This is a genomic window from Lacrimispora sp. 210928-DFI.3.58 (genome assembly GCF_020554865.1).
Classification (GTDB): domain Bacteria; phylum Bacillota; class Clostridia; order Lachnospirales; family Lachnospiraceae; genus Enterocloster.
Window position 1 is genome coordinate 1 of record NZ_JAJCIC010000011.1, and the last position, 57671, is coordinate 57671.

Consider the following 57671-nt stretch of genomic DNA (forward strand, 5'->3'; position numbering starts at 1 on the left):
TTCATTGATTTTTCAATGGATTCTGCGGGGGTGCGGTTACTTTTTCATTTAACTAAATCATAGCCGCACTCTCCGGCATTATCACCGGAAGGCGGCTATGGTTCTTATCTGCTCTCAATATTGCTTATTTTACTCCTGTTGCCATGATGGCCTTAGCTGTCAGCGTGCCCTCATAGATGACAGTGGCTGTGTCCCCTACCTTCAGGTTCTCAAACATATCTTCCGGGCCTACGAAGGAGAAGAAGGTGTTTTCCGGATCCTTAGTGTCCAGGACAATGTAGCCTGCCTCTGCCTCTACTACGGTTCCGGTCAGGGTGTAGATCTCAGCATCCTCGGAATCCATGGCATCCTCTGTGACGATCCTGGTGGCAACCGCAAGATCCACGGTGTCCTCCGGATCTCCATAGTATGTAACCTCTGCCTCTGATCCCTCCTTCAGGCCATCCTTTGTTACCTTCTGGGCAATGATGGTGTTGAAGGTATAGGTGCCCTCTGCTGTCTCTAAGGTCAATGTCTTATCATCTGCTGCTGTAATAGTGCCGCTTACCACAATATCTGCATCCTCTTCTTGAGAAGCATAGATATCCACGCTTCTGGCAGCTGTGGCATCAGACAGCTCTCCTGTATAAGCGATCTCTACCTCATCGCCTGCCTTTACTGCTTCTGCTCCCATGAGCTCTGCCTGGGAAATGTCAAATTTTGCTTCCTTCCCATCACTGTCTTGTACCGTTATCACCTGTGTCTTGTCATCTGCTTCTGTTACAGAGCCGTGAAAATACTCCTCTTCTACATCCTCTTCCTCCTGCTCTGCTTCGGCTGCTGCCTCTGAGGCCGCTTCTGTACTTTCAGCAACAACTGCCGCTGTTGTCTCTGGTGTTTTTGATGAGCACGCTGTCATTCCAATGGCAGCTGCCATGAGCGCAATGGTTAAATACTGTTTCTTCATAAGATCTCCTCTTTTCTATGGCTGACACTACTGGCTGGCCGTATCAGCCCTCCATTTCAACCATACGATACATATTACTACGAAACGTTTTATTTTACTATTGATAATTTTTTAATTTTTTGTAAATATCATGAATTTTGTGTGTCCTATTGCTCCCTGTATCACATTTTCCGGTCATATGTATCCATTCCATCCTGGGATCTGTTCTATTTGCGGCAGGGCAGCTGATGCTCTCTCCTGCGCCGTCTCTGCCCGGTCCACAGCAACAGCAGGAGCACCAGCCCTGTCCCAATGCCCAAGAGCCCTGCTGCCACTGCGATGACGAAGCCGCTTCTCACCCAATACCGCAGAGGCTCTGAAGCCTCCTCTTTCCTCTTCTCCGGCTCTGCAGCTGCCTCCTGGCTTTCATCCAGGACCTGCAGTCCTTCTGCCCCCTGCTCTGCGGGCTCATATTCCATCTTAAGCTCATAGATCCCCGGCTCCTGCACCCATATATTTCCTTTATATACGATCTCATAATCCCTTAAACGCTTTTGTCCCGTTGCCAGTGCGCGGCGGGAGATTCCCCCGCTCTCATCCTCATAAGGCCCGCCGTCCCAGACCAAGGAGGTGATCCTGTATGCCTCCTCCGGCAGTCCCAGCATGCGCAAAAGCTCACTGCCATGGGAGACAGCCTCCTCCAATGGCATTTCACCTCCTATTACCACATCGCCCAGCTGGTACTCCCCGGCCCCATAGGAGTGAAAGAGAACGGGCACAAAAAATCCTTCCTCCCATTCCTCCCGCAGGATATGCCTTTCTCCGGCAGAAAGTTCCCCCTCCGCCGGCTGCCCTGACTCCTCCTCCACCGGAATGGACTCCGGCAGGACCTCCGCTGCCTCCACGCCCTTATATACCACTGTGCGCTCCAACGTGCGGCTCACTCTGGCTCCCGGAAGCTCCTTTACCTCCCAGCCGGAGAGACGGTACTCCTTTCCGCTCTCATCACGGTAAACAGGCTCTGGCTCCTTAAGACCCTGCAGCTCCTCCTTATCCAGCTGTCTGGTGACTGTAAGGGGTTCTGCAGCTTCTGCACAAATGCTGATCCCTATTGTCCAAAGCCCTACCACGAACATGACTGTCCATCTCCCGGCACGGCATAAAGACGGTTTTCTGTTTTTCCTTTTTTCTTCCATATCAATTCCTCCGTTCCTTTGATCAAATGATCCATCGGATGGAATGTATACAATATGCGCGTTATTCACTTTTCAAGGTACAGCTGTCTTTCATGTGATGATCGGGAAATGCGGGCCCTGAATGGATACCCGCGCCTGGCTGCTGCACAGGCGGATTCCTGAATGGAATCTTTGTAATTTGTATTATATAGAAGTTTTGTAAAAGTTGCAAGGGAAGAATGGGCAGATTTCCGGAAAAAAGAGATACCGGATACAACGCCCTGATACAGCGTATTCTGATTCCCTGTGCAGGCCGATACACAGGGAATTGGGATATGCTGTACCGTTATCTTCCTATAAGCTCATATATCAGCGGAACTGGCTGTATTTGTGGCCAGGGGCCATGCCTCCGCGGCTTGCTGCAAGCTCGCTGACTGTCACAAGCTGGTAACCTCTTGCCGTAAGGGCAGGGATCAGCACCTCTGCTGCGTCAGCGGTTGTTGTATAAATATCATGCATCAGGATAATATCTCCATCCTTTACCTGACTTAAAACAGTATCAATGGTCTTCTGGGCATTTCTGTGCTGCCAGTCTCTTGTATCAATGGACCACATGATGGCAGGCATGCCCAGGGTCTGTAACACAGCCAGGGAATCAGCATCAACATATCCCCCCGGCGGGCGCATGATGACAGGTGAAATGCCGCACTGGGCAGCGATCTTCTGATTCGTGGAAACGATCTGGCTGACGATCCCATCTGCATTCAGCTTGGAAATATATTTGTGGTCATGTGTATGGTTCGCCACCTCACAGCCCTGGGCTGCCATGCGCTGTATCACACTGCCATTGGCATTTACATTGGAGCCCACCATAAAGAAGGTCGCCCTGCCCCCGTTCGCCTGGAGGCTGTCTAAGATACGGCTTGTAACGGCTGCCCTGGGGCCATCGTCAAAGGTAAGGGCTATCATCGGTCTGGCAGGATCAATGGCATAGGCTGCTGCTGTCTCCGGCGGAGCACCTGCTCCCTTGGCGGTAACCGACGCCCGGATCCCGTCTACGCGCAGCCCTGCTGCCTCCACTCCGGCTGTGCCGCCATTTACTGCCCATTCTGTCCACGAGCCATTCTGGAGCACCTTGTAATACAAGTCATAGCTAGCTGCCTGGTTTCCTGTGAGCTCCATGCGGATCGCCTCTAAGGGCATCTCACCTGCCGGATTTCCAATCTCGGCGCCGTCATAAGCCCAGTCCAGCCACCCGGAACCGCTTAGGTTTACCTGATAACGGATCCCCACCTGGTTTCCGCCAGGTATATTCACCAGATTCGCCTTCATAGCTGTCACCCATGTGGTGGGAGGCGCAGCACATGGGCTGTTGTCCGGTGTCACACTGCTCCAGCCCTGGCCGAATAAAAAGGCGCTGTAGAAAACCTGCAGCGGCTCTTGGAGCTGGGCTGGTTCCTGGGACTGTGCCGCAGCCGGCTGCTGTGCCTGCTCCCGGCCATCCTGTGCCTGAGACGCTTCCTGGCCCCCAGCCACCTGTTCCTCTGCTCTTTCCCCGACCTGCACCTCCGTCACCGGCCCGGCACTCTGGCTGTTTGTCATTCCCGGACCGGTCATCTCGGACTTTGCAGCACCTACGCCGACCGTGCCGGCAAATGCAGTCATTCCCTGGATACTGAACAGGACCCCGGCCAGCGCAAGAGCAGCCACTACCCGTGATCCCTTTTTCTTCATCATCATCGACTTTCTCCTTTAATCTTTCTTAATTTTTGCAAAGCTGTCAGAAACTCCCCCAGAGCATGCTCCTACTCCTGGGCACTGCCGAATACGGACTGGCACAGCATAATGTACTCCTTATAATATACATGCTCCTCCAGCTCCCTGCACCCCCGTGCAATTCCCCAGTAATACCAGGCATGCTTTCCTTTGTCTTTTTCATTAAATCTCTCCCACAGGCCATCGCCCAGCAGCAGGTAATCCCTGGCCGTACACCGCATATTGCTGAGCTTGTCCCCCAATGCCAGTATCTTCGCTTCCCTGGACGCAAGAGCCAGATGATCGATCGTAGCACTCTTGCGCTCCTGCCAGCTTTTGGACTTGTCCTCGCTTTCCTCCATCACAAGGTCCGCTACCCTTGTCCCAAACCGTTCTTCAAGCTCTTTTCTGGTGACACCGGCATCCTCCACCACATCATGGAGCAGGGCAGCTGCGATCATCTCCTCATCGTCGGTAAAGCCCGACACAATGACGGCTGTCTCCAAAGGATGTGTGATGTAGGGGATGCTGGTCCCCTTTCTGAATGCTCCTTCGTGGGCTTTTGCTGCAAACGCAACTGCTGCTTCTATCATGGCACGCTCCTTTGGACTGCATATGTAGATGGTTATCCGGTATCTGTCCAGAGTATTCACTGGCATATATCATCATACCACACCGGGGAGACATTTTGAAGGGAATTGTAGTATCGAAATTATATAATTCTTTCTTACAGGTTACAGTTCAGGCGGCTGCTGGGAGGGCGGCTGGAGTGACTTTGCAGGACATTAGAAGCACTTAGTCAGCTGGTTTTTCCGTTCAGAGCAGCATCAATGATTGTTTGAGCGCAGCGAGTTGCGTTGATGCTGCTCTGGCTTTTCGGAAAAATCAGGTGTCTTAGTGCTTCTTATGTCCGAAACCGGAGCGCCAGCCGCCCTCCCGGCAGCCGCCTGAAGTGTAACTCTTACAGGGTACTGCCGGAATGCTTCGGGAGAAATGGGCCGTGGACAGAAACTCTTACAGCTTCATTACACCTTCCAACTTGACCTTGTAAGAAAGGTGATTTTCTGCTATGCTATAAAAGTATTTTCAGACCAAATTTTTCAGGAGGATCAAGTTATGAATCGCCATTCATCATATACGGCCCCCCGCAGCAGCAGGGCCACAGGCACCTATGACAGCAGGCGCGGCAAAAGCAGCAAGCGGAACACCTACGACAAGCGCTCCTGGAGGGATAACCGGTTCCTGTCCAATCTGGTTTTCTATATTCTTCCCTTCCTGGTAGTCAATCTGATCCTGTTCTTTGCGATCACCTCCGCACCCAAGGTTCATTTGACCATATCCGATACCACTGACTATAAAACCGTAAACGTATCCTTTGAAGTCAAGTCCCTTCTTCCCATCCGTGAGATGACTGCCACCCTGGAAGCCCAGCCTCTGGAGTTTGAGAAGGAAAAGGGCGTTTACCGCACTACTGTCAGCACCAATGGTATTGTAGATGTATACATAAAGGGCTGGAACGGAATGGAGGCCAGGGCAAGCGAGTCCATCGCCATTCTGGATGATACTCCCCCTGTCATCGACCAAGAGGACTTCACCATGGAGAACGGCATTCTGGAGATCCGTGTAGAGGACAGCCAGTCAGGCGTGAATTTTAATGCGGTCTATGCCACAAATGCCAATGGAGAGACGGTAAAGCCCACCAGCTACAATAAGGACACCGGTCATATTGTCTTTGACATGACAACAGAATCTCTGGATGTCTATGTGGAAGATTTTGCCGGAAATCCCAACCAGGCCTCCTACTCTATCCGCACAGCGGGCATTGATCTGAGTGACCGCAGCTTAAGCTTTGAGGAAGAGGGGGCTTCCAGCAGCTCCGGTTCTCCCTCCGCCGACTCCCAGACAAAGGGCACTTCGGCTGCAAAGGAGACCACAAAGGCTCCTGAGACCACCAAAGCAAAGGAAACTACGAAGGCCCAGGAGACCACGAAGGCAAAGGAGACTACAAAGGCCCAGGAGACCACAAAGGCAAAGGAAACTACGAAGGCCCAGGAGACCACGAAAGCTCCCGAAACCACAAAAGCTCCTGAAACTACAAAGTCTCCCGAAACGCCAAAGACCCCTGGTTCCACCCTGGCTCCCACAGCCCCAGGTTCCAATAACAATCCTACTGCTCCGGGCGGAAACACCACCTCCCCAGGTCCGGGAAGCACTTCTCCCACCACAGCTCCCCAGCCCTCCTCCCCGGAAGGCAATTCCGGCGATGAGGTGACAATCGTGCCATTGGGATAAGCCAGCAGCCCCGGAGTTTCCTATGTAAAAAGAATCCTGCTCCGCAGGATTCTCTAGACTGTAGACAAACTATGTTTTCTGGAATGGGAGCTCGAGGGCAAAGCCCTCGAACTGGAATCACGCAGGTGGAATTCATTTCCACCGTAGTGTAAAAGTACGATTTCTAGGGGCGTTTGCCCTTGTACGAGGAAATCGTACTTTTTTCCTTCGCATCTGGAATTTATGGCGCAGCCATGAATTCCAACAGAGTGGCGACTTTGTCGACACTCTGAAGAATCCTGCTCCGCAGGATTCTCCGCCTGCGGCGGGTCGCGCAAGCGACATATTCCTATCCGCCGCAGTGCGATCCTTGCGGAGCATCTTTATTTCATAGGGAACGAAGTTTCCTATGAAATAAAAAAAGGCGCACCTCTCTCCTCTGTATACCAAAGGAAAGCAGCAGCGCCTTTCTTCATTTTATACACAGCTTCTACATCTCAAGCCCGCCCCAGGACTCCTCAAACATGGCCGCCTCCATCTCTTTCAGATCAGAAGCCACCTCCGGGGCAAATTCCATCTTATCCAGGATATCTCTCTTAAGATCAATGCCGGGGGCGATCTCCACCACCGTCATCTTTCCATCGATCAGCCGGAAGACGCACCGTTCTGTCACATACAGCACCTCCTGGCCTGAACGGGCAGCGTATTTCCCACTAAATGTGATCTGCTCTACTTCCTTTAAGAATTTCCTTCCCTTTCCTTCCTCCAGGATCGCGATCTTCCCATCCCGGATCTCCTCCTTTGACTTGTCAGCAAACATTCCCGCAAATACCACCTTTTTCGATGCCTGGGAAATGTTGATAAAGCCGCCGGGCCCAAAGAGGCGCGGAACCTTTTTCCCCGGATCCTTTTTGTCCGGGATATAGAACTTGCTCACATTGATGTTTCCATCCTCATCCGCCTGGGCCAGGCCCAGCACCGCCACATCGCAGCCACCGCCGTCATAGAAATCAAACATGGAACCGTGATCCACATTAGCCTGGGCATTATAAGCGCTTCCAAAATTGGGAAGAGGCGCCGGGACACCTCCAAAGGTGCCGCTCTCCGTTGTGAGGATGATCTTGTCAATATGGCCCTCCTCTGTCACGATACCTGCCACCTCAGACGGGATCCCCACGCCCAGGTTCACGATATTTCCGGCCTTCAGCTCCTTGGCACACCTTCTGGCGATGACCTTTCTGGGGGATAGGGGCAGAGACGGTATTCCCTCTAAGGGCTTTTTCATATTTCCGGCAAATGCCGGCTCATAGTAGGTCCCCTCTGTCTGCCAGCAGGCATTGATATCCGTGGCCACCACCACATAATCCACCAGCGCACCGGGGATCTTCACCTGCTTTGGATGAAGGGTTCCCCTCTGGGCCGTGTACTGTACCTGGACGATCACGATCCCGCCGCTGTTCTTCGCAGCCTCTGCCACAGCATAGCCCTCATTGATGGGGCCTTCATTTTCAAATGTAATATTCCCGTCCTCATCTGCTGTGGTTCCCCGAAGCAGGGCCACATCCAGAGGGAAGGACTTGTAGAAGAGATATTCCTCTCCATTTAAAGTGATGAGCTCCACCAGCTCCTCCGTGGCAGCCTCATTCATCTTTCCGCCTTCAATACGCGGATCCACAAATGTTCCCAGTCCCACCTTTGTGATGATGCCGGGGCGGTGGGCTGCGATCTCACGCCACAGATTGACGATCACGCCCTGGGGAAGACAGTGGCAGGCCAGCTTATTGGCCTTTACCAGCTCATTCATAGCAAAGGCAGAGCCGATATGGGCAGCAGACCAGTTGGATACCAGTCCTTCCACGCCCAGGCGGGTCATGCCGCGCTCCTTCCAGTCTCCCATAGCGCTCCCCTGTTTTATTGTCAGGCCCTTTGGATGGCCTGTCTCCTTGTAAAGGTCTGCAATGGCTACCGCCACTTCCTCCGGCCACCCTGAAAGGCCGATGCCTGCCACACCTACGGTGGCTTTATCCCGGATCAGCTGTGCCGCTTCTCTCGCTGTAATAAACTTTGCCATTTACCGTTCCCCCTCTTAGACCTGTCTTTCCAAAATATCCCTGCTCTTCTTTTTTAAGGAATGCTCCTTTGGCAAAGCTTCTGCCTCCTCCAGCTCTACAAGCTTCAAAGCGCCTACCGGGCAGGCCTTTACACAGGCCGGCTTCATACCGTGATGCACACGTACATAGCAGCCGTCACATTTTTTCATCTTTCCATCGGCTCCAAAGGAGGGAATCCCATAGGGACAGGCCATGGCACAGCTGTGACAGCCAATGCAATTGGCCGTATCAAATACCGTCAGGTTGGTCTCCGGATCCTTGCGGATGCAGCCGCAGGGACAGCCTATAATGCAGGGGGCATCTGTGCAGTGCATGCACGCAAGGGACAGATGGCTGAAAGAAACCTTTCCTTCCCTCTCAATCTCCAGATCAAATACGCTGCGGAAAGGCCTCTCCCCCTCCTGCACGCAGGTATCATTCTGATCCATGCATGCGATCATACATGCACCGCAGGAAATGCATTTTTCCATATCAAAATCAATCGTATACTGCTTCATCCTACACCTCTTTCCTGCGCATACCGCATCTGGTGGAATTGTAAGCCGGGAAGCCTGAGTATGGGTCCACATGTGTCCTGGACATCAGCATATTCACATCGGCCTCCGTATATCCGTGGTAGAAGAATACCACGCCTTTCTGTACCCGGTGAGTCGGGTTTGCCTTCACACAGATCGTACCCCGCTCTGTGTAGAGCTCGATCCAGTCCCCCTCCTTCACATGAAGCTGCTCTGCGTCCTCCACAGAAATATCTGCCGTGGGGTCAGGGCGCATGCTCCGCAGCCAGGGCACCTTGTGGAGCCTGGAATGGATCGCATTGGGGATCCTGCCGCCGGAGCAGAGGATAAAGGGGTATTTGTCCGGATCTGCCTCATCCATGGGATCACAGTAGGTCGGAAGGGGATCTAAGTTCCACTGGGGATGAGAGGCGATCAGCTCTGAGTACAGCTCAAACTTTCCAGTAGGAGTGGACAGCCCTTTCTCCAGAAGGCTGCCCGGCACATACCGCTTGGCGCCGGGCACGCGGATGGGCAGGTCATGTTTTTTCAGTTCTTCCACTGTAATATCCAGATCCTCCAGCATAAAATCGATATTCGCCTCATATCCAGCTTCAAGCTCAGGATCTCCCAGCTTCATGATCCTGCCGAGGTCACAGAGAATCTCCACATCGGACTTGCTGATCCCCACCCGGTCAATGGCAGGCTTTGTAAACCAGGCATAGCCCCCGCCGTATGTCATAAACTCTCCCCTCTCAAAGGAAGAACACACAGGCAGGACGATGTCGGCCATTTTGGCAGTGTCTGTCATAAAAAGATCCGCATCCACAAAGAAGTCCAGCTTCTTTAAGGCCTCAATCAGATAATTGTCATCCGGGAACATGCGGAGATTCATTCCCAGAGCAAACACAGCCTTTACCGGATAAGGCTTTTCCTCCAGGATCTGCCTCGGCAGGTCAATGGCCTGCATCTCCCGCTCCGTATAGTACCACAGCGGGAATCTTTCTGCCCCCACTGCAGGCTTTGCGTCCTTTGGCTCTGTTCCGTCGGCAAACTCATCCTCCTTTGTCACATAGCCTGAGATCTGATGGGCAAAGGTATGCCAGGAGGGAAGCTGCCCTCCGGCCCTGTCATAATTACCGGTCAGTGCAGCCAGCGCCATAATGGCTCTGTAGTTCTGCATTCCGTTCTTGTGGTGTGGAATGGGAGCGCTGTTTTCGTTGATGGCCATAGAGCTGCTCTCATGGATCAGCTCGCAGGCCTTTACCACCTGCTCATAGGGAACGCCTGTCAGCTTTTCGATATTCGTCTCATCAAAGCCTTTTACATACTCCGCGTACGCCTCAAAGCCATGGACATATTTCTCTATGTACTCCCTGTCGATCCAGCCCCTCTGGATCAGCACATTTCCCATACACAAAGCCAGAGCCCCGTCTGTGCCGGGATAGGGGCGCAGATGAAGATCTGCCAGCTTTTCCACAGCCGGAGTGATCTTCGGATCTACAATGATAAATTTTGTCCCCTGCTCCTTCCTCTTCTCCGCGGCGATCGCCTTGAGATACCCGGAATGATAAGGGTTAAAGGCCCAGCCCAAATACAGATCGCAGTGGGCCATGTCCGGGCCTGCCAGCTGTCCGGCCCCCACCTTCCAGGCCATCCATCCGGCTGTCATACAGGAGCTGGACTCTGTCCCATAATTCATGGTTCCAAAGGAGTGGGCAAAACGGCGCAGCCATGGCCGGAACCACTTGTTGTAGCCTCCAAAGAAGGCTACGGCCTCCGCCCCGTCCTGCGCTTTGATGCTGCCAAGCTTCTCTGCGATCTCCCTGTAGGCTTCCTCCCAGGAGATCGGTTCAAAGGTTCCTTCTCCCCGCTCTCCAGTGCGCCTTAAGGGCGTGAGAATGCGGTCCTCACGGTAGATATACTCCCTGTTGGCAAGTCCCTTTGTGCAGAGAAGCCCCCTATTTTTTGGATTCTCATCTGTTCCCTCTACTTTTAGCAGCTTCCCGTCCTTCACATATGCATTGATGCCGCAGTTATAGGCAGGACTGCAGATTGCACAGACAGTATGCCTTATCTCGATCCCTGTTTCTGCACAGGGTATTTTCGCTTTCTTTAACTGTTCAACACTATCCATTGATCTTCTCCTCAATCCTGTCAATAAACTCTGCCGGTAAGCCAGCCTTTATGAGCATCCCTCTCTGGTAATCGGGGAGCACAGCCCTTTCTCCTGAAAAAAGGCGGAGCATATAGTTTTTGATAATACCGCTGATCTGGTAGCTGTCCATAATATTGGCTCCTGCTATCCTTCCCTCCTGAAGCACCAGGCGTATATAAAGGCCCTCCTCCAGGCTTCCGCACTCCAGCACCTCGCCCTGGATCCGGTTATCTCCAAAGCCGATAAAATCCATGTTCATGAAATGGGTGATGTTGTGAAGGATATTTCCCTCAAACCGGGCGTCTCCTCCAGCCATATTGATCCCTGCAGCCCTTCCCTGGCGGTTAGCATTGGCCCACAGGCCGATGATCTGTGTCTCACCGCTCTCCAGGTTCTTGCCCTCACAGCAGTCCCCCGCCGCATAGATATCCTTCACAGAGGTTTCCAGCCTGTCATCCACAACAATCCCCCTCTTGATCTCCACCTCTCCCTGGACCGTCTCAACGGCGGCTCTGGTTCCAATGCACAGGACCACCAGATCGGCAGGGATCTTTGCAGCGTCTGTGAGCACGGCTGTCTGCTGACCATTTTCCACTTTCATATGGTCAATGGTCGCACCGAATTTCAGATGGAGGCCCTGCTTTTCCACTCTCTCTTCAATGGCAGCAGCTACCTCAGGATACGCTGCCAACGGGAAAATGCACTTTGCCAGATCAATGAGCCAGGTTTCCACTCCATTTTTGTGGAGCACCTCCGCCACCTTGATCCCGACCATGGAGGCTCCTATGACAATGGCACTTTTTACATCCTTTTTTCCAAGGCGCTCCTTAAACCGCTCTGCGTCCTCCACGGTGCGCATGAGCAGGGCATTTTCCGGCAGAAGGCCCTTTACCGGAGGAGCAAAGGCCCTGGCACCTGTGGAGATCAGGAGCTTGTCATAGCGCTCGCTTCCCTCCTCTGTCTCCACTGTCATAGACCCGGCATGCACCTTTTTCACTTGCTCCTTTTTGTAGGTGAAATCAAGCTCCTTTTGGATGGAGGCCAGATCACCGAAGGGGAACATCCCCTTATATGTCAGCTTTCCGTACGCATAATACGTGGTAAGCATAGGATTATAGGGAGCCTTCCCTGTATTTCCGTAGACCACGATTCTTCCTGTCTTATCATACTCCCGGATTGCTTTTACCGCATGATAGCCGGCTGTGCCAAAGCCCACGATCCCATAATTCATAACTTCTCCTTCCACGAAAGAAAGGACGCGCAAACGCAGCAGAATCCTCTACCGCCCGGTTTGCAGCGTCCTTTTGATCATCTACTATTTGTTGTCCTTAAAATGCTTATATCTTACCATCATTAAAATGGATGCTGCCACGATATAAATACCGCAGTACATAAACTGCTTTGCAGAAAGTCCGGACAGGCTCACATAAGAGGTTGCTGCCAATACAACGAATACCACTGCCAGTGCTGCATTCAGCTTCTTTGGAGCGATGTAAAGGGCAGACTTCTTATACTCCTCCGGGAACATGGTTGGCAGGCGGAAGCAGGCATATACCATCAGAAGGTCTGCCAGCTTACTGCAGCCTGTACCCATATTGGAGATATCAGCTGTATCCATACCGGTCACGATCGGGATCACACCCACTACAAAGAAGAACAGAAGGAGTACAACAGGCACGCCGTTCTTGTTTTCCTTTGCACAGAACTCAGGAAGCCAGCCGTCCTTTGCAGCCCTGTGAAGGGAGCGTGTGGTCCAGGAAAGTGTTCCGTTAAGGGTTGTCAAAAGTGCAAACCATGCTCCGCCGATCACGAAGAACAGATAGATGGGAGCCGGGAATACGGATTTTGCCACTACGGAAATGTTGGTTCCCGCTACCTCCTCAACAGGAAGCACACAGGCAGCTACCACGCCTACCAGTGCATAGAACACTGCAACTACAACAGTGGAGATTACCATGGCTCTCGGAATGGTCTTGCCAGGATTTTCCACCTCGCCGCCGTTCTCTGCCAGGAACTTTGCTCCTGCACATGCAAAGGACAGCATTGCGCAGCCGCGGAAGAATTTCAGAGGGCCATTTGGCATCAGGTTGGCTGTTGTCAGCTCAAGAGCAGACCAGTCTACCTTTGGAAGGCCGAATACAATATAAATGAACAGGGAGATCAGCAGAAGCGCTACCATGCAGTTCTGCACCTTTGCAGTCGTCTTAAGGCCGATCATATTAACGATAACGGCTGCTGTCAATGCTCCCAGAGCAACAACCATCTGGTTCACGCCTGGGAAGATCACTGCCACATAGCTGGCAAAGCCAATGGCAAAGGTGGAGATCAGCACCTGCTGCAAGATAAACAGCATCAGGAACACAAAGGCCACTCTGGGACCAATGAGGCGTTTTGCATACACATAGCTTCCGCCTGTAGCCGGCATACTGGATGCCAGGATGGCCATGGGAACCAGCTGGCAAAGTGCGATCAAAGCAGCTACAAGGAAACCATAGGGAGCGCCGTGTCCGGTCAGTCCGATCACGATACCTGTCAAAACGAAGACACCAGAGCCTACGATCTGTCCAATACAAAAACTCATACAATCTGTAAAAGTTAATTTCTTTTCCATATTTATACCCCTTTTTCATCCGTAACAAACTGTACAATCTTCTCTAAGCCCTGCTCCAGAACAGCACGCGGGCAGCCGATATTAAAGCGCATAAAGCTCTCGCCATTGCCCCGGTAGCCTGTGCCGCTTCCCACAGCAAGTCCATAATTTGCGGCAAGCTTCTTCATGATCTCATCACCTGTAAGGTGAAGCTTTCCGAAATCAAGCCACATAAGATAAGTACCCTCAGGCTTCACCACTCCTACCTCAGGAGCGTGCTCGCCCAGATAATCCATCACAAAGTCTGCATTGCCTGTGAGATATTCATTCTGCTCATCCACCCACTGGTCTCCATATGTATAACAGGCCTCAATGGCTGCATTGGCCATACAGTTTGGTCCCATTACCCAGGCTTCCCTGGCTGTCTTATCCTGGAGCTGCTTTACCTCCTGGTTTGGGATCAGGCAGCAGGAGGAGTGAAGTCCTGCCATATTAAATGTCTTGCTGATGGCAGTGTATACGATCATCTTATCGTACACACCGGCGAATCTGGCTGCGGATGTATAGTGGTTTCCATACAGGACCACATCACCATGGATCTCATCGGATAACAGCCATACAGAATACTTCTTGCACAGAAGTACGATCTTCTCCACGTCCTCAGGGCTCCAGACCCTGCCGACGGGATTGTGGGGGTTACAGAAGATCATAGCGGAAACCCCTTGCTTCAGCTTGTCTTCCAGATCCTCCCAGTTGATACGGTAGGTGCCATTCTCGTAGATCAGAGGACAGTCTACCTGCTCACGCCCCTGGTTGCCTATCACTGCAAAAAATGGATCATACACAGGTGTAAACACCAATACCTTGTCTCCCGGCTTTGTAAAGCCCCGTAAGGAGAACCAGATCGCAGTTACCACTCCCTGGGCGGGAAGAAACGCTTCGATTCCTAATTTTACCTGATGCCGTCTCTCATACCACTTTTGGACAGTTTCCACTGTTCTGTTACCTGTAAAGGTATAACCGAACACCGGATGCTCCAAGCGCTGCTTCATTGCTTCCACAGCCTCTGGCAGGGCAGCAAAATCCGTATCAGCGATCCAGAAGGGCAGAAGACCGCTCTGGGTGCCGAACTTTAATTGCTTTTCCCATTTGATAGAATCGGAACCAAGTCGATTTTGCATTGCGTCAAAATTGTACTTCATTCAAAACCTCCTCATTCCCTCTTTCGAGTACCCCCCAAAACTCTTTATGCCTGGAAAATCAGCCGCAAAGGCGGGTGCAGGAGAGTATTCGAGAGTGCTCCTTTTTCAGCTATCTATATCACTTCTCCATCCAGTATATAATTCGGGCCCGACCAGATGCAGAGCATAACTGTCTCTTATGTATTCTGTTATTCCAAAAAATTCTTATAATACTGTCTATATGTTTCGAACATCCAATCACAGTGTACCATCATATTGAAATATGCATATTCACTGTCATGGCGTTTGATCGCCTCAAACACATCCCTGTGCTGTCTCCTTGTCTCCTTGCCGGACTGCTCCTGGGCAGCAGGAACGATCAGTGGAAGATTCCGCATGGCCACACAGGGCATCACGATATCGTCCCAGGTTCTCTTTAAAAATGGGTTGTGCATAGCCTCCCAGAGGCTTCCATGAAAGCCGGGAAGCCTTTTGTCCGGTTCCCTTCTGGTGCTGAAATCCGCCGGTATACTGTCATCATCATCTAAGGTTGCTTCGATTGCCCGGATATCCTCCTCCGTGGCATGGAGAGCCAGATAACGGGCAATGGCAGGCTCAACCAGCCGCCTGGCATTGGAAGCCATCACAAAATCCTCCCGATAGCCCTTTATGATCTCCCTCTGTCCTGTTTCCTCCAATATGCTCTTCCAGTCCACCACAACAACGCTGCCCTTCCCCTGGCGGGTCTCAATGATCCCCGCCTCTGCCAGGCACTGCAGGGCCTGGCGCACCGTAACGCGGCTGACCCCCATTGTCTTTATCAGTTCACTCTCACTGGGCAGCATATCGCCTTTTTGATAGACACCCTTTCTTATCTCATCCTTCAGCTGTTCAAACACCTGCTCGTATAATCTTTTGGGTGAAAATTTCTGTGTCTTCATTTGTATTCCTCCTTTATGGGGGAAGCACTTGTATTAACTTATGCTTCCATCAGTATACAACACATATTAAATTATGTCAAGTTAGATTCTGAATTTGTTCTATTTGACCGTTATTTACTTTTATTAATAACGCATTTCTCTATTATTTTCTGAATTATTACTTGATTTCTCTTATTTTTATATCTTTTAACTCATTTCTTTTTAATACAACTTATTTCTTTTTAATACGTAAAGTAGGCGCAACAGACCAAGCTGTCGCGCCCTTATGCACTACTCTTCCTATCTCCCTGCAGCAACAATGGCATCAATAATATCCACATAATCTGCACAGTACTTTTCATACATAGGCATTACCGCCTCCTGGAACCTGGCCTTTTCCCTGGGATCCAGCTCTATCACAACGCAGCCGGCCTGACGGATCTTTTTCTCCGATGTAGCCTCCCGCTCCTTCCAAAGCCTGCGCTCGTACCTGGCCGATTCCTCGGCACACTGACGGATGACCTCCTGGTATTCCGAAGGGAGCTTGTCCCAGGTGGACTGGGCGATCAGCTGCAGCTCCGGCACCCTGGTATGCTCATCAATGGTATAATACCTTGACACCTCATAGTGCCTGGTAGACTCATAAGAAGGCCAGTTGTTCTCCGCCCCGTCAATATCCCCGGTCTGAAGGGCAGAGTATACTTCCCCAAAGGCCATGGGAACAGGGGTTGCTCCCAATGCCTCAATGGTATCTTCCATAAGCCCTGACTCCTGGACACGGATATTCAGCCCTTTCATATCCTCCAGCCTTTCAATGGGCTTACCTGTCGTATAAAAATTCCTGGCTCCTGCGTCATACCAGGAAAGAGGCACCAGGCTGGAATTCTCAAAGGACCCCAGAAAATCATCACCGATCTGGCCCTCCAAAACTGTCCACATGTGATCCGGCCCTGTATACAGATAGGGCATCTGAAGTACATTCAGCTTTGGAACGTACTCCGCCAATGGGGACAGGGACACTCTTGCAAAATCCACGCCTCCAAACTGCATCTGTTCAATAACGGTTTTTTCATCGCCCAGCCTCCCGCCGGCATTTACCAGGATCTCTACCTTTCCATGTGTCCGTTCCTTTACCAGTTCTGCAAATTTGTAAGCTCCCTGTGTGGTCGGATAGTCCTCTGCCTGATTTTCAGCGTAGGTCAGGACAAACTCCGGGATGTTGGAATCCGCCTTTCCTCCCGAAGCTCCTGCACAGGCCGCCAAAAACAGGGCAGTACCACAGATAAGCAGTGCTGTCATTGTTTTCTTCAAAAGGACTCTCCCCCTCTCTGTATGCCCAGACTTTTGTTCCATGCATGTTTTTATGTTCTCTTCATCCTCGATGTAATATACGCATAAAGCTGCTCTCTGTCTTTTCCAATAACCCGGTTTGTCAGCACATATCCATGAGTGGTATCAGTAAATACCACGATCATGGTAGGCTTTTTGGAAACTCTCTTTATCTGGCTCCATTTCATATCAGAAACAGCCTTGCCTACCTTTACATGGACTCCCCCTGTATGAAAGGAGATCTCTGTATCCTCTGTAATGGCCTTCGCCTGCTTCCTCGCCTTCCGGTAAATGGTAAGGGGCTGGAACACGGTGAAGATCAGACAGCCCAGCAAGCAGGCGCAGCGGAGAACCAGGCCGGAGGTCTCCCACTTTGCCACAGCCAGGGCCAATACAGCTACAGTGAATATCACATTGCACAGTCCCACCATGGAACCATAAATATAATACATGGACAGCTGCCAAAGGTCAATGCTGCTGTTCCGATAGGTATAATTATACAATCGCTTTCTCCTTATAAAATATGAACAAGATAAGACACTAGGAGTGCCGCAAAGCATGGGTACACTTTGCAGCACTCCTGTCCATATTGATATATGATCTGATTTCCTTACCTATTATGCAAGTACAGATGGCAGCCACAGGCTGATCGCAGGAACAAATGTGATCAGCAGCAGGGTGATGATCATGCACAGATAGAAGGGAAGGGTTGCCTTTACAACCTTCTCCATCGGGATCTTTGCTACAGCAGAGCCAATGAACAGCACAGCGCCTACCGGCGGTGTCAGAAGGCCGATACCACAGTTAAGCACTACCATGATACCAAACTGGATCGGGTCGATACCGATAGAGGTAGCGATCGGCAGCAGGATCGGCGTAGCGATCAGGATGATCGGAGCCATGTCCATGATACAGCCAAGTACCAGAAGGATCAGGTTCAGTAACAGTGCCAGGATGTAAGGATTGGTCGTCAATCCCGTAATGGCGCTTGCAGCCAGATCCGGCACATGCAGACGGGTCAGGCAGTATCCGAAGATACTGGAGGTTGCGATCAGGATCAGCACGATGGACAAGGTATCCACACAGTCGCTGAGCACTCTCCAAACGCCCTTCCAGTCAAGGCCCTTATAGATAAACACGCTGACGATCAGACTGTAGATAACTGCGATAGCTGCAGACTCAGTAGCAGTAAATACGCCGCATACAACACCGATCACAACGATCAAAACGGCTGCCAGAGCCCAGATGGATACGCTCAGCTGCTTGATCAGGTTTGTAATGCTGAACTTGTCACCCTTCGGATAATTGCGCTTTACGGAAATAATGTAGGAACCAACCATCAGGGAAACTGCCAGCAGGGCACCCGGAACATAACCTGCTAAGAACAGGCTTCCAACAGAGATACCGCCTGCTGTGGTAGCATAGATAACCATGTTGTGGCTGGGAGGTACTAACAGTCCCTCACAGGAGGATGTGATCGTAACAGCGGTGGAGAAATCACCGTCATAGCCCTGGTCTACCATCATAGGGATCAGAATGGAGCCCAGAGAAGCAGTATCTGCGGAAGCAGAACCGGAGATGCCGCCGAAGAAATAGGATGCAACGATGTTAACCATTGCCATGCCGCCCCGCATCCAGCCTACGCAGGCATTTGCCAGAGCGATCAGTTTTTCAGAAATACCGCCGGTACCCATCAAACAGCCCATAGTGATGAAGAACGGAACCGCCATCAAGCTGAAGGAGCTGATGCCTTTTACCATCTGCTGGCAGATGGTTGTCAGCGGCAGGCCCTGATACAGCAGGCAGAACATAGAGGAAAGGGCTACTGCATATGCAATGGGAAACCGCAGCATGATCATTACAAAAAAGCTACCTAATAAAACTAAAATTGCCATACCCTGCGCATCCATCTTACTTGCCCTCCTTTACATAACAATCTTTAATATGGTTGTAAAGTGCCTCCAGCTCGAAGATCAGCATAGCAACTCCTGCTAAAGGTACCGGGAAATACATCCAGAATCTGGACAGCCATGGCATACTTACATAAGTACCCTTTGCGCCAAGACCGGATGCATAGCTCCAGCCAACTGTTATCATGACCACTGCCAGAACCAGTACTGCCACGTCTGCCAGGATATCCAGGAACTTTACAACTCCCTTCGGCAGATAGGAATCCAGAGCCGTCATACGGATATGAGCGCCGCGGCGGATCGCCAAAGCGGCTGACAGAACGGCCATGTAGGACATACAGGTCAGGACTACCTCCTCAGACCATGCCGGATCCGGGATGAAAGAAACGTAACGTCCAACTACAGACATGCTGGTGATGGCAATATCAGCGATCAGCAGCAGCTTGCACAGGAACATTACAAACTTATATGTAGCGTCATATGCAGGTTTAATTTTGTCAATTGTCTTGAATATCTCTGGCATACCTGTTTTACCCCCTTCTTTGTTAACAAGATCTTAACACCTTTTTTCATGACAAAACGGGGCACAGAAACGCACTCATCTCCATGCCCCATTTCTATCAAAGTAAGCTTGCGGAACGTGCGGACTCCGCTTTGCTTTGTTTACACAGTATTACTGCATATCTAACAGCTGCTGGTACAGATCCTCATAGCCCTTTGTATTGTCTGTGATAACCTGCTTTGTAGCCTCCTGCCAAGGAGTGATGTCTGTAACCTCAACTACGTTGCAGCCCTCAGCCTTCAGCTGCTCAAGAACCTCGTTCTCCATGGACTCGGAGTTCTTACGGTTGTTCTCCTGAGCGTACTTACCAGCCTCAACCAGGATAGCCTGCTGATCTTCTGTCAGCTTGCCCCAGGACTCATCAGTGATAACGATCTGTACAGCGCCCAGTGTATGTCCATCCAGAATCAGGTTAGGAGCAACCTCCGGGAATGCGTTGGACTTGTAGTTAGCGATCGGCTGCTCAGCACCGTCAACAACGCCTGTCTGCAGTGCAGAGTACAGCTCGTTGAATGCAACTACGGTTGGGTTAGCGCCAAGGCCGTTAACAAGACCGTTCATAACAGGGTCGTTGGACACGCGCAGCTTCATACCTGCCAGATCCTCAATGCCCTTTACTTCGTTAACAGTAAAGAAGTGGCGGAAGCCCTCCTCGCCGTAGAACAGGCCTCTTACGCCGGAGCCGTTCTCCTGGGATTCATTTAAGAACTCGTCAGCAAGATCGCTTGTTGCGAAATTCCAGAAATGATCGCGGCTTACGAAGGTGTAAGGTAAGGACAGAAGCATGGACTTCTGGCCGCCGTAGCTTGTCAGAGCGAATGCGGAGATACGGGAGATATCAATGGTGCCGCCGCCGCCCAGCATGGTGTCCAGAACATCGTTCTCAGAACCAAGAACGCCGCTTGCCTGTACGTCGATCGTGATCTTGCCGTCAGATAACTCCTCAACCTTTGACTTGAAGTCAGTAGCGATCTTTCCTACGATTGTATCCAGTGGGTTAACCTCTGCGTATACCAGAGTGATCTCAGGCATGTTTGCTGTGTCATAAGCACCGCTTGCTGCTGCCTCTGTAGCCTCGCCTTCAGCTGCCTCTTCTTTTGCTGCCTCAGTTGCTGCTGCGGTTGTAGCTGCTGCTGTGGTGGTCTCTGGGGACTTTAATCCGCATCCTGCCAGGGAGCCTGCTACCATTGCTGCACAGAGAGCTGCGCTTAACCATCTCTTTTTCATGTAACATTTCCTCCTCTTAATACAATTTTTATGCTTTTTCAGCATTTGTTAACGTTTTTCTTACGTTATTTTTATTATAAGAGGATTTGTCCATTCTGGATATAGTAAATTTTTGTGAATCATAGTATGATTTTATCTTATCTTACATTTTTCTTTATGCATATGGCACAGAAAAAGGCCAAATAAACGCCTATTCCTTTTGGAATATATACAACCGGTACTCCGTAGGGCTCTGTCCGGTGATCCTCTTGAACACCTTTGCAAAATAGTTGGAGTCCGCATATCCCACTGCTTTGCCGATGTCCTTTACGTTGACCGTAGGCTGTTCCAGCATTTTCTTTGCCTCCTCCACCCTGTATTCTGTGAGATAAGAGGTAAAGTTCTTGTTGAAGCACTGCTTAAAGAGCTTGCAGAAATAGGGCTCAGAGTAATTCATGGTCCTTGCCAGATCCTGCATGGAAATATCGTACATATAATTGTTCCGGATATACTGGCTTATGACCTCTGTCACCTTCACCAGACGGACATTATCGCCCTCCGGCTCCTGGTCCGGCGCCTCCGCTTCCTGCTCCGGCACTGCACGCTCTTCCTGAACCGGGTCTTCCTTCTCCCGCTCCCCGGCGATCCGCATAGCCTCCTCCAGCACCAGCATCAGCTCCTGCTCGTCATAGGGCTTTAAGAGATAATCCAAGGCCCTGACTGTTATGGCCTTTTTCGCATAAGAAAATTCATCAAAGGCAGTAAGGAATATAATGCAGCAGTCCTTGTCTGTTTCCCGTATTTTCTGGGCCGCCTCAATTCCGTTGATCCCCGGCATCTCAATGTCCAGGATCGCGATCTGTATCTTCTCCTCCTCGTAGATCTTCAAGGCCTCCCTGCCGTTTTCTGCCTGAAAGATCGTGCACTGCCCCTCCAGATTCTTACTCAGGGTCTTATACAGCACTGCCCTCTCTATCATCTCATCATCCGCTATCAGCAAACGGTACATATATCATCCTCCCTCTGCGTCCTTGCTATACCTCTTCCCCTTCCTGGGGGATTATCAGCTGCACGACCGTCCCATGGCCTTCGGAGCTGTAGAGCTTTACATGGCCTCCCCGGTACATGGTGTGTATCCTTTTGTAAATATTTCCCAGCCCAATGCCCACCCTTGCAGTGCTGTGCTCCTTTAGGGCCTCACGGAGATCCTCACATTTCTCCCCGCTCATCCCCAGGCCGGAATCTGCCACGGAGATGATGAGTATGCCTTCCCTCTTCCAGACCCGCAAAAACACCTTTCCTCCCTGCTCCTTTTTAGAGAGGCCGTGTATGATCGCATTTTCCACAACCGGCTGAAGTGTAAATGCCGGGATCAGGACGGCTTTTGCATCTACCTCAATACTGTTCTCGTAGCGTATCCTGCTTCCGAACCGCATCTGCTGTATATACATGTAATCCTGCACCACCTTGAGCTCCTGCTCTAAAGGGACGATCTGCTCCGAGGTCTTTAAATTATACCGGAACAGGTTGCTCATGCTGGTGATCATGCGCTCTGTGGTGGAGGCCTCCTCCAGCTTTGCCATGCAGGCGATCAGATTCAGAGTGTTGAACAGGAAATGGGGATTGATCTGGCTTTTTAACAGCTCAAGCCTTGCTGCATCCAGGCGCTTCTCCATCTCGATCTTTTCCATTTCTTCTCTATGCAGAAGCTCTGCCATCTCGTTGTTTTCCTTTAGGGTGTTAATATAGCCTTCGGTAGCGTGCTTCATTTTATTAAAAGCATATACCAGCTCTCCCATCTCATCCTTATTGGCAACCTCTACATCTCTGCCGCTGAAATCATTTTTGGCGATCTTTCTTGTGTTGTGGGCCAGCATGACAAGAGGAGTCACAAAGGTTCCTGCCAAAACCTTTGTCAGGAACATCACCATGATCATCATAGCGATAGAGAATACCAGTATCACAAACGGCAGATTATAGAAGATCGGGACCTTTTCCTGATAATTGGCATTTCCATCTCTCAGGGTCAGCTGAACAAGGCGGCGGGCGTAATCCTGCAGATAGGACTGTATTCTGTATACCTGATACAGATTTGTCACGTATTCGCTGTCCTGGCGCTCTTTTTCCAACAGGGCATCGCGGAATACGCGGTAGCCCTCATAGCCGTTTCGGATATTCCAGGTTCTGGCATATCTCTCTGCTCCTATTCTGGAATACTCAAAGGGCAGGGAGCGTATGCACCGCTCTGTCCTCACACAGGAAAGAACGTACTCCTCCCTGTTCTCCGGCGTCCTCTCCCTGACATATATGGCAAAGGCCTTTACCTCCAGATCCATGGCCTCCTGGAAATCATGGCATCTGGAATTGTCATTTAATATAATGTTAAAGCTGTCCAATGAGAAGTTCATGATACTGATATTGAAGGCAACAGAAGAAATCATGATCAAGATGACCATGATCGCAAATATACCTATTTTTTTCCTGATGGAAATGGTAAGCCATAGGTTCCTGAGATAGTTGATCATAAAAACTCCCGCAGTCAGTATGTCCGTCTTCTTGCAGCGGCAGAAGGCGCAAGGCCCACCGGCCTGCGCCTTCTGTTTTCTGGTCCCGCATATCCGCGGCTTTCATCCTATTTTTCTTTTTTATCCTCCAGCTTTCCCGGTTCTGCTTTGCTGGTGGCAATCTTATCCGGCTCTTTTTTAGAGGTAGAAAGCTTCTTTGGTTCCTTTTTGGCCGTAGCAAGCTTCTTAGGCTCCTTTTTCGCTGTGGTAAGCTTCTTGGGCTCCTTTTTCGCTGTGGCAAGCTTCTTGGGCTCCTCCTTTTTCGCCTTTTCTTCCTTCGGCTCCTCAGCCGGAGTGCAGCTGAACACTGCAAAGCTCATAGCCGGAATGGTGATCTCGATGGAATAGTCACGCTCATCCCACTCCTGCTTTTTCGCTGTCTTCACGCGGCCATTGCCCTTGCCGTCACCGCCGAACTCCTTTGCATTGCTTGAAAAGATCTCCTTATATTTTCCGTAGAACGGAACGCCCACACGGAACTTCTCGTGCTCCACATTGTCAAAGTTGCAGATGAACAGAAGGGTCTCTTCCTTCTTCTTGCTCCTGCGGATGAACATTACCATGCTCTCATTATGGTAGCTGCAGTTGATCCACTCAAAGCCCTCCGGTGAGAAATCCAGTTCATAGAGAGCCGGATGCTCCAGATACAGCTTGTTCAATGCCTTCACATAGGCCTGCATGTCCTTGTGAACAGGATATTCCAGAAGGTTCCACTCCAGAGATGCATTTTCATTCCACTCATCTACCTGGGCGTAATCCTGTCCCATAAACAGCAGCTTCTTTCCGGGATGGCCGATCATAAAGCCGTAGGCAGCACGCAGATTCTCTGCCTTCTTCTCCAGGGTTTCTCCCGGCATCTTGCCGATCATGGAGCCCTTTCCGTGAACCACCTCGTCATGGGAGAATACCAGCACAAAGTTCTCACTGTAGGCATAGAGCATGGAGAAGGTCAGCTCACCGTAGTTGTGCTTCCTGAAATAGGGGTCGCAGCGCATATAGCTGATAAAGTCGTTCATCCAACCCATATTCCATTTATAATCAAAGCCCAGGCCGCCGTCCTTTGGCTCGCCTGTGATCATGGGCCAGGCTGTGGACTCCTCTGCAATGAGCACTGCTCCGTCCTTACGGCCCTTGAATACGGTGTTTAAATGCTTTAAGAACTCAACTGCCTCCAGGTTTTCATTGCCGCCGTACATGTTGGCAACCCACTCGCCGTCATTCTTACCGTAATCAAGATAGAGCATGGAAGCCACTGCATCCATACGGATCCCGTCTGCATGGTACTTGTCTGCCCAGAACAGGGCATTGGCGATCAGGAAGTTGGAGACTCCCGGACGGCCGTAATTGTAGATCAATGTTCCCCAGTGAGGATGAGCGCCCTGGCGGGGATCCGCATGCTCATACACACAGGTTCCGTCAAAGCAGGCCATGCCGTAGGCATCACGCGGGAAGTGGGCAGGTACCCAGTCCAAGATCACGCCAATGCCCTGACTGTGCATGTAGTCCATGAAGTACATGAAATCCTGGGGTGTTCCATAGCGGCTGGTCGGTGCGTAATAGCCGGTCACCTGATAGCCCCAGGAGGCATCTAAGGGATGCTCCATCACAGGCATCAGCTCTATATGGGTATATCCCATCTCTTTTACGTAGGCAGCCAGCATTTTGGCGATCTCACGGTAGTTGTAGAACTCAGAGCCGACAATGTCCTTGCCCTCCTCGTCCTTTTCTGTCTCCTTGCGCTTCCAGGAGCCCAGATGCACCTCATAGATGTTCATGGGCTTGTCCTTTGTATCGGCCTTTGCCCGCGCATCCATCCACTCCTTATCCTGCCATGTATATCCGTTGATATCCCATACTACAGAGGCATTGCTGGGGCGCAGCTCAGAGTAATTGGCATATGGGTCTGCCTTTAACATCGGCTCCCCGGCCTTTGTCTTGATCTCATATTTATAAATATCTCCGGCTGAAAGCCCTGGAATGAACAGCTCAAACACGCTGCCGTCCCCTTCGCCCACACGGCGCATCTGATGCCTTCTGCCGTCCCAATGGTTGAAATCTCCCACTACGCTGACGCGCATGGCGCAGGGAGCCCAGACAGAAAAATTGACGCCGGAAACGCCGTTCACCGTCATAGGATGGGCACCCATCTTCTCATAGATGGTATAATGGATGCCTGCACTGAATTTCTTTAAATCTTCCTCTGTGTACTGGGAAGGGAAGGCATATGGATCCTGAAGTTCCTCCTCTGTTCCGTCCTCGCCCTTCACAAGCAGGGTGTATGGAGCAATGCTCTTTCTGGGAATGAGGACTGCAAAAAATCCTGCTTCATCGGCTAATTCCATGGCATATTTTTTGCCGCTCTTTGTCAGTTTCACGCTGACAGAGGCTGCACCCGGTATCAGGGCCTGGATCAAAAGCCCCTGCTCTGTCACATGAGGTCCCAGCATCCCGTGGGGATTGGATGCCTCTGAATACACCAGCTCCTCAATACCTGCCCAATCCATTAAATCGTATAATTTCTGTTCCATTTATTAGCCCCCTTATTTTGTAGATTCCTATTTTATGCTTATTTAAAAAATGTACTCATTTAAACCACTGGATTTTTGATGGAACCGATTCCTTCCACGATGCACTCCACCACATCTCCGGGCTTTAAGAACTTTGGCGGTGTAAAGCCCATGCCCGCGCCTGCCGGAGTACCTGTGGCAATGATCGTTCCGGGCTCCAGTGTCATGCCCTGGGAAAGCTCGCTGACAATGTGCTCTACCCCGAACAGCAGGAGGTCGGAATTGCTGTCCTGTCTCAATTCTCCGTTCACCCGCGACTGCACCTGTGCCTTAGGAGGAAAGCCCAGCTCATCCACCGTGGTGATGCAGGGACCCATTGGAAGGAAGCCGTCCAGGCTCTTTCCAAAATACCACTGCTTATGGCGGGTCTGCAGTGTTCTTGCGCTGACGTCATTGATGATCGTGTATCCGAAGATATAGTCCTTTACCTCTGACTCCGGCACCTTATAGGCCTGCTTTCCGATAATGACCGCCAGCTCTGCCTCATAATCCAAATCCTCCACAATATCACTGTGGCTGGGGATCCCCTCGCCCGTTCCTATGGCCCTGTTCACACGTTTGGAAAAATAGACGGCAAAGGGCCGCTCTCCTCCGAAAGCCTCCTTCTTATACCGGGCAGACTCCTCAGCATGGGCCATATAGTTGATGCCCAGGCAGATGACATCCTGCTTTGGATAGGGAATCGGAGCCAAAAGCCTTACCTCACCAATGGGAGCTGCCCCCTTGATGCTGTACGGATCCTGCCCTGATACATAATCCAGCAGCTGCTTCTCCGACTCACTTATACTCTCGATCAGCTGCTGCATGGTCTTGTAATCCATATCCAGGGAGCGAAGGGGAAATACCCAGTTTCCGTCCTTGCTTATGACTCCCAGTCCGCTTTTGTGTTCAATTTCATATGTAACAAGTCTCATGTCATCAAGTCCTCCTGCATTTTACCGTAAAACAATTCTTATTGTTTACTTTACCACATTTTTCTGAATTTATCTACGATTTTGCCTCTTGAGTTTGCGTATTTTGCGCCGGGGCTGCCGGGAGGATGGCTGGGGCGACTTTGCAGGACCTTAGAAGCGCTTAGGCAGCTGGTTTTTTCGTTCAGGGCCGCATCAATGACTGTTTGAGCGCAGCGAGTTTCTTTGATGCGGCTCTGGCTTTTAGAAAAAAACAGGTGTCTTAGCGCTTCTTAGATCCGAAACCCGGAGCCTCCAGCCATCCTCTCAGCAGCCCCAGCGCAAAATACGCAAACTCAAATTTTGCGCCTACTCTGCCAGTTCCTTGAAGATCTTGCAGATCTGGATCAATAAAGTAGGGAAAAATGCTGCGGCTCCCACTGTGGCAACCTGGCCCAGAGTCAGATCCGCAGCCGCAAACATCACCTGAAGTCCCGGCACAAAAAGCACAGCGGCGAGAAGGACCACCCCCAGCTCAAAGGCCATTACACTGTAAAGATTGCCAAAAAGCCCAAGGCGTATGATCGAATGGCTGCTCCTGCAGTTAAATCCATGGAACAGTCTGGCCAGCGTCAGGGTGGAAAAAGCCATGGTACTGGCCGTCTTCGGCCCTCCCTCCCACAGGCCTGTGCCATAAGCCCACATGGTGGCTGCTGCTATCATTCCTCCCTGGAAAAGAAGGGCTTTGATAAATGGCGCTGTAAGGATCCCCTCCTTCGGGTCCCTGGGAGGCTGCCTTAAAAGTCCCTCCTCTGCCGGCTCCATGCCAATGGCAATGGCCGGAAGGGAATCGGTGATCAGATTGATGAACAGCAGGTGCACCGGGGCAAAGGGCAGAGGAAGGGCCCTGAGGGATGTATACAGTACACATAATATTCCTGCCATGTTGCCGGACAGGAGAAACTGGATGGAATTCTTGATATTGCGGTATACGTTGCGGCCATTGGATACGGCCTTGATAATGGTGGCAAAATTGTCATCAGCCAGTATCATGGAGGCGGCATCCTTTGAGACCTCCGTGCCCCCGATCCCCATGGCAACTCCGATATCTGCCTTTTTTAGAGCCGGGGCATCGTTTACTCCGTCTCCTGTCATGGCAACGATCCTGCCCTTTTTCTGCCAGGCCTCCACAATGCGGATCTTGTGTTCCGGAGATACCCTGGCATAGACGGAGATCTGCTCCAGCTTATCTGCCAGCTCTTCCTCCTCCATCCGGTCTAACTCTGCTCCCGTCACAGCCATATTTCCCTGGCAGAAGATACCAATGCGCTCTGCAATGGCCATGGCTGTCACCTTATGGTCCCCTGTGATCATCACAGGGCGGATGCCTGCCTGGCGGGCGCTGGCTACGGCAGGACGTGACTCCGGTCTCGGCGGATCCATCATGGCAGCCAGTCCCAGGAAGATCAGGCCATCCTCTATGGGAAGCTGCTCCTCCTTTTCAAGAGGGCGGCAGGCCAATGCCAGCACGCGCAGTCCCTGGCCGGACCAGAGCTCATTCTGTCTTAGAATGTTCCTGCTGTCAGAGATGGTCATAGCCCTGGAGGGAACGGCGGCGCAGGTTCCGGCTGCGGCGGGAGTCCCGGCCGGAACGGATGCTTTGGCTGTGGCAGGAGTTTTGACTGCAATGGATGCTTTGGCTGCGCCGGGAATTCCTGCCGCCGGATTTGCCAGGCGGCTGCAGCGCTTTAACAGGACGTCCACAGCTCCCTTCACAAATATGAGCCCCTGGCCCTCCACCTCGTTAATAGTCGTCATCATTTTCCTGGAGGAATCAAAGGGGATCTCCCCTTTTCTTGGACACATGAGACGTATCTGCTCCGGTATCACCCCGGCTTCCCCGTCCATGCGCAGAAGGGCGGCTTCCATAGGATCTCCTGCCGCCGTCCGGCCTGATCCGGAGGCATTGTTGTTCAGGGCTGCGCCGTAGAGGAACAGCCTAACATCCGCTCTGTCCCTGTGCTCTCTGAGGTCCTGTACTGCCATTTCTCTTCCGCTTAGATATACGCGCTCCACATCCATCCTGTTCTGAGTCAGGGTCCCAGTCTTATCTGAGCAGATGACAGAGACGCAGCCCAGGCTTTCCACTGCCTTCAGGTCCTTGATGATCGCCTTTTCCTTTGCCATCTTCTGTGTCCCCATGGCCTGGACAATGGTGACAATGGAGCTTAAGGCTTCGGGGATCGCTGCCACTGCCAGGGCTACTGCAAACATGAGGGCATCCAATACGGGCTCCCTGCGGTAAAGGCTTATGGCAAACACAGCCCCGCAGATGGCAATGATCGCAGCGGCCAGATGGCCGGAGAAGCGGTCCAGGCTTATCTGCAAAGGTGTCTTTTTCTCTCCTGTCTCATTCATAAGAGATGCTATTTTTCCAATTTCCGTATTCATCCCGGTGGCAGTCACCACCGCCACCGCCCGGCCAGATGTGATAAGGGAACCGGAAAAGATCATGTTCGTCCTGTCGGCCAGGACGGGAGCCTCCCTTTGTGCACCCTTAAGGACTCCCCCATGCTTTTCCACATTTAAGGATTCTCCTGTCAGGGAGCTCTCATTTACAGTCAGGCCATAGACCTCCAGAAGCCTCCCGTCTGCCGCTGCCAGATCCCCTGTCTCCAGGATCAGGATATCCCCAGGGACCACCTCGGCAGAAGGAACCGTCATGGCGCGGCCTCCCCTCACCACGCGGGCCTCCGGAGAGGAGAGACGCTTTAAGCTGTCTAAGGATTTTTCTGCCTTCTGGTGCTGTATGGTGCCCAGCACGGCATTCAGCAGGAGTACGGAAAAGATCACCAGGGTGCTCTCCGCGTCCCCTGTCGCCATGGAAATAGCTGCTGCCCCAATGAGTATCATGACGAGCAGGTCCTTAAATTGTTCTAAGAATACCTGCCACCACTGCAGGGGACCCTCTTCTTCCAGAACATTTTCCCCATATTTTTGAAGGCGGTCCTTGGCCTCCCTCTCACTGATCCCCTTTTTATCTGATCCCAGGGCATGAAGCACATCCCTCTCCGGCATGGCAAACCAGTCTGTCATCTCTTTCTCCCCTCTGCTCACACGCTTCCTTTCGGATACTCTATATAATAATTTTACAGCAAAAATGCCTCCGGGATATGACTTTCCATATTCCCGGAGGCACTCCCGAAGAGTACCCACTTCAATTTATGTGGGGAGATTTTTCATTATGTCAATTGCTGCCCAGTATCATCTCAAAGGCTACCAGGTAGCCCTCCTTTAGGGAGTCGATCTCCACATATTCCTCCCTGGTATGGGCGCCCTTTCCCCTGTAGCATCCGATGCACACGCTGGGAATCCCCAGAGAAAGGGGGATATTGCAGTCTGTAGAACCAGCTCCTGATACCGGCCTGACACCGGTTGCAGCCTCCACAGCCCTGGCAGCCCGTTCGGAATGCTGTTTTTTCCTTTCGGGATCCACCTCTCCCTCACAAGGCCGCAGTCCCAAAAGCTCCCAGGAAACATCCAGTCCCTTTTCCTGCTCCTGCTTTATGATCTCCTGGAATTGTTCTTCCATGCAGGCCAGGTTCTCCCTGTGCTCTGAACGGAACTCATAGAGCATATGGGCCTCCTGGGCAATGGTATTGACCGAGGTCCCGCCGGAGATCATGCCTACATTGTAGGTAGTCTTTCCGCGCTCCGGAACATCTATCTGATACAGCCTCTCGATGATCCCGGCCAGCTTCTCAATCGCATTGTCCCTTCCAAAATTGCTGAAGGAATGGCCTCCCTGGGTCCGTACAGTGACCTGATACCTGTGAGAGCCCACTGCCCTGTCCACCATGCTTTCCAACGAGCCATCAAAGGTACAGAAGCTTTCCATCCTGCTGCCGTAACGGCTGCATATGTTCTTTACACCCTTTAAATTTCCCAGGCCCTCCTCGCCGGAATTGCAGACCAAAAGGAGGCCAGGGGCATGTTCCCCGCGCAGTTCCTTCCACTGGGGAGTATTTTTATGCTCTGCAATATATTTTGCCACCAGAAGCAGGCTTGCCAGGCAGGCCGTATCATCGCCCACTCCCGGACAGCAGATGCGTCCGTCCCTGATCTCAAGGGGCAGCTCTGTCTCGTCTGCAAATACCACATCTATGTGGGCCATGTACACCTCAATGGGTCCCTCCTCTCTCATATCTGCGGGATAGACCACATTCAGGGCTTCATCAATATATACGCCCTCTGCCCCCTGGGCCTCAAGCCACTCCTTACAGAATCTGGCCCGCTTCTCCTCGTGGTTGGAAGGAGATGGTATCCTGGCAATGGTAAGAAGAAGGTCATAGGCCTCCTTTTCGTGTTCTTTTATATACTCCTTGATGGAATCTGTCAACATTTTGGTGTCTCCTTTATTTCCTCTTTGTAACTGTTCAGTACCCTCACAGTTACTCCTCTTTTTCTTCTGTCTCCCCGGACTTTCTGTCAGTGTCATCCTCCGGAGCCTCCGCCTTTTTTCCAATAAAGACCACAATGGACCTGGCCATGATCAGCTGCTGCTTCTGATCCGAGAGAAGAGGCTCTGTACCAGGCCTGTAAAAGCCGCCTGCTGCCTCGTCATCCGTATCAAAAGCCAGATGCCATTTTAACTCCTTCGGAAGATGGGGAAGGGCAAACTCATGGGGCTCCCAGTGCATATTGTAGGCAACGTAGAAATAATCATCCTCTGTCCCGTCCGCCTTCTTTCCATATTTGCCGCAGTAGAAGATGCCCAACTGTCTGCGGAAGCTCTCAAACTCCGGACACCAGGCCTTTATCCCGTGGTAGGACACATCCGGCAGTCCTACGGAACGGTAATCCAGAAGGGCCGGCTCCTCCTCCATATGGAATACAGGATGGGCCTTGCGGAATGCGATCACATACTTTGTAAATTCGCAGAGGTCTCTGTTGGCCTTTAAAAGTCCCCAGTTGATCCAGGATATCTCATTGTCCTGGCAGTAAGAATTGTTGTTGCCCTTTTTCGTCCTTCCAAATTCGTCTCCTGCCATGATAAGCGGGGTTCCCTGGCTCAAAAACAGCAGAAGCATGGCGTTCTTAAGCTGCTTTCTGCGCATGGCCAAAACCTTCTTTTTCCTTGTCGGACCTTCCACGCCGCAGTTCCAGGACTGGTTGTGATCCGTACCGTCCCGGTTTGCCTCACCGTTCTCTTCATTGTGCTTCACATCATAGGAGACCATATCCGCCATGGTAAAGCCGTCCGTATTTGCCATAAAATTAATGGTTCCCATGGTTTTGGGGCTTCTGCGGGTACGCTTTACCAGGTTATTAAGCTGGCCCTCGTCTCCCTTTAGGAAACTTCTCATATCCGTCATAAAGCCCTGGTTGTATTCCGCCAGGTGGCGGCAGTTTCCAAAGTCTACATTTTCCCAATTGCAGGCAAACAGCTTTGTCCTGCTGAGGTAAGGATCCTCTGCCAGCAGCTTGAGGGGAGCATAGCCTACCAGATGGATCCCGTCTACATGATATTCCTGAACCCAGAAGCGCACGGCATCCAGGGCATGGGAGGGAGCCTCTGTCCCGTCAAAATACAGTTCCATGACCAGCTCCAGCCCTTCCTTATGGAGGGTCTTTACCAGCTGTTTAAACTCCTTGCGGGGATCCTTTTCCTGGCCTGCGCAGTAGGCGGCCTTTGGCGCAAACAGAAGTCCCCTTGTATAGCCCCAGTAATTCAGCTTGCCGGTGGGCTCCTCCTCCGCAAAGGGGCTGCCATCCATGTGATCCGGCAGGATGACCTCCTCAAATTCCACCGGAGGCATCATTTCCACAGTCGTGACACCCAGTTCCTTCATGTAAGGGATCTTCTCTGCAACCGCCCGAAAGGTCCCCCTGTCCTTCCCCTCCACGCCGGAGGAAGCATGCTTTGTAAAACCTCTTGGATGGATGCGGTAAAGAATGCTGTCCTGGTAAGGGATCATGAGCGGCTTGTCTCCCTCCCAGTCAAAGGGCTCCTCACCGCACACTGCCCGAAGGGTATGCTTCAGATGATCCTCACTGCCCCAGCGCTCCCTGCCGGAAAACTGCCTGCCATAGGGGTCCGGTACTTCCTTTCCATCCTCCTCAAAGGTATATTCCATATTTTCAAAATCGCCCAGAACTGTCATGCTCCACACATTGCCGATTCTGGATTCCTGAGGGAATAGGATACGCTCCTTACGGGCCTTGCTGCCCTTTTTGTACAGCAGGAGGGCGCACTCTGTTCCCTTCGAAACAAAGGAAACATGCATTCCTCCCTCTATCACAGTGGCTCCCATGGGGTACATACTTCTGTCGTTTATGTCAATCCTGTAGCTCGTTCTCATCTCTGTTACCGCCTTCCCTTGTGAATGCTTAAATACCCTTTTCCATGTGTCTGTTTCTGTCTGTTTTTCCACAGTTTCTTACGGTCAGCGCAGCATGTGCGCGACCTGCCGGACAATCACTTCTGTGCTTCTATTTTCTCCATCAGCTCATTGAGATACATCCAGCGCTCCATTTTCTCCTCCAGTTCCCTTTCCTTCGCCGCCTTCTCCTCCATCAGCTCATTTAACCTGGTATAACTGCTGGCAGATCGCCCGATCTCCCGGTCAAGCTCCTCCATGGCAGACTCCAGCCCGGCAATGTCATCCTCAATGGTCTCCCATTCCCTCTGTTCCTTATAAGAAAGCTTCCGCTTTTTACTGCCGCCTGCACTTTCCTTCCAATTCTTTTTGTTCTTATCCTGGTCTGTGCCTGAGGCCTCCCTGCTGTCAGCTGTGCCAAAGGCCTCCGGGTGCTTCAATGCCCAGGCACGCTGGTAATCCGTAAATCCGCCCTCATACTGCGTCACAACCCCCTGCCCCTCAAAGGCAAAGATCCTGTTTACCACACGGTCCAGAAAATACCGGTCATGGGATACCGTTATTACGATTCCCGGAAAAGTGTCCAGATAATCCTCCAAAATGATCAATGTCTGGATATCCAGGTCATTGGTCGGCTCGTCCAGCAGGATCACATTAGGCGCCTCCATAAGGATGCGCAGCAGATACAGGCGGCGCTTCTCACCGCCGGAAAGCCTGCTTATGGTTGTATACTGCATACTGGATGGAAAGAGGAAGCGCTCCAGCATCTGACTGGCGCTTATGCTCCCATCCTTTGTCTTTACGTACTCTGCAGCCTCTTTTATATAGTCAATGACCCGAAGGCTCTCATCCATCGCCTCATTTTCCTGGGAAAAATAGCCCAGCTTTACCGTCTGTCCGATCTGGATACTGCCGGAATCCGGCTTCACCCAGCCTGCGATCATCTTCATAAGGGTGGACTTGCCGCTTCCATTGGGCCCGATGATCCCCACACGGTCACTCTTTAAGAAGATGTAGGTAAAATCCTTCATTAAGACCTTACTTCCATAGGCCTTACAGAGAGACTGAAGCTCCACTGTTGTCCTTCCCAGACGGCTGGCAATGGATTCCAGCTCCACGTTCCTGTCATACTCCGGCCCCTTCTGGTCCCGAAGCTCCTCATACCGTTTTATATGAGCCTTCTGCTTTGTGGAACGCGCCCTTGCTCCCCTCTGCATCCATGCGATCTCATTGCGCAGGATGGATTGGCGCTTGCGCTCCGAGGCCTCGGCCATCTCCAGCCGCTCTGCCTTCAGCTTCAGATACCCCTCATAATTGGCCTGATAGCTGTAGATCTTTCCCTTATCCAGCTCTGCGATCCTGCCCACAACACTGTCCAGGAAATACCTGTCATGCGTGATCATGAGCAGTGCGCCCTTAAAGGCCTTCAGATATTCCTCCAGCCAATCTGCCATCCCGCTGTCCAGATGGTTGGTGGGCTCGTCCAGGATCAGAAGATCCGCCTTGCTTAACAGGGCGGAGGCCAGGGCCACCCGCTTTCTCTGTCCTCCTGAGAGAGTCCCGATCACCGCTTCATGGTCTGTGATCCCCAGCTGGTTGAGCATATTCCTGGCAGCCGCCTGTATCTCCTCTATGGAGCTGTAATGGGGCTCGTCCTTATTCTCCCGAAGCACACTCTGCAGCACCGTATCTCCCTCTGTAAAGCTTGGTATCTGGGGCAGATAGCGGATATAGAGGTTCCTTCCCCGCACCACAGTCCCCTCATCCGGCTCCTCCAATCCTGCCACGATCTTTAACAGGGTAGATTTCCCAGTCCCATTGATCCCGATCAGTCCCACCTTCTCCCCTTCATTGATGGAAAAGGCCGTATCATCAAACAGCAGGCGCTCCGTATAGGATTTCGTCAAATGTTCAATTGTCACTAAATTCATACAATTCCAGTCCTTTTGTTTTGTCAGTCATAAAATTAGTATACATTTTACGGGTCGGGATGTAAAGGAATATTACAATTAAGGGGGGATTTTTTCCGTGAAATTTGCTATAAAACAAAGGCCGGAAGCTTCTCCGTTAAGCTTCCGGCCCTTCCCTCTATTCTTCAAATTTTTCCCAAAATGCCTTGATATACTCTTGCTCCGCATCTTCTCTATACATTCCTGACGCAAACATTGGAAATACTGTTTCCTGGAATATATGCCAGTCCCGTGCCTCTCTTCGCGGACAGATCGGATAAAAATGCACCCCATTCTCCACTGCCGCCCGGTGATCTCCCGGTGCATCCCCCAGCATGATCACATTCTCCGGCTGGTATCCCATTTTGATCAGTTTTGCAATACATTCCTTCTTTGGTCCATCGCGATGGGACATGATCGCAGAGACATAAGAACGCAGCCCTGCATTGCTCCACTCAGCGTCCAACGCGTCCGGATTTGTAGAGGAGACCACCACGATATCCGCCTCCCCGGAGGCCTTTATGATTGCTTCCTTCGCCCCATCAAAGGGCTTTGCGGGAGGCATTTTTGAGATTGCTTCATTGACAGCCAGGGACCATGTCAGGGCACGCTTTAACGCCGGACTTGTTTCTCCGCTCAGTGTGACATTGGACAGAGCCTTTGCCCTCATCGTCCACTCATGGATCTCCTTCCAGTCCTCCTGGCCCAGTGCTTTCAATACCAGTGCCAGTCCCTTGAACCGGTTGACAGCCCTCGTGGAGGAATAGAGGTTCACCTGATTCCATGTATCAAGGACCTGTTCCTTTTGATCCTGCAGGGGCCATACATTTAACACCTCTGGTCCAAAGCAGTGTCTGTGCTTCGATTCCATGGAATCAAATGCACATCCATCAGAATCCACACAGACCAGTTTTTTATGCTTTATCTTCACTTCCTTATCCGCTTTTTCCATGTCTGTCAACCTGCCTTCCATTTCTCACTTTTTTCCCTTGACCGTCTCTGGATAATCGGAATAGACAGGGAAATACAGATCAATACTGCAAATCCAATACAGATTCCTGATGAAACAAAGGTTGAATAGGAACCGCCTGCCATCAATAACGCCCTCTTAAAATGGGTCTCAGCCATTGGCCCCAGGATCAATCCCAAAATGATCGGTGATGCAGAGGCCTCCAGCTTCTGCAGGAAATATCCCAAAATTCCAAAGATCAGCATGATCCAGATATCAAACACACTATTGGACATGGCATAGGATCCCACTACGCAAAGGACCATGATCACCGGTACCAGGATCTGCTTTGGCACGGAAAGCACCTTAATAAAGACCCGGATACAGGATAATCCTAAAAGTGCCATGCAGCAGTTTGCAATAAATGCTCCCGCAAAGATCGTGTAAACCAGCACTGCATTTTCTTTAAACAGCATGGGCCCCGGCTGGAGTCCCTGGATCGTCAGCGCACCGATCATGATAGCTGCAACAGAATCTCCCGGTACGCCTAAGGTCAGCATTGGGATCAGGGCCCCGCCTGTCACTCCGTTGTTTCCTGCCTCCGGCGCAATGATCCCTTCCGGAATACCTGTTCCGAACTTTTCCGGATGCTTTGACATGTTTTTCACCTGACCATAGGATACAAATGCCGCAATATCCGTACCCGCTCCGGGAATGATCCCGATAAAGGTTCCCACAAGCCCAAAGATCGGAGCCAGCTTACCGATCAGTTTCCAGTCTGATTTTGGCGGAATCACATGCTTTATATTGGAATCCACCTTTGTTTTTGTCTTGATCTCCTCTATCCCCTGAAATGCCTGAGACATGGCAAACAGGCCGATCATAACCGGAATATAGCTTACTCCGCTGTACAGATGGATCTGTCCAAAGGTAAATCTCAGAAAGCCTGTCATACTGTCAATTCCGATACAGGACAAGAAAAATCCGAATGCTCCGCAGATCAGCCCTTTAGCAAGAGATTTTCCTGACACGCTGGCAATAACGGTCAATCCGAACACTGCCAGCATGAAAAATTCCGGGGAGCTGAAATGCAGCGCCAGCTTCGCAAGCTGAGGAGAGATCAGCATCAGCACCAGGCAGCTGACAATACCGCCGGTAAATGACGATATGGTGGACAAGCCCAGTGCACGTCCGGCCTCGCCCCTTTTTGAGAATTCATACCCGTCCAGGACTGTGGCAGCAGCAGCCGGTGTTCCCGGTGTACGCAGAAGGATCGCAGAGATGGATCCGCCGTAAACAGCTCCGAAATATACGCCTAAAAGCAGCATGATCCCCACATCTGCATCCATGCCAAAGGTCAGCGGCAGTACCAGAGCCACACCCATGGTAGAGGTCAGGCCCGGCAGGCAGCCAATGAAGATCCCGGCACCTACTCCGACAAATATAAACAGCAAAAGCTGAGGATCCAGCACTGCATGCAATACATCTAACGCCATGAAAAATTACCTCCATTTATCCTCATATGCTCAAAACAACAGGCCAAAGCTCAGCGATACATGAAGCACCACACTGAACACCACATATATCATCCCAATGACCCCTGCCGAGGCCCCGCAGCATACAATGTATTTATAATCGCTTAACCATTTGATCATACCAAACAGCAGCAGAAAGCTTGTCACGCAGAACCCAAGAACCGGCATCACGATCACATATAAGACCATGATCCCCATTGCTGCATACGCCCGTTTATTGTCCAGGGAGGACAGCCCCAATGGGACGTCCTCCTCCGGCAGCATCCGCAGAGTTGTAATGATCAGACTGATCGAAGCAGCCAGCATTAATACAGCAATAATGATAGGGAAGAAACCTGGTCCCGGAATTCCGTCTTGTCCTTTTGGATAAAAACTGCTCTGTATTATCACGAGAATGGCCAGCAGAGAAAAAACTCCTGCCAATGTCATATTTCCCTTTTTCATCTTTCTATTCCTCAGCTTTCTTGATTCTCTTTGTATTATTTTGCCATATTCATGGACTCGATCAGCTGCTTATACATTTCATTTTCTGCCTCGATCCGCTTGCCGAATGTCTCGGAATCCTCGATGATGATCGGATACATTGCATTATTCATGAACTCTGTAAATTTCTCGCTCTTCGCTGCTTCCATAAATGCGTCTTCCAAATATTTCACGATCTCCTCTGGTGTGTCCTTTGGACAGCCCATTCCTCTCCATGCACCGATGGCCACATCATAGCCCAGCTCCTTTGCTGTAGGGATATCCGGAGCCTCTGCCATACGCTCGTCAGCAAGTGCTGCCAGAACACGGAACTCGCCGGAAGCCACATGCGGATATACTTCTGCATAGCTGCAGGAAATAAAGTCCAGATGTCCGCCTAACAGGGATGTGATCATCAGAGAGCCGCCTTCAAATGGTACATGGGTAAATTTCGTTCCGGCTGCCTGCTCCAAAGCTACATTTGCCAGATGCCAGATTGCACCCACGCCGGAGTTTCCAGCCTGGAGTTCTGTTGTCTTGGAAGCCTCCAGCAGCTCATCCAGCGTCTGGTAAGGAGAATCTGCTCTTACTGTGATAACACTGCAGGAGTAGTTTGGCATCATAATAGGTGTCCATTTATCGTAGTAAACATCTCCGCCGGTACCTGCATGCGGCAGCGTCACAAGCTCCACTGCAATATTAGTAATGGTGTAGCCATCCGGTTTTGCATTCTGCCCATAGGACATACCTACTGTGCCGCCGCTTCCGGTCCTGTTTTCAACAGCGATCCCCTTGGGGAATTTGTCCTTTGCGCAATCAACCAGGGCACGGATGATCGTATCGTTTCCTCCTCCCGCTGCAAACGGGCATACCACTGTCACCGGCTTATCGGGATATTCTGCTTTCTTTGCACACCCGGAGCTCACAGTTAAGGCTGCCAGGATCATCAATGCTGCTACCATTCTTTTTTTCATAATTACTACATCCTTTCTTTGCTTTTATATTTTCCAGGCACCACAGTGCCTTAGAATATCATTTTCAGTGTCTTTAAATTAATTTCACTACACTTTCCAGCCTGCTTTTTCTCGCGTCCTCATCAAAGCAGTGGAAATCCGCAATGCTGATCTGAAACAATGATTTTTCCACCTTGCTGACATCGATCTTGTTCTTGATCAGATACTGCCATATCCCTGTTCCTGCCAGATCTCCCTGAAACAGAGCTCCTATTACATAGTCATCCCTGAGGATCAGCTTTTTATAGAGCCGCGGTGTTTCCTGAGTCAATACGGTGTAGTTATCACCGTCTGCCCCTACGCTTCCCACTGACAACATGGGAAGGCCAAAAAAGTTACTGGTATTTTTCGTGCAGAAACGGTCTGTATAGGCCTCACAGCCTCCTGCCATGTTGACAGCTGCAATCCTTCCCTGCTCCATAGCATTAGGCCAAATTCCGGATAGGCCCGTGATATCTCCCGCTGCATATACATTTGGGCAGGATGTCCTCATATAGTCATCCACCTGTATTCCACGGTTGACAAAAATATCTGCATTTCCTAAAATCGATACCCGCGGCCTTACTCCTGCCGCCGCCACGATCACATCACATGGCACGGAGCTTCCGTCAGAAAGTATCACTTCCCTGATGTTATCTTCTGCATCCATCACGGTATCACTGGCTCCTACGCCCAGCCGGAAATGAATGCCTGCGTTTTCAAACAGGGTCTGATATCTTCTGGCACAGACCTCATCTGTCTGCAGGGGCAGGATACGGGAGGCCATTTCCACCACTGTGATGTCTAACGGATAGGACAGCAGGGCATATGCCACGTCCATTCCCACCAGCCCTGATCCCACGATCAAAACTCTTTTTGCAGAAATGCAGGCCTCTTTTATCGCTTTTGCATCCTTCAGATCACGAAATCCGTACACATTTTTCGCATTTCTGAAATTCGGTACAGGAGGGAGTGTATAGGCAGCCCCCGCTGCAAGCAGCAGCTTATCGTATTCCACCGGACCTTTATCGGTCAATACCCTGTTTTTCCCAATATCAACAGATGAAACCTTTACCTTTCCCCGAAAATTGATATCCCTTCTTTCCATAAAGTCAGCCTCGGTAAAGCTCAGCTGCTGCTCCTTTCGTTCTCCTGACAGATACTGGTGCAGCATGCAGCGGGAATAAGGAAATTCATCTTCCGAGAGCATTATGATCTCTTCCCAGGGCTTTCGCTTTGCCAGCTCAGCCGCTGCGGAAATTCCGGCCGGACCGGCTCCTACAATTACAGTCCGCATTCCTTATCCCTCCTCCAGATAGATCGCACGCTTTTCACAGGACTCCACACAGCGTGGTATCTCCTTCTCATCCCCGCAGAAATCACAGCGGGCCACATGCCCTTCCTTTGTGGGAAAGGGAATTCCATAGGGACAATTCATCACACACATATAGCATCTCCCGCACTGCTCTTTGTTGTATGCCAAATGCCCCGTTTCACTGCAATAGCTGATGGCACCGCTCATGCAGCCCTGCATGCAGGAGGGCTTGGGACATTGCCTGCAGATCAGCGGAACATGCCTTCCCTTTGCGTCTCTGCGGATGAGCAGCCTAGATTCTCCATCTGGGAAATGATCCCGGCATGCATCCACACATTTCATGCAGCCATCGCACAGTGTTGAGTCAATAATAATCCGTTTCAAAGCTCCACCTCCAACTGAGACAGACAGCGTACGCTTCCGTAGACCATATTGCACAGTCCTCTGTAATACTCTGTCCGCCCATACAGCATCAGGTCTTCTCTCCACAATGGGATCCATGGCATCATCTGCTCATTGACAAAATCCCTGATATTCCGGATATGCTCTTCTGCCTTTTTCTCCTCGCCGACCTTGACCGCACTCTGATATGCTTCTAACAGCGCCAGGACGAAGCACAGCTCATAGACCAGATAATCTTCCGGCATTCCCTTATCCTGCCGGACGGCAAGTCCGTATTTGCGGTACCATCTGCCAACCTCTGCTGTCTTCTGCTGAAACATCAGCTTGTCCTCATCCATATAGACGGAACCCCAGAAGGGTGCTAACGGCTTCGGTGTTCCTATAAACAGCTGAAGGTAATCCTGCCTCAGGCGCTCCAGCTGGCCGGGATCCCTTTGAAGATCCTCCAGCCAAAATTTCATCTGCTTTACTCCCTGGCAGATATAACGGTCTGTCTGTCCAAAGGGGCTTGCTTCAAAGATTCCCGTTTCCGCCCATCTGGTAAGAGTGGAAAAAGAGATCTCCTCCTCAAATGCGGCAGTCAGTACTGAAAAAAATGTCCATATATGTTTACACTCTGTCATGATATTCTCCCCGTCTCATTTTTTCCCTGCTGTTAGAGCTCTTCCGGCATGTTGCTGACAGAAGCCTCTCCCTTCTCCTGCTCCGGATCTGTCCTTCGGTTTAAGTGAAGCAGTGTTGACGGCTGTGTAACAGAACCAACCGGATAGGTGATCGTTCTATGCTCCTCAGGAACGGGAAAGGTATCCAGATCCACCAGCTTCAGGCAGCGCATTGGGCAGGCTGTCACACAGGCAGGTTCTTTTCTTCTTTTTACCAGCTCCCTGCACAGATCACACTTTTCTGACACACCGGCCTTGCGGTTGAATTGGATGGCTCCATGTGGGCATTTTCCTGCACATAACCGACAGCCCACACATTTTTCAGAATCGATCCACACGATCCCGTCTGCTTCCTTTTGTATGGCTTTCTGGGGACAGGCTGCCACACAAACCGGTTCCTTACAATGATTACAGGCAATGGAAACAGAATAGCTGTATACACCTGCAGCCACTGGAGTCCCACAGGCATCCTCCTGCCATGTTCCTGACACAATGTTATAAACCCTGCGGTAGGAGACGCCGGACGGAAGATTCTTGATGTCCTTACATGCCATCACACACGTTTTGCAGCCAATACATTGGTCCGCATCAAAGTAAAATCCATACCGCATCTCATCACGCTCCTGTTATCCTTGCCTCTGCAGCCGGCCATGTATAATCAGGCGCAAGGGGCTCTCCATTCCATTTTTCAATCTTAACATTCACCGTATTCCAGGCAGACTGGCCTTCTCCACACAGATGGCTTCCCGTGAGGACATTGGGATTCCCTCCCATGTCAATGCCGGAAGAATCATATCTGGTCCAGCCTCCCTGCCCAACCAAAATCACTCCAGGCATGATCAGCGGCGAAAGCCCGATCCGGCGGCGGATACGGCCGTGCCTGCTGGCAATCAGCACGGTATCTCCATGCTTTAAACCCAGCCGCTCCCCATCCTGCCTGTTCATCATAGCCTCGCAGGGGAACAGCTCCCGCAGGACCTTCACATTATCAAAGCCCTGATGGGCGCGGCGCAGGTGATGGATGCTGATCATCTGAAATGGATATTCTCCCTTTTTCTTTTCTTTAAAATCAGCAAAGGTATCCTCATAGCCTTCTGCCTGCGGCACATATTTTGCTATAGGATCGATCGGTGTCAGTCCGAATTCTTCATACCGCTTTACCAGCTCCCCACAGTAAATTTCCAGCTTGCCGCTTTTTGTATGCAGCGGATGATTCTGCGGATCACGTATATAATCCTCATGCTGAACATATCCATATGGATCGCCGGGGTAACGTTTTACCTGATATACTCCTGTCTTCTTAAATTCACTCCAGGGGATCCTTCCCTTTTGCGGCGTGCCCTCAACACCAAACTCTTCTATGTCCTCCTCTGTAAAGCTGAGCAGGGTTTCATATCCCTTTCCGTCCTCCCGGATCACCTTTGCTCCGGAAAGCTCATTAAAGGCGATCTGTTCATCCGGAAGCGGCTGGGCAAGCTTTGGGTCCAGCCCCCACCGCCTGCACAGCTCTGCCTGGATCCAGCTGTCATGACGGCATTCAAACAATGGCTTTGTAACCTGGGAGGAATAGATCAGCAGCTCTCTGTTTGTCTGGATCAGCACATTGCCGAATCTTTCCCAAAAGGAGGATGCCGGAAGAACAATATCAGAGTACTGGCAGTCAGGCGTCATGTGAAGGTCACTGGACACAACAAACTCCACCTTACGGAAAGCCTTTACTGCTGTGTTAAAATCCGGATTTTGATTCATCCTTGCTCCGCAGCCGATTTTCCAGATCATCCTGATATCAATAGGACGTTTTCCGTCCAGAAAATGGGTATGCTCACCATTTACAACCGCCCGCCATACCTCTGACATGGCGATCCCATAGAATTTCCCCGGCTCAAATTTCCCGGCTCCCAGGCTTCCTCCCCCTCTTGGCTGCTCGCAGACAGGATTATCCGGCATTTTAAGCCCTCTGTCTCCCGGATATACCAAAGGCGGTCCTCCAAATACAAGGTTTCCCGCGGACGTTCCAACAGAAACCTCTGCTCCCGATACTCCCACATTTCCGGTCATCCAGCCAACAGTATAGTATGCCTGGGCAAAACGACCGCCCTCATAGGTTCTGGCAGGAGCAAAGCTGGCTTTCATGCTCATGGGCTTTGTGGACGCCATCTCACAGGCCATGCTTTCTATCAGCTCTGCCGGAGTACCGCAGATCTCTGCAGCCCATTCCGGTGTCTTCGGGACTCCATCGTAGGTTCCCAGCACATAATCTTTAAAATTATCCTTTGGATCAGCGTCCTCCGGCATATGTTCTTTATCAAATCCAATGCAGTATGTATCTAAGAAATCCTGGGCCTGCAGATTGTTTTTGATCATATGATAGGCAATTCCCAAAAGCAGCGCCACATCTGTTCCGGGACGGACTGGTATCCACTGGTCTGCCAATGCCTGGGCCGTGGGCGTATACCAGGTATCCACCACAAGGATACGCGCACCCTGTTTTTTCGCCTGGGCATAGTGATAAGTGACATTTCCCTGAGCGCTCCAGGCTGAATTGACAGCCCACAAAACGATCAGCTTTGCATTGCGGATCTCAAAGCGGTCGCTGGTATCCAGCCGTCCGCCGCTCCATTCGCCGATCATCATATTGGCCACTACAGGCATGGCTCCCTGGGAAGCCTGTCCCCAGGTAGTGGTACATCCTCCATAGGCATTGAGCGCTTCTCCGTAATAAAGCCCGGGTATAACTCCCCGCTGTTCAAATCCCGTTGTCAGGATCGAACGGCTGCCGTAGGCCTCCTTGATCCTGGTGACCTCCGAGGCAATGATATCCAGAGCCTCCTCCCATGAGATCCGTTCCCATTCATCGCATCCCCGCAGCTCCCGGTCTCCTCCTCCCGGAGCCCAGTGCTTTCTTTTCAACGGGTATTTCAGCCGCTCTGCTCCAAATATCATCTGGCGCAGTGCGCGTCCTCTGGCACAGCCGCGCTGCTGGGGATAGTCCGGGGAATCCTCGTGCAGATCATCTGTTTTTTGGTAGAGCGCTTTGCCATCTACCACATAGGATCGGTTCACGCATCTGCCGCCGCAATTAAAAAAGCATGCATGTGTCACCCATCTTCCTTCTTCTGCTGCTTCTTCTACCGGTATCAGATAAGACAGATAATGAACATGCTCTGCTTCCTGCTCCCACAGTCTGGCAATCTCAGCATCTTCTAAATCTTTTTTCATTTCTGCTGCGTTCCTTTTCATAAATTTTCCATTTTCTTCCACTCTTTTGTCTTTTTATCTGACATTTCTGTCGACTCTTTTCTTTTTTTATAGTATAATCGAGTGTGTCCTATTTTGTACAATACTTATATTTTGAACAAACTATAGCCTCGGACTATAATGCAAAGGAGATCTCAGGCATGACTTATAATCAACTAAAATATGTGATCAGCGTAGCTGAAAACGGCAGCTTTTCCCGCGCTGCCAAAGAATTATTTATCGCCCAGCCCTCTCTTTCCAATCAGATAAAAGCGCTGGAGGAGGAGCTTGGCACCCCTCTCTTTATCCGCATGCACCACAATCTGAAACTAACAGAAGCAGGACATGATTTTGTGCTGTACTCCAAAAGGATCATCAACGAATTCGAACATCTTCAGAGCCTGATGCAGTCATATTCCTCCTACTCACGCGGCAGCCTTGTTGTCGGTACGCTCAGTAATGCGGGGTATATGGGAATTACCGAGACAATTATGACCTTTCAGAGACTGTATCCAAAGATCAACGTCCGTTTGGTCATGGATCACAGTGACAGGCTGATCGATCTTCTGATGACGCAGGAGGTCGATATTGCTGTCTTAGACACGAATGAAGCAGCCTTAAAGGAAAACGACTTTCAGTATGTCCAGCTGGAGGAAGAGCCCTTCGTGGTGATCCTTCCCAAAAATCACCATCTGGTAGGTCGCACGGCTCTTCAGCTCAAGGACATCAAAAACGAAAAGATCATTCTCCCGCAGGACGGTTCCCATGCCCACTCTGTTATTTCCGGTGCACTTCAAAGCGAAGGAGAACAGCTGCGTCTGTGTGGACAGTGCAGCAGCACAGAGGGCTGCATCCAAATGGTCGGCTGCGGCTTTGGTATCTCAGTCATTCCTTCTTCTATAGCAAAAAGCCTGAAAAATGACAGCTTCCATATCATCCCTCTTATACCGCCCATTCGCCGCAAGATCTATCTGGCCATGCTGAAAACCTCTTATCCGGGTTCTATTTCCGATGAGCTGTTCAGCTTCCTGCAGACGCAGTTTCGATGATCCTTCTATTCCTTAAAAGAAATTCAAAAGGAGCCCTGAGGCTCCTTTTACTGCTTATTTCTATTATTGATCTCATTATATTCGTGCGCCTTCCGGCCTCTCCCGGCTTTATACAGCTGCCACGGCCACAAAAACAGCAGCATCAGCCCAAAGGCAACGGCAAAGACCGCCAGGCAGGCTTTGTAGCCTGGCATTTCAAACATGGGGATGTAGGCAGTTCCTGTGGCCTTTTCGATTGCCTCGATCACCAGATAGATGGCAAAGGTCTGGAGAGCGAACAGCGGCAGGGAATTGCGGCCGCAAAACCTCAGGAACCGGGAGCCTTTCAGGAGAAGGGCAGCCATCATCAGGGCCGCTATCCCCAGGAAGGCAGCCGTATAGTAATAAGGCGCTCCCACGTACACGCAATCGCAGATATTTACATATCCAAAAAGCCTGGGGCCAAAGTAGAAGCTTAAGGCGGTAAACAGCGGGAACAGGAAGGGCGCCATGGGACGCAGCTTTGGGATTCCTCCCCACTTTGCTATGCCCCAGCCTGCCAGCAGGAAGACGGCGGCGCAGAGGGCCGAATCCATTTTCCAGGGAAGGCGTTCTCCCACAGGAAGGAAGGGATCGATCCTGCGTATGTGGACGGCTATGACAGCCAGCAGGAGCAGACTGTAGCATTTTATCAGAAAATGCCTCTTTCCAAACAGCTTAAACCAGCTATAAGCCATAAGCTCCGCCAGAAACAGGGCGATCAGAAACCAGGCCTGGCCCACATAGAGGTTGCGGGGCTGGGTGTAGTAAAAGCTCCAGATAAGCTGGGTCCTCCATCCGTCTGCCAGCACCGGGAGACGGTAGGACGGACGCAGCATACAGACCAGAAAGGCAGCTCCCACGATCACAAGGTAGGGGATCAGCCGCTTTTTCCACTTTTCTTTCAGGAAATGCCCGTAGCCGCTGTAACGCTCAGGCTTAAAGGTCATGCCTGACAGGAAGAAAAATGCAGGCATGTGGAAGGTAAATATCCAGTTGGAAGGCCAATCGTGGAGCAGCAGGATATGCCCCAGGACAGTTGCCATAAGGGCCATGCCCTTTGCCGTGTCGATCTCCGGCTGCCTGGACAGCGCCCGGCTGGCTGCGGCGGACGCATTCTCCTTGGCGGGCGTTGCGGCGGCCGCTTTCTCCGTAACAAACGTTTTCTCTGCAATGGTCTTTGCTTCCATAACAGGCATCCTTTACTCCAAAACCAGCTCCACCGGGCAGTGGTCGGAGCCAAAGATATCTGTGTGGATATCCACACTTACAAGGCGCGGCTTTAAAGCTTCGGAAACGCAGAAGTAGTCAATGCGCCACCCTGCATTTTTCTCTCTGGCCTTAAAACGGTAGGACCACCAGGAGTAGATGCCCTCCTTGTCCGGGTTGAAATAGCGCCAGGTGTCAATGAAGCCTGCCTCTAAGAGTGTTGTGAATTTTCCGCGTTCCTCATCGGTGAAGCCTGCATTTTTCCGGTTGGTCTTTGGGTTCTTTAAGTCGATCTCCTTGTGAGCCACGTTTAAGTCTCCGCAGAAGACCACAGGCTTTTTCTCCTCCAGGCTCTTTAAATAGGCCAGGAAATCGTCCTCCCACTGCATCCTGTAGTCCAGCCTTGCAAGGCCGTCCTGGGAATTGGGGGTATAGCAGGTCACCACATAGTAATCCTCAAACTCCGCCGTGATCACCCGCCCCTCCTGGTCGTGCTCCTCCATGCCGATCCCATAGGACACGGAAAGAGGCTCTGTTTTTGTAAACACAGCTGTGCCGGAATATCCCTTCTTTTTGGCATAGTTCCAGTACTGGTGATAGCCTGGAAGCTCCAGCTCGATCTGTCCCTCCTGGAGCTTGCTTTCCTGTATACAGAATATATCTGCGTCCGCTTCCTCGAAATAATCTAAAAATCCTTTTCCCACACAGGCTCTGAGGCCATTGACGTTCCAGGATATGAGTTTTGTCATCTTTCTGCTCCTTTTCTATGAAAGTCCTGCCGCCGTGAGGCGGCATGTATTCAGGTATGCCCAATGCGCCAGCCAGACTTTCGCGGTGCGGCGGCACGTCCGCCCGCCAGGCGCATGCAGGTTTTCTATACGTGCTTTTGGAATCTCCTTATGTCTGATTTTGTGAGCTGCTCAAGGTACGGCTATTACTCCGGGTAAACCAGCCTGGACTCCGGGTACTCATCGATATGGTATAATACCTCCAGATATTTCTTTGCCAGGTAATTTGCCATTCCCAGATTCATGTCAAGATAATTTCCGCAGTCCTTTGCCGCTGCTCCGGGAACCTCTCCCCGGAAATCACGGATAAACTCATACATTTCCACCATGAGCGGCAGGATCCTGCGGGAATCGTAATCCCCTGCCAGCAAAAGATAAAAGCCCGTTCTGCAGCCCATTGGTCCAAAGTAGACCGTCTTTTCCCCATATTCCTTATGGTTGCGCAGAAAAGTAGCGCCCAGATGCTCGATGGTGTGCATTTCCGCTGTGTTCATCACCGGCTCCTCGTTGGGCGAGGTCATGCGCAGGTCGAAGGTAGTGACAACACTGTTTCCCACCTTGTCCTTCCTGGATACGTACACGCCGGGCTGCAATTTTATATGGTCAATGGTAAAGCTCGCGATTTTTTCCATTTGTGTAACCTCCTTTTGAATGCTATGTACTCTTGAAATCTCTTTGTGTCCAGTACATTACCGTTTACTTAAAATGGAAGAAGGGTGCTGCAATCAATGCAGCGCCCTGCTCTCTTTCCTTCTTGCTGTGATCAATCGTCTTCCTCATCGCTGGCTGCAACTGTAAAGGTAAATCTCTTGCGCGCCATCTCATCGCTGGCCAGATATTCATCGTAGGTAGTGATCTTATCGATCAGCTTGCCGCCGATGATCTCCATGATGCGGTTGGCCGTGGTCTGGACGATCTGGTGGTCACGGGATGAGAAGATCATCACGCCTGGGAACTTGATCATGCCGCGGTTCAGTGCGTCGATGGATTCCATGTCCAGATGGTCCGTTGGCTCATCCAGCATCAGCACATTGGCACCGGAGATCATAAGCTTTGACAGCATGCAACGGACCTTCTCTCCTCCTGAGAGGACCTTTACTTTCTTTACGCCGTCCTCTCCTGCAAAGAGCATACGTCCCAAAAAGCCGCGGACATAGGTCACATCCTTTTCAGGTGAATACTGGGTCAGCCATTCCACAATCGTGTCATCGTTGTTGAACTCATGGGAGTTATCCTTGGGGAAATAGGACTGTGTGGTGGTAAGTCCCCACTTGTAATTTCCCTCGTCAGGCTCCATCTCCCCGGACAGGATCTTAAACAGAACGGTCTTTGCCCGCTCATTTGGTCCTACCAGGGCCACCTTATCCTCACGTCCCAGGATAAAGGAGATATCATCCAGGATCTTCTCGCCATCAATGGTCTTGCTCAAATGCTCTACGGTCAGGACCTCGTTGCCGATCTCACGGGCAGGACGGAAGTCAATGTAGGGGTATTTGCGGCTGGAGGGCTTAATGTCATCCAGCTCGATCTTTTCCAGAGCACGCTTACGGGAGGTAGCCTGCTTTGACTTGGAAGCATTGGCAGAGAAGCGCTGGATGAACTCCTGGAGCTCCTTGATCTTCTCCTCCTTTTTGCGGTTGGCTTCCTTCATCTGCTTGATGATCAGCTGGCTGGACTCAACCCAGAAGTCATAGTTACCTGCATACAGCTGGATCTTTCCATAGTCAATATCTGCGATCTGTGTGCAGACCTTATTTAAGAAATAACGGTCATGGGATACCACGATGACGGTATTTTCAAAATTGATAAGGAACTCCTCCAGCCATGCAATCGCGTCCAGATCCAGGTGGTTGGTAGGCTCGTCGAGAAGCAGGATGTCCGGATTTCCAAACAGTGCCTGGGCTAAAAGCACCTTCACCTTCTGTGCTCCCAGAAGAGTGTTCATCTGGGCATAGTGAAGCTCCGGTTCAATGCCTAAGCCGTTCAGCAGGCTCTCTGCATCGGACTCTGCCTCCCAGCCGTTCATGGTGGCAAACTCGCCCTCCAGCTCAGCAGCCTTGATGCCATCCTCGTCTGTGAAGTCCTCCTTCATGTAGATGGCTTCCTTTTCCTTCATGATCTGATACAGTCTGGCATTGCCCATAATGACCGTATCGAGCACGGTATACTCATCGTATTTGAAATGGTCCTGCTGCAAAAAGGACAGCCTCTGTCCCGGTGTAATAGCAACCTCGCCGCTGGTAGGCTCCAGCTGGCCGGAAAGAATGCGCAGGAAGGTAGATTTTCCTGCTCCGTTGGCGCCGATCAGGCCATAGCAGTTGCCTTCTGTAAACTTGATATTTACATCCTCAAACAATGCCTTCTTGCCCACACGAAGAGATATGTTATTTGCACTAATCATGTTTCTTAACCTTTCTGATAATCTTTTTTCGTTCTGTCCCTTTTTTGGAACATATGTTAATAGTTTTCTCGCTAAAAGAGGGGTCATGCTTTGGCCCCTCTTTCATAGCTTGTTCAATATCAGATTGTACAGGGAAATGCGGTAGTTTGCAAGGGTTTTTGCAAAATTTTAAAGTGCCTCCACCATAATCGGGAAATTGGAGTTCAGGGCACTTATATAGGTTACTCTCACCTGGTCGCCGCTGTCTCTGTTCAGTGCCCCTTCTTCTATGGGGCAGTTGTCCTTCATAAAGCTAAGCTCCTGTCCTCCCTCTGTCTTTAAGGTAAAGGTACTCATGGCGTTAGCCGTGGTCTCGCCGGACACCTCCTCAAAGCTCCACTCCTCCTGCTCCGGCAGCGCCACCACCATGACGGCATCCTTATGGTCCCCGGTTTCCGTGACACAGGCAATGGCGATCTGTTTGTCCTTCTCGATGTCTGTCTCCACGTCCCGGATATCGGAAAGCTTAAGCTTATAAGTCTCTCCATCATCGGCCGCAAGCTCAAAGCTCAGCCCATCCTCCGCAACCTCTTTTACCGTTCCCTGGAGCATGTAATAGGCTGTTTCTCCCAGCTGCTCCTCTGAGGAATCCACCGGTTCCGTCGGTTCGGCGGCCTTTGTGGTCTCAGTGACGGAGGACTCTGCCTGTGCAGCCGTTGTCGGCTCAGTGGCCTCCGTACCCGTCTTCTTTCCGCAGCCCGCTGCCAGGACGACGGCTGCGGCTATTGCTGCAGCTATCCTATATGGATGTTTTTTCATGTTCTTTCTCTCCTTCCCTTATGCCAAACCTATTATTCTATGAAGAATACCATCATAAGGAAGGAATTTCAAGGAATTTTCTATTAAACATTTCTTATATTCCCTCTCCGCTGTACTCCTCCCGATTTTCAATTGCCCGGACTTCCGGCAACAACTGGGATCCTCCGGTGAAACCCGGATCACGAAAGGAATGCCCTTTATAAAGAAAAACGTAAGATAAACCATATCCAAAATGTAAATGAAACTGTCTGAGAATATGATATAGTGATGGTAAAGGAAAGGAGACGATCATGAAACGAATAAACTATACAGGAACAAAGCAGACCCTGCTCCTGGCAGTGTTAACAGCTTCTATGTCCTTGTCTGCCTGCGCTGCAGGGACACCAAAGGAAACTCTTCCGGCAGCCTCTGAAACGTTTGCGGATGCTTCAGGGACACAAGATACCCCGGACACCACAGCTGACGATATCTTGGAGATCAGCGGCGGTGGATACGAACATACCCTGGAAGACCTTCTTCCCTCCTTTGTGGGAGCCTGGCAGCTTAACAGCGCTCTCACTGAGAAATACTTAAAAACATATGATTCCCTGCAGTCCATGTTCGGCACCGGTCTTGGCTCCTATGGAGCCTCCATGGAGATCGATGAGGACGGCTCCTTCCGTTACTACATTGGGATCGGCCTCGGAGGCACCGGCAAATGCGAGGCCGGGGATGACGGACTCCGTGTCGCCGTTACTCCCTATGAGGAGCATTCCGCCGAAGAGGAGATCCGCCACCTGAAACTGGCCCAGGAGCAAAGCCTTCCCTGCGTGATCATGGAATATGACGGCGAGGATCTGTACTGGACCCCGGATGAGACCGCGCTGCCCAATTATGAGCAAGATGGAAAAACTTATCAGAAAGTGGAGGACCTAAAGGACGGCGGATACCGCTGGGCCAGTGTCCTTACACAGGCAGCAGTTCATAAGGACCAGTCCGGCAACGAGCAGGCGGACTATGACTCCCAGATGAAAACCTTTGAAAACCTGGAAAACAAAACCTCCCTCCAGGTCCGCCGTTTTGATAATCTTTTATATTCGGCAGGAGATCACCTGATCTTTGAGTATGATGGAACTGTCAATGTATCCAAAAAGGATGACCTTTACCACCCGGTGCTCACCTTTGACATCGGTTCCACCCATGGTATTGTCACCAGAGTTCCAGGCGGCTATATGGTCGGGGACGACAAGGCCTGTACTATCTCCTTCTATGATGAAGCCTTCCAGCCTATGAAATCCGTCACCGGATACCGCTATCTGGAAAACGGCACCTGCTATAAGGACGGCCTTATGGCAGTCCGGGATATGGAAACCGGGCTTATGGGCTTTATGGATGAATCGGGAGACATTGCCATTCCCTGCGAATATGCATATGTCAGCGATTTCTCCAACGGCTGCGCCTCTGTCCTTGCAAATGCCCAGCTCATCTCCTACACGGAGGATAACGGAACGGTTCCCATGTTTGATGCAAAAGGCGGACAGTGGGGCATCATCAATACCAGCGGTTCCTATGTATTGGAGCCCTCTGACCGCTTTGCCAACACAGACTCCTCTGATCCCGGCATCAGCTATTACTGCGGTGCGAGACGTTTCTCCCTTGTGAGGGCAGACAAGACGGTTGATTTTCTCGCCATTGATGAGGATCAGAGGGTCATAGAGACCGTGAAGCTGCCGTAGTATACCGGCATACTCAGCGCTTCAAGGCAGACCTCCAACCCCGCCAGTACAGGATCATACCTGCATGGCGTACACACATTCTTATAATAAGCCATTTCATATTTTGTGACAGATCCAAAATGGGCCACACCGTCCTTTCACAGACAGTATGGCCCGCTTTTTCATTTTTCAAGCATACGAAAACGCCTTCCTGCACTATGGCAGCCAGCCTGCAGCGCATTTTCCTGCACACATTGCCCCATAGAGCTGGGCGCTTTCGTTTCTTACAGGATCGCTCCGTAGCGTCCTAAAAAGCTCTGTGTCCGCTCATTATCAGAGGCAAATACCTTCTCCGGGGAGCCTTCCTCCACAATGACGCCTCCTGCCATGAAGATCACTCTGTGGGAAATATCCCGTGCAAATGCCATCTCGTGGGTGACGATCACCATGGCAATGTCCAGATCCGCCAGGGATTTGATGACCTTCAGGACTTCCCCTGTCAGCTCCGGATCCAGGGCGGAGGTGGGCTCATCAAAAAAGAGGATCTTCGGTTTTAATGCCAGGGCTCTTGCAATGGCTACACGCTGGCACTGGCCGCCGGAGAGCTGGCAGGGATACGCATTTTCCTTATCCTCCAGGCCCATTTTTTTCAGAAGCTCTCTGGCTTCCTTATAAACCGTCTCTTTGTCCCGCTTCTGTACATGAATGGGGGCGTCTGTGATATTTTTCATAACAGAGAAATGAGGAAACAGGTTAAAATTCTGGAAAACCAGGCCATATTGGCTCTGTATCTCCTTCAGCTCCTTTTTTCCCGCATAGGCCACCTGTCCATTCTCGCCTGTCCAGGCTGCTTTCTGTCCCAGATAAATGATCTCTCCGCTGTCCATGGTTTCCAGCATCGTGGCACACCGCAGCAGGGTGGATTTGCCGGAGCCGGAGGGACCGATGATGGATACGATCTCCCCTTCCTCCACACTCATGGAAATATCCTTGATAACGGATAACTCTCCAAAGGACTTTTCCACATGATTCAGTTCCAAAAGCTTCATAATCCACAATCCTCCTGCTTCTAGCGGTAATAATCCAGCTTCTTTTCCAGCCATTCCATGGCAACTGCAACGATCAGGTTAAATATATAGTAGAACAGGCCTGCTGCCACAAAGGGCATCATGCTTGTCTGAGAAGATGCCAGGCTTTTTGCCATGGAGAACATTTCCGCAACGCTTAGGGTAAATGCCAGGGAGGTATCCTTTACAAGGGTGATGACCTCATTTGTGACAGAGGGCAGAATGCGCTTTATCACCTGTGGAAGGATGATCTTAAAAAAGGTCTGGAACCTGCTGTAGCCCAGGATCTTGGCAGCCTCATACTGGCCTGCCGGCATGGACTGGATCCCGCTCCTGTATATCTCTGCAAAGTATGCCGCATAGTTAATGACAAAGCCGATCATGGCAGCCCATATGCGGTAGCCGTTGCCCAGCTTCAGTCCAAAAAGATAATAAGGGCCGAAATAGACCACCATCAGCTGGAGCATAAGAGGTGTTCCTCTCATAATTGATATATAGACCTTTACCACTGACTGGAGGAACCTGTTTTTTGACATGCGTCCAAAGGCCACAATAAGGCCCAATGGCAGCGAAAAAACCAGGGTGACCATAAATATCTGTATGCTCGTCCCCATTCCCCCTGCCAGCTGTATCACCATCTGCTGGATCGTCATTTTACCCATTTCTTCTTACCTGCTTTCACATTTGCTTATCCTGAAAACACCGAAAGCCGCTTAGGCAATCACCTGCCTGGCGGCTTTTCCAAGGCGCCGGAAGCCCAGTCGGCCCAATTCCGGCGCCATTGCACGGCTGCATAGACAACCATACTTCCATTTCGCTGCACTTCTTCCTGCTTTACTTTCCGATGGTTGTAACGTCCTCGCCGAACCACTTCTCGGAGATCGTCTTTAAGGTTCCGTCTGCTGCCATCTCCTCTAAGGCTGCCTGGACCTTATCTCTCAATTCCTCGTTGCCCTTCTTAAAGCCAACTCCGTACTCCTCTGCGGAAAGGGAATCCTCCAGAATGGTAAAGTCTGCATTTCTCTGCTGGATCTGATAGCCTGCTACGATCACGTCCATGGCAATGGCATCCACTGCCCCCTGCTCCAGGTCCATAAAGGCTGTGTTGTAATCGGCTGTGGTAAGGAGCTCCTTAAAGCTTCCTGTCAGCTCCGGCACTTCCTTCAGTGCTGCCTCAGCAGAGGAATCCGCCTGAACCTCTACTACCTTTCCTGCCAAGTCTGCCTGACCGGCAATACCGGAATCATTAGCCACTACAAATACCTGGGTATTTGCCATATAGGGCTCTGTCCATGTATAATCATCCTCACGGCCGGTAATGGTAAAGCCGTTCCAGATACAGTCAATGTTTCCTGCCTCTAATTCCATATCCTTTGCATCCCAGGCAATGGGCTGAGGCTTATACTCCAGACCCAGACGCTTCGCGGTCTCCTGAGCCAGCTCCAGATCAAAGCCTGTGAACTCACCATCATTTCCCACAAAGCCCATGGGCGGGAAATCCTGGTCAAAGCCTACGATGAAGGTGCCGCCTGTGCTCTCTGCTGCAGCTGTCTCCTCTTCTGTGGTCTCCTCCGCCTCCTCACTGGACTCGGCTGCTTCGGTTTCTGCTGCTGTGGCAGCTGGAGCTGCGGTTGTCTCTGCCGGTTTGCTCCCACAAGCTGCAAGGGATAATGCCATTACAGATGCAAGTGCTGCACATAATGCTCTTTTTTTCATAATAATAGATCCTCCTCTTTCACACAATAAAATGTATGGTGTGCTTTTCATTTGGCACGTTATCATATTAGCATACTAAAGTAATTGTGTAAAGAGGAATTTTTCTTTTTACAGATAACCGATCAGTTCCTATAATTTTCCCAATCGAAAAGCACATAAACGCCAGCTTCACCCTGCTGCCAGCCTGTATCCTTCCATACCATACCAACATTCATATTTTCCCAGCCATCCTCTGATATCAACCTATCATAGGCAACAACACCATTTTCCACTCGTACCCTATATTCCAGATCATCCCCTCCGGGGACATGATTGAAGGAGAAGTCAACACTCTCGCCGTTGTATAAGTATGCATCACGAAATTCTCCTTGATATCTGCTGTTATAGGTGCTTCCTGCCGGCGCATCTTCTAAATATACGGTGAGTTCTCCCTGTCCGTTTGCCAGACTGTGTGAAAACCGGCCTTTATAATACGAATGCTGTGTATACGCTTCACTGTAAAAGACTTCTGCACAGCTGCCATAACCATTTGCATGCTGGTTGCTGACTTCACCTAAAAATACATTTCTCAAGGTAAAATTATTGGCACCATCTTCTTCCCCGTAAAGTGACATTGCTTTTCCATTCACAAAATCCACCCTGTACGCCATTCCATCCATATACAAATACGGCATTTCTTCTTCATTATCCACCATATCGAACTGGCCGTATTCCAGCTTATTTCTCAATTCTGAAAATAACGGCTCCCCCATGATGGCCTCTGCCGCCGCTGTATCCTCACTTTCCATTGCCGCCCAAAGCCTGTCCAGATAAGCCTGTTCCTCCTCTGCCAATGGTATTCCTGCCGATGGATCAAACTCTGCTCCGCTCTCCGCCTGGGCCTCTGTCACGACGGGCGGCTGGCTTTCCACAGCTCCTGCTGTTTCCTCCGCCACAGCACTCTCCCCAGCTGTCTCTGCTGCTGCCTCCCTCACAGGCCTTCTCCCGCCTGACAGCATCACATGCACTGCAGCCACTGTGCAGAAGGACAGCGTAAGTCCATACTGCATCCGCTTCATCATCCTTCTGAAGCCCTTTTTTCTGCCATCCTCTGCCTCTGTACGATCCTGAACAGCCGCCTGCAGCCCGTCCTCTTCCCTCCCATAAAATTCCCTGGTCTGGTATATTTCATGGCCGCGGGCGCTCTCCTCCCGGCTGCTCTGGTAAAACTCCTCTGCCCCCTGGTATATTTCCATATCCCAAAGTTCCCTTCCGCTGCCGTATTCATCTGTTCTCATATGACGCCTCTGCCTCCGTACTCTGCCCTTACTCATGGGATATTTTTATATTCCTCTTCCCAAGCTCCAGGTACAGCTCACGGTTTAAAATACGGCGGCCGGAGAAGATATCCCTTTCCTCCACATCGGCCATGAACCGCAAAAGCAGCCCCTGCTTTTTCAGCTCCTGCACACCGATATAAGCGGGTGTATGTAAAAAGATATCCTTATGCCTTCCGTATATCTCCTCCAGAATACCCGGGAGCTGTTCCTCCACCTTTACTAAGTCCTCCTCATAGGATACTCCGATATCACAGATCGCCCTGGAAATATCAGAGGAGAGGTTTACCATATTTTTAATGTTGGAATTATTCACGATCTTCAGATTATCGCCTGCATCCCGCACACTGATGGTCCTGATCCCGATCTTTTCCACGGAGCCGCGGTAGCCGTCCACTTCCACCACATCACCCACATTAAACTGGTTCTCAAAGATCATGAAAAGCCCTGTTATCACATCTGCGATCAGGCTTTCCGCGCTGAAGCCTACGATCAATGCCACGATCCCTACACTGGCAAAGATCATGTTCACATCAACGCCCAAAATGCTTAAGACCCAGGTCAGGCCTACGATGAAGGTCACATACTGTATCAGGCTGTAGATCAGCGTGATCACTGTCTGGATGCGGTGGTTCTGGGCCTTGATCCTTCCCAAACCTCCCTTCACTGCGATGGTAATGATCATAAGTCCTACGATCACAATCACGACTCTGGCTGCTGCCGGTAATGCTTCAAACATACTCATATTCTCCTATCACTTTCATTTGTTTTCCATACCCCCGGCGGACAAGGGCACTCATTTTATTTATCAAAGAAATCCTTTCAGTTCTTCAAGACGCCGTATCTCATAATCCGCCCTGATCTCCCCTAAAGCAGGACGTCCCTCCGGGTTAAACCAGCAGGTCCTGCATCCCCCGTTGATCCCTCCCTGGATATCAGAGTGAAGGGAATCGCCGATCAAAAGCATGCGCGATGGATCTGCCCCAGGTATCCTTGAAAAGCAGTATTCAAAGTATTCCTTCTGGGGCTTCTGACTGCCTGCATCCTCTGAGACAAAGATATCCTTCACATACTGGTCGAGCCCCGAAGCTGCCAGGCGCTTGTACTGGGTGGAGGAGGTGCCG

At 51.0% G+C, this 57671-nt stretch carries 47 protein-coding genes (1 of these 47 running past the window's edge); 3 read left to right on the top strand and 44 right to left on the bottom strand.

Features of this window, described 5'->3' with window-relative positions:
• Positions 1 to 124: 124 nt before the first annotated feature.
• From LIZ87_RS08720 to LIZ87_RS08735, 4 genes are all read right to left on the bottom strand, one after another.
• Positions 125 to 946: a hypothetical protein gene (locus LIZ87_RS08720; protein WP_178316193.1), complete on the bottom strand. Its 822-nt coding sequence runs from the start codon at positions 944 to 946 to the stop codon at positions 125 to 127.
• A gap of 206 nt (positions 947 to 1152) precedes the next feature.
• Positions 1153 to 2121, bottom strand: coding sequence for a hypothetical protein (locus LIZ87_RS08725; protein ID WP_178316194.1), 969 nt, complete (start codon positions 2119 to 2121; stop codon positions 1153 to 1155).
• Between the two features lie 348 nt (positions 2122 to 2469).
• Positions 2470 to 3840: a polysaccharide deacetylase family protein gene (locus LIZ87_RS08730; RefSeq protein ID WP_227146466.1), complete on the bottom strand. Its 1371-nt coding sequence runs from the start codon at positions 3838 to 3840 to the stop codon at positions 2470 to 2472.
• A 65-nt stretch (positions 3841 to 3905) separates the two neighbouring features.
• Positions 3906 to 4448 carry an HD domain-containing protein gene (locus LIZ87_RS08735; protein WP_178315689.1) on the bottom strand — a complete coding sequence of 181 codons (543 nt, stop codon included), beginning with the start codon at positions 4446 to 4448 and terminating at the stop codon, positions 3906 to 3908.
• Between the two features lie 523 nt (positions 4449 to 4971).
• On the opposite strand from LIZ87_RS08735, the gene LIZ87_RS08740 reads away from it, so the two are divergent.
• Entirely contained in the window at positions 4972 to 6147 is a 1176-nt protein-coding gene (locus LIZ87_RS08740; RefSeq protein ID WP_227146469.1) for a hypothetical protein, read from the top strand.
• 469 nt (positions 6148 to 6616) lie between these two features.
• Here the strand turns inward: LIZ87_RS08740 and LIZ87_RS08745 are convergent, their stop codons facing one another.
• The 29 genes from LIZ87_RS08745 to LIZ87_RS08885 all read right to left on the bottom strand — a co-directional run bounded on the left by LIZ87_RS08745 (position 6617) and on the right by LIZ87_RS08885 (position 44473).
• Positions 6617 to 8197: an acyl CoA:acetate/3-ketoacid CoA transferase gene (locus tag LIZ87_RS08745; RefSeq protein WP_227146472.1), complete on the bottom strand. Its 1581-nt coding sequence runs from the start codon at positions 8195 to 8197 to the stop codon at positions 6617 to 6619.
• A 15-nt stretch (positions 8198 to 8212) separates the two neighbouring features.
• Complete coding sequence (locus LIZ87_RS08750; protein ID WP_178313132.1) at positions 8213 to 8734, bottom strand: 4Fe-4S dicluster domain-containing protein; 522 nt, start codon at positions 8732 to 8734, stop codon at positions 8213 to 8215.
• Between the two features lies 1 nt (position 8735).
• Positions 8736 to 10868 (bottom strand): molybdopterin-containing oxidoreductase family protein, encoded by a 2133-nt coding sequence (locus tag LIZ87_RS08755; RefSeq protein WP_178313133.1) that lies wholly within the window; start codon positions 10866 to 10868, stop codon positions 8736 to 8738.
• Positions 10861 to 12135, bottom strand: a complete 1275-nt coding sequence (locus tag LIZ87_RS08760) for an NAD(P)/FAD-dependent oxidoreductase (RefSeq protein WP_227146474.1) — start codon at positions 12133 to 12135, stop codon at positions 10861 to 10863. Before LIZ87_RS08760 ends, LIZ87_RS08755 begins: the two co-directional genes overlap by 8 nt.
• A gap of 69 nt (positions 12136 to 12204) precedes the next feature.
• The gene (locus LIZ87_RS08765; RefSeq protein WP_264467950.1) at positions 12205 to 13470 is read right to left on the bottom strand and encodes an APC family permease; all 1266 of its coding nucleotides are present in this window, start codon (positions 13468 to 13470) and stop codon (positions 12205 to 12207) included.
• A 32-nt stretch (positions 13471 to 13502) separates the two neighbouring features.
• The gene (locus LIZ87_RS08770) at positions 13503 to 14681 is read right to left on the bottom strand and encodes a MalY/PatB family protein (RefSeq protein ID WP_178313136.1); all 1179 of its coding nucleotides are present in this window, start codon (positions 14679 to 14681) and stop codon (positions 13503 to 13505) included.
• A gap of 188 nt (positions 14682 to 14869) precedes the next feature.
• Positions 14870 to 15601, bottom strand: a complete 732-nt coding sequence (locus LIZ87_RS08775) for a FadR/GntR family transcriptional regulator (protein ID WP_227146477.1) — start codon at positions 15599 to 15601, stop codon at positions 14870 to 14872.
• Positions 15602 to 15880: 279 nt separating this feature from the next.
• Positions 15881 to 16879: a TRAP transporter substrate-binding protein gene (locus LIZ87_RS08780; RefSeq protein ID WP_442912187.1), complete on the bottom strand. Its 999-nt coding sequence runs from the start codon at positions 16877 to 16879 to the stop codon at positions 15881 to 15883.
• A gap of 62 nt (positions 16880 to 16941) precedes the next feature.
• The gene (locus tag LIZ87_RS08785) at positions 16942 to 17412 is read right to left on the bottom strand and encodes a YcxB family protein (RefSeq protein WP_227146480.1); all 471 of its coding nucleotides are present in this window, start codon (positions 17410 to 17412) and stop codon (positions 16942 to 16944) included.
• A gap of 114 nt (positions 17413 to 17526) precedes the next feature.
• Complete coding sequence (locus LIZ87_RS08790) at positions 17527 to 18819, bottom strand: TRAP transporter large permease (protein ID WP_178313892.1); 1293 nt, start codon at positions 18817 to 18819, stop codon at positions 17527 to 17529.
• 1 nt (position 18820) lies between these two features.
• On the bottom strand, positions 18821 to 19342 hold the full coding sequence (locus LIZ87_RS08795) for a TRAP transporter small permease (protein ID WP_178313890.1): 522 nt from the start codon (positions 19340 to 19342) through the stop codon (positions 18821 to 18823).
• A 150-nt stretch (positions 19343 to 19492) separates the two neighbouring features.
• Positions 19493 to 20608 carry a TRAP transporter substrate-binding protein gene (locus LIZ87_RS08800; protein ID WP_227146483.1) on the bottom strand — a complete coding sequence of 372 codons (1116 nt, stop codon included), beginning with the start codon at positions 20606 to 20608 and terminating at the stop codon, positions 19493 to 19495.
• Between the two features lie 190 nt (positions 20609 to 20798).
• Positions 20799 to 21596 carry a response regulator transcription factor gene (locus tag LIZ87_RS08805; RefSeq protein ID WP_227146485.1) on the bottom strand — a complete coding sequence of 266 codons (798 nt, stop codon included), beginning with the start codon at positions 21594 to 21596 and terminating at the stop codon, positions 20799 to 20801.
• 25 nt (positions 21597 to 21621) lie between these two features.
• Complete coding sequence (locus LIZ87_RS08810; RefSeq protein WP_227146487.1) at positions 21622 to 23112, bottom strand: sensor histidine kinase; 1491 nt, start codon at positions 23110 to 23112, stop codon at positions 21622 to 21624.
• A gap of 107 nt (positions 23113 to 23219) precedes the next feature.
• Entirely contained in the window at positions 23220 to 25679 is a 2460-nt protein-coding gene (gene glgB / locus LIZ87_RS08815; RefSeq protein ID WP_227146489.1) for a 1,4-alpha-glucan branching protein GlgB, read from the bottom strand.
• Between the two features lie 59 nt (positions 25680 to 25738).
• Complete coding sequence (locus LIZ87_RS08820; RefSeq protein ID WP_178313294.1) at positions 25739 to 26632, bottom strand: fumarylacetoacetate hydrolase family protein; 894 nt, start codon at positions 26630 to 26632, stop codon at positions 25739 to 25741.
• 345 nt (positions 26633 to 26977) lie between these two features.
• The gene (locus tag LIZ87_RS08825) at positions 26978 to 29704 is read right to left on the bottom strand and encodes a cation-translocating P-type ATPase (RefSeq protein WP_178316892.1); all 2727 of its coding nucleotides are present in this window, start codon (positions 29702 to 29704) and stop codon (positions 26978 to 26980) included.
• Between the two features lie 151 nt (positions 29705 to 29855).
• Positions 29856 to 31010 (bottom strand): M20/M25/M40 family metallo-hydrolase, encoded by a 1155-nt coding sequence (locus LIZ87_RS08830; RefSeq protein WP_330664573.1) that lies wholly within the window; start codon positions 31008 to 31010, stop codon positions 29856 to 29858.
• A 49-nt stretch (positions 31011 to 31059) separates the two neighbouring features.
• Positions 31060 to 32970, bottom strand: a complete 1911-nt coding sequence (locus LIZ87_RS08835; RefSeq protein ID WP_178316890.1) for an alpha-amylase — start codon at positions 32968 to 32970, stop codon at positions 31060 to 31062.
• 116 nt (positions 32971 to 33086) lie between these two features.
• On the bottom strand, positions 33087 to 34919 hold the full coding sequence (locus tag LIZ87_RS08840; RefSeq protein ID WP_178316889.1) for an ABC-F family ATP-binding cassette domain-containing protein: 1833 nt from the start codon (positions 34917 to 34919) through the stop codon (positions 33087 to 33089).
• A gap of 157 nt (positions 34920 to 35076) precedes the next feature.
• Positions 35077 to 35889, bottom strand: a complete 813-nt coding sequence (locus LIZ87_RS08845; RefSeq protein ID WP_178316888.1) for an HAD family hydrolase — start codon at positions 35887 to 35889, stop codon at positions 35077 to 35079.
• A gap of 5 nt (positions 35890 to 35894) precedes the next feature.
• A complete protein-coding gene (locus LIZ87_RS08850; RefSeq protein WP_178316887.1) occupies positions 35895 to 37382 on the bottom strand; it encodes a tripartite tricarboxylate transporter permease in 1488 nt (495 codons plus the stop codon).
• A gap of 30 nt (positions 37383 to 37412) precedes the next feature.
• Positions 37413 to 37865 carry a tripartite tricarboxylate transporter TctB family protein gene (locus tag LIZ87_RS08855; RefSeq protein WP_178316886.1) on the bottom strand — a complete coding sequence of 151 codons (453 nt, stop codon included), beginning with the start codon at positions 37863 to 37865 and terminating at the stop codon, positions 37413 to 37415.
• A 35-nt stretch (positions 37866 to 37900) separates the two neighbouring features.
• A complete protein-coding gene (locus LIZ87_RS08860) occupies positions 37901 to 38857 on the bottom strand; it encodes a tripartite tricarboxylate transporter substrate binding protein (protein WP_178316885.1) in 957 nt (318 codons plus the stop codon).
• 73 nt (positions 38858 to 38930) lie between these two features.
• Positions 38931 to 40172 carry an NAD(P)/FAD-dependent oxidoreductase gene (locus LIZ87_RS08865; RefSeq protein ID WP_178316884.1) on the bottom strand — a complete coding sequence of 414 codons (1242 nt, stop codon included), beginning with the start codon at positions 40170 to 40172 and terminating at the stop codon, positions 38931 to 38933.
• 3 nt (positions 40173 to 40175) lie between these two features.
• Positions 40176 to 40574 carry a 4Fe-4S dicluster domain-containing protein gene (locus tag LIZ87_RS08870; RefSeq protein ID WP_178316883.1) on the bottom strand — a complete coding sequence of 133 codons (399 nt, stop codon included), beginning with the start codon at positions 40572 to 40574 and terminating at the stop codon, positions 40176 to 40178.
• Positions 40571 to 41215: a TorD/DmsD family molecular chaperone gene (locus LIZ87_RS08875; protein WP_178316882.1), complete on the bottom strand. Its 645-nt coding sequence runs from the start codon at positions 41213 to 41215 to the stop codon at positions 40571 to 40573. The genes LIZ87_RS08870 and LIZ87_RS08875 overlap by 4 nt, the downstream gene beginning before the upstream one ends.
• Before the next feature lie 32 nt (positions 41216 to 41247).
• Positions 41248 to 41865 (bottom strand): 4Fe-4S dicluster domain-containing protein, encoded by a 618-nt coding sequence (locus LIZ87_RS08880; RefSeq protein WP_178316881.1) that lies wholly within the window; start codon positions 41863 to 41865, stop codon positions 41248 to 41250.
• Positions 41866 to 41869: 4 nt separating this feature from the next.
• Entirely contained in the window at positions 41870 to 44473 is a 2604-nt protein-coding gene (locus LIZ87_RS08885) for a molybdopterin-dependent oxidoreductase (RefSeq protein WP_227146491.1), read from the bottom strand.
• A 179-nt stretch (positions 44474 to 44652) separates the two neighbouring features.
• Here LIZ87_RS08885 and LIZ87_RS08890 point away from each other — a divergent pair, with 179 nt between their 5' ends.
• On the top strand, positions 44653 to 45540 hold the full coding sequence (locus LIZ87_RS08890; RefSeq protein WP_178314103.1) for a LysR family transcriptional regulator: 888 nt from the start codon (positions 44653 to 44655) through the stop codon (positions 45538 to 45540).
• A gap of 47 nt (positions 45541 to 45587) precedes the next feature.
• On the opposite strand, the gene LIZ87_RS08895 is transcribed toward LIZ87_RS08890, so the two are convergent.
• The 5 genes from LIZ87_RS08895 to LIZ87_RS08915 form a co-directional block, all read right to left on the bottom strand.
• Entirely contained in the window at positions 45588 to 46748 is a 1161-nt protein-coding gene (locus LIZ87_RS08895) for an acyltransferase family protein (protein WP_178314105.1), read from the bottom strand.
• 12 nt (positions 46749 to 46760) lie between these two features.
• Positions 46761 to 47516, bottom strand: coding sequence for an exodeoxyribonuclease III (locus LIZ87_RS08900; RefSeq protein WP_178314107.1), 756 nt, complete (start codon positions 47514 to 47516; stop codon positions 46761 to 46763).
• 185 nt (positions 47517 to 47701) lie between these two features.
• Positions 47702 to 48187: an S-ribosylhomocysteine lyase gene (locus tag LIZ87_RS08905; protein ID WP_178314109.1), complete on the bottom strand. Its 486-nt coding sequence runs from the start codon at positions 48185 to 48187 to the stop codon at positions 47702 to 47704.
• A 131-nt stretch (positions 48188 to 48318) separates the two neighbouring features.
• Complete coding sequence (locus LIZ87_RS08910; protein WP_178314111.1) at positions 48319 to 49956, bottom strand: ABC-F family ATP-binding cassette domain-containing protein; 1638 nt, start codon at positions 49954 to 49956, stop codon at positions 48319 to 48321.
• A 168-nt stretch (positions 49957 to 50124) separates the two neighbouring features.
• Complete coding sequence (locus tag LIZ87_RS08915) at positions 50125 to 50754, bottom strand: hypothetical protein (RefSeq protein ID WP_227146493.1); 630 nt, start codon at positions 50752 to 50754, stop codon at positions 50125 to 50127.
• A 290-nt stretch (positions 50755 to 51044) separates the two neighbouring features.
• On the opposite strand from LIZ87_RS08915, the gene LIZ87_RS08920 reads away from it, so the two are divergent.
• A complete protein-coding gene (locus LIZ87_RS08920; protein ID WP_227146495.1) occupies positions 51045 to 52469 on the top strand; it encodes a WG repeat-containing protein in 1425 nt (474 codons plus the stop codon).
• A 263-nt stretch (positions 52470 to 52732) separates the two neighbouring features.
• Here LIZ87_RS08920 and LIZ87_RS08925 read toward each other — a convergent pair whose 3' ends face one another.
• The 6 genes from LIZ87_RS08925 to LIZ87_RS08950 all read right to left on the bottom strand — a co-directional run.
• On the bottom strand, positions 52733 to 53497 hold the full coding sequence (locus LIZ87_RS08925; protein WP_227146497.1) for an amino acid ABC transporter ATP-binding protein: 765 nt from the start codon (positions 53495 to 53497) through the stop codon (positions 52733 to 52735).
• 20 nt (positions 53498 to 53517) lie between these two features.
• Positions 53518 to 54177, bottom strand: coding sequence for an amino acid ABC transporter permease (locus LIZ87_RS08930; RefSeq protein ID WP_178316780.1), 660 nt, complete (start codon positions 54175 to 54177; stop codon positions 53518 to 53520).
• A 172-nt stretch (positions 54178 to 54349) separates the two neighbouring features.
• Entirely contained in the window at positions 54350 to 55231 is an 882-nt protein-coding gene (locus tag LIZ87_RS08935; protein ID WP_178316781.1) for an amino acid ABC transporter substrate-binding protein, read from the bottom strand.
• A 122-nt stretch (positions 55232 to 55353) separates the two neighbouring features.
• Complete coding sequence (locus tag LIZ87_RS08940; protein ID WP_227146499.1) at positions 55354 to 56508, bottom strand: hypothetical protein; 1155 nt, start codon at positions 56506 to 56508, stop codon at positions 55354 to 55356.
• A 28-nt stretch (positions 56509 to 56536) separates the two neighbouring features.
• Entirely contained in the window at positions 56537 to 57286 is a 750-nt protein-coding gene (locus LIZ87_RS08945) for a mechanosensitive ion channel family protein (protein WP_227146500.1), read from the bottom strand.
• Positions 57287 to 57355: 69 nt separating this feature from the next.
• Positions 57356 to 57671 carry the 3' portion of a YjjG family noncanonical pyrimidine nucleotidase gene (locus LIZ87_RS08950; protein ID WP_227146503.1) on the bottom strand. Its footprint extends 371 nt past the window's final position, so the window shows 316 of its 687 coding nt (coding positions 372-687); the start codon falls outside the window, past its right edge — the gene reads right to left on this strand; it ends in the stop codon at positions 57356 to 57358.

Coding starts and splice junctions, on each gene's coding strand:
- LIZ87_RS08835 (WP_178316890.1), bottom strand. CDS start 32,970: ATGAGAACGAGCTACAGGATTGACATAAACGACAGAAGTATGTACCCC.
- LIZ87_RS08880 (WP_178316881.1), bottom strand. CDS start 41,865: ATGCGGTATGGATTTTACTTTGATGCGGACCAATGTATTGGCTGCAAA.
- LIZ87_RS08730 (WP_227146466.1), bottom strand. CDS start 3,840: ATGATGATGAAGAAAAAGGGATCACGGGTAGTGGCTGCTCTTGCGCTG.
- LIZ87_RS08855 (WP_178316886.1), bottom strand. CDS start 37,865: ATGAAAAAGGGAAATATGACATTGGCAGGAGTTTTTTCTCTGCTGGCC.
- LIZ87_RS08885 (WP_227146491.1), bottom strand. CDS start 44,473: ATGAAAAAAGATTTAGAAGATGCTGAGATTGCCAGACTGTGGGAGCAG.
- LIZ87_RS08765 (WP_264467950.1), bottom strand. CDS start 13,470: ATGAGTTTTTGTATTGGACAGATCGTAGGCTCTGGTGTCTTCGTTTTG.
- glgB (WP_227146489.1), bottom strand. CDS start 25,679: ATGGAACAGAAATTATACGATTTAATGGATTGGGCAGGTATTGAGGAG.
- LIZ87_RS08925 (WP_227146497.1), bottom strand. CDS start 53,497: ATGAAGCTTTTGGAACTGAATCATGTGGAAAAGTCCTTTGGAGAGTTA.
- LIZ87_RS08830 (WP_330664573.1), bottom strand. CDS start 31,010: ATGTTGACAGATTCCATCAAGGAGTATATAAAAGAACACGAAAAGGAG.
- LIZ87_RS08720 (WP_178316193.1), bottom strand. CDS start 946: ATGAAGAAACAGTATTTAACCATTGCGCTCATGGCAGCTGCCATTGGA.
- LIZ87_RS08895 (WP_178314105.1), bottom strand. CDS start 46,748: ATGGAAGCAAAGACCATTGCAGAGAAAACGTTTGTTACGGAGAAAGCG.
- LIZ87_RS08810 (WP_227146487.1), bottom strand. CDS start 23,112: ATGATCAACTATCTCAGGAACCTATGGCTTACCATTTCCATCAGGAAA.
- LIZ87_RS08840 (WP_178316889.1), bottom strand. CDS start 34,919: ATGAATTTAGTGACAATTGAACATTTGACGAAATCCTATACGGAGCGC.
- LIZ87_RS08795 (WP_178313890.1), bottom strand. CDS start 19,342: ATGCCAGAGATATTCAAGACAATTGACAAAATTAAACCTGCATATGAC.
- LIZ87_RS08740 (WP_227146469.1), top strand. CDS start 4,972: ATGAATCGCCATTCATCATATACGGCCCCCCGCAGCAGCAGGGCCACA.
- LIZ87_RS08860 (WP_178316885.1), bottom strand. CDS start 38,857: ATGAAAAAAAGAATGGTAGCAGCATTGATGATCCTGGCAGCCTTAACT.
- LIZ87_RS08935 (WP_178316781.1), bottom strand. CDS start 55,231: ATGAAAAAAAGAGCATTATGTGCAGCACTTGCATCTGTAATGGCATTA.
- LIZ87_RS08875 (WP_178316882.1), bottom strand. CDS start 41,215: ATGACAGAGTGTAAACATATATGGACATTTTTTTCAGTACTGACTGCC.
- LIZ87_RS08900 (WP_178314107.1), bottom strand. CDS start 47,516: ATGACAAAACTCATATCCTGGAACGTCAATGGCCTCAGAGCCTGTGTG.
- LIZ87_RS08820 (WP_178313294.1), bottom strand. CDS start 26,632: ATGAGACTTGTTACATATGAAATTGAACACAAAAGCGGACTGGGAGTC.
- LIZ87_RS08775 (WP_227146477.1), bottom strand. CDS start 15,601: ATGAAGACACAGAAATTTTCACCCAAAAGATTATACGAGCAGGTGTTT.
- LIZ87_RS08790 (WP_178313892.1), bottom strand. CDS start 18,819: ATGGATGCGCAGGGTATGGCAATTTTAGTTTTATTAGGTAGCTTTTTT.
- LIZ87_RS08845 (WP_178316888.1), bottom strand. CDS start 35,889: ATGGAAAAAGCGGATAAGGAAGTGAAGATAAAGCATAAAAAACTGGTC.
- LIZ87_RS08910 (WP_178314111.1), bottom strand. CDS start 49,956: ATGATTAGTGCAAATAACATATCTCTTCGTGTGGGCAAGAAGGCATTG.
- LIZ87_RS08825 (WP_178316892.1), bottom strand. CDS start 29,704: ATGACAGACTGGTTTGCCATGCCGGAGAGGGATGTGCTTCATGCCCTG.
- LIZ87_RS08725 (WP_178316194.1), bottom strand. CDS start 2,121: ATGGAAGAAAAAAGGAAAAACAGAAAACCGTCTTTATGCCGTGCCGGG.
- LIZ87_RS08800 (WP_227146483.1), bottom strand. CDS start 20,608: ATGAAAAAGAGATGGTTAAGCGCAGCTCTCTGTGCAGCAATGGTAGCA.
- LIZ87_RS08780 (WP_442912187.1), bottom strand. CDS start 16,879: ATGACAGCACTGCTTATCTGTGGTACTGCCCTGTTTTTGGCGGCCTGT.
- LIZ87_RS08770 (WP_178313136.1), bottom strand. CDS start 14,681: ATGAAGTACAATTTTGACGCAATGCAAAATCGACTTGGTTCCGATTCT.
- LIZ87_RS08805 (WP_227146485.1), bottom strand. CDS start 21,596: ATGTACCGTTTGCTGATAGCGGATGATGAGATGATAGAGAGGGCAGTG.
- LIZ87_RS08890 (WP_178314103.1), top strand. CDS start 44,653: ATGACTTATAATCAACTAAAATATGTGATCAGCGTAGCTGAAAACGGC.
- LIZ87_RS08750 (WP_178313132.1), bottom strand. CDS start 8,734: ATGAAGCAGTATACGATTGATTTTGATATGGAAAAATGCATTTCCTGC.
- LIZ87_RS08755 (WP_178313133.1), bottom strand. CDS start 10,868: ATGGATAGTGTTGAACAGTTAAAGAAAGCGAAAATACCCTGTGCAGAA.
- LIZ87_RS08940 (WP_227146499.1), bottom strand. CDS start 56,508: ATGAGAACAGATGAATACGGCAGCGGAAGGGAACTTTGGGATATGGAA.
- LIZ87_RS08945 (WP_227146500.1), bottom strand. CDS start 57,286: ATGTTTGAAGCATTACCGGCAGCAGCCAGAGTCGTGATTGTGATCGTA.
- LIZ87_RS08735 (WP_178315689.1), bottom strand. CDS start 4,448: ATGATAGAAGCAGCAGTTGCGTTTGCAGCAAAAGCCCACGAAGGAGCA.
- LIZ87_RS08745 (WP_227146472.1), bottom strand. CDS start 8,197: ATGGCAAAGTTTATTACAGCGAGAGAAGCGGCACAGCTGATCCGGGAT.
- LIZ87_RS08930 (WP_178316780.1), bottom strand. CDS start 54,177: ATGGGTAAAATGACGATCCAGCAGATGGTGATACAGCTGGCAGGGGGA.
- LIZ87_RS08905 (WP_178314109.1), bottom strand. CDS start 48,187: ATGGAAAAAATCGCGAGCTTTACCATTGACCATATAAAATTGCAGCCC.
- LIZ87_RS08920 (WP_227146495.1), top strand. CDS start 51,045: ATGAAACGAATAAACTATACAGGAACAAAGCAGACCCTGCTCCTGGCA.
- LIZ87_RS08915 (WP_227146493.1), bottom strand. CDS start 50,754: ATGAAAAAACATCCATATAGGATAGCTGCAGCAATAGCCGCAGCCGTC.
- LIZ87_RS08865 (WP_178316884.1), bottom strand. CDS start 40,172: ATGCGGACTGTAATTGTAGGAGCCGGTCCGGCCGGAATTTCCGCAGCG.
- LIZ87_RS08850 (WP_178316887.1), bottom strand. CDS start 37,382: ATGGCGTTAGATGTATTGCATGCAGTGCTGGATCCTCAGCTTTTGCTG.